The following is a 56677-nucleotide window of genomic DNA, read 5'->3' as shown; positions in this document are numbered from 1 at the left end:
TCCTGCGGCACCCGCCGGCCGAGGAGGACTGAAGGTGCCGGAGTCCCTGCCGAGGGCGTACCCCTCCGGGCAGAATCACCGTATGAACCTCACGGTCTGGCTCGACGACTGGCAAATGCAGTGCTGCGGCGACCCGTTCAGCATCGGCTCCGAGGTGTCGTGGACGCTGATCGACCCCGACAAGGAGTGGCTGGCGGACGTCCTCGGCGCCGAGACCGCCGCCACGGTGGACGCCGCCGAGGATCACCATGTCGACGCTCCGGAGGGGGCCGCCCCCACAGTCGCCACCGTCACCGCCATCAGCGCGGTGCACTGCCGGTACGCGCCCCGCCCCGGCGACCCGGAGGGGACGCGGTACGTGGTGCCGGATTCGGGCACGCTCACCGCCCTGACGTCCGCGAGGCGCTGGGTGGCCGCCCGTGACGGCCGGGAGTTCGCCGGCTACCTCGTCGGACTCGACGTGGCCGGGCAGTGAGGCCGCCGGCCGGACAGGGCCGCGCTCCCGTCGGGCACGGAAGAGGTGACGGCGGCACGGCGGGTGTGACGCCTCGTCACCTCAAGCCCGCACGGCTCCCTCGTCCACCGGCCTCAGCCGCACCCGCAGCCGCTCCGGTCCCCGTGTGAAGACCCCGGCGTCGGCGGGCGCCGCGCCCGCCGCGAAGTCCATCGCGGGAAACGCGTCGAGCAACTGCCGGGCCGCCACCTCCACCTCGGTCTTCGCCAGCAGCGCGCCTACACAGAAGTGCCGCCCGAGCGCGAAGGCGACGTGGTCGGCGGCGGCGCTGAAGGCGGTGGCGGGTGTCAGGTCGGCGCGGTGGATGTCGAAGGTGTCAGGCCGGGTGTACTGGCGCTCATCGCGGTTCGCGGCGCCGATCAGACAGGTGACGGTGGCTCCCGCGGGGACGGTGCCGCCGCTGAGGGTCACGTCGGCGGCCGGCTGCCGCATGATCATCTGGACCGGCGGGGTGTAGCGCAGGGTTTCCGCGAAGGCCGCGGGGATCAGCGACCGGTCGTCGCGTACCGCGGCGAACTGGTCCGGGTGGGCCAGCAGATTGCGGAACAGGGCCGCGAGGGCCTTGTCCGTGGTCTCGCCGCCGGCGGCGAGCAGCAGGCTGACGAACGACGTGATGTCCTGGTCGTTCATCCGGGTGCCGTCGACCTCGGCGGTGCAGAGCGTGGAGAGCAGATCGTCGCCGGGGGCGGCCCGCCGTTCGTGGATCACGGGGCGCAGATAGGCGGCGAGCTCCTGGCCGGCGCGCCGGCCGGCGTCCGCGACCGCGGGGTCCTTGGCCAGGTTGGCCAGGAAGCCGACGACGGAGCCGTACCAGTCGTGGAAGCGGTCGTGGTCGGCCCGGTCCAGCCCGAGCATGTCGACGATCACGTTGACCGGGAAGCGGGTCGCGAACCGCGCCACGAGACAGGATGTCGGGCGGCTGCGGGCGGGTGGTCACCACACGTCCTCGGCTTCCCCGGGCGGACATCGGGCCCGGACGACGGTGGCACGGGCGGCTGTTGACGCTAGGGCACGGCCCCGTACCCGTCCAGAGCGCACCGGTCGCCCGGGGCCACCCGCCCGGTCCGGATGCGCGGCAGCGGCGGGCGCCACCCGGATGGTGGGCCGCCGTCACTCCCCTGCCTCTCCGGGCACGCCCCCGCGGCGCGGGCCGGAAACGCTGGGAGCCGCACGCCGCCTCCTCCCGCCCCTCCCCGGCGCCGTCCCCTCGGCCCGCCTCCGTACTCCGGCTGAACGAGAGAAGAGGACCGACCACCCCATGGGCACCCTCACCACGACCGACGGCACGGAGATCTTCTACAAGGACTGGGGAACCGGCCGTCCCGTCGTGTTCAGCCACGGCTGGCCGCTCAACGCCGACGTCTGGGACGACCAGATGCACCTGGTCGCCGCGCACGGATACCGGGCGGTCGCCCACGACCGCCGGGGCCACGGCCGCTCCGGCCAGCCGTGGCAGGGCAACGACATGGACACCTACGCCGACGATCTGGCGCAGCTGATGGAGGCGCTGGACCTGCGGGACGCGGTGCTGGTCGGGCACTCCACCGGCGGCGGTGAGGTGGCCCGCTACATCGGCCGGCACGGCACCGGCCGGGTGTCCGGGGCGGTGCTGCTGAGCGCGGTCCCGCCGCTGATGCTCAGGACCGAGGCGAACCCGGAGGGGCTGGCGCGCGAGGTCTTCGACGGCATCCGGGCCGGTGTCGCCGGCGACCGCTCGCAGTTCTACCGGGACCTCAGCGAGCCCTTCTACGGTGCCGACCGGAACGGGTCCGCCGTCTCCCGGGGCGTGCGCGACGCCTTCTGGATGTGGAGCATGCAGGTGGGCCTGAAGGGGGCGTACGACTGCGTCAAGCAGTTCTCGGAGACCGACTTCACCGAGGACCTCAAGCGGTTCGACGTCCCGACCCTGATCATCCATGGTGACGACGACCAGATCGTGCCCTTCGTGGCCGCCGGCCAGAAGTCGGCGAAGCTGGTGCCGGGCGCCACGCTCAAGATCTACCCGGGCGCACCGCACGGCCTCACGGCGGTCGGCTCGTACAAGGACGACTTCCACACCGATCTGCTGGCCTTCCTCCAGCGCTGATCCCCCGGGCGGCCGGGACCGTCCGCCGCGCTCAGCCGGGGGTGCCGTGCTCCGGGCGGCGCCAGTGCGGCGAGCGGCCGAGCGCCGTCAGAATCTGCGCCAGGGTGTCCGCGTCCTCGCCGGCCGGCAGGCCGGGCCGGAAGGCGCTGTCCGGGGCGAGCCGGAAGTCGCCGTCCGGGACGGCGCGGGCTATCGGCAGGGCGGCCCGCAGGAGTTCGGCACCCGGGGCGTACGCGAGGTCGAGGGTGCGGGCGACGTCCCAGCTGTGCACCACGTAGTCGATGAGGTGGAAGCCGATCGCACGGACGGCGGGGAAGGTGCGGTCGGCACTGAACTCGGGGAGGGCGCAGGCCTGATCCGGACGCTCCACTGCCGCGAAGGCGGCGAGGACGCTCTCGGCCGCGGCGGTGTACTCCCGGACGGGGTCCGGGCCGGGCTGCCGGACCGTCCAGTGCGCCCGGTCCTGTCCCTTGCCCAGCGCCGCCGCCGCGAAGCCGTGGTGCTGGGCCGTCATATGGGCGAGCAGATCGGCCAGGGTCCAGGCCGAGCAGGGTGTCGGCCGGGAGAGGTCGCCGGGGGTCACCCGGCGGATCAGGGTCACGCTGTCCCGGACCGCCTCGGCGTGGAGCCGCCGGAGGCGGGCGAAGTCGGTGTGCGCGGCGGACGCGTCCGCGATATTCGTAGGCATGTGCTTACGATCAGCTCCAGCACATGAATTGTCAACGGGTATTTTCTTGCCCATGGCCGAGAACGCAGCCGACAGGGGCACCACATCCGGAGGGCGGCCGGCCCGTCCCGACCTGGCGGCGATGGTCGTACCCCTGGGCCGTGCGCTGATGGCGGCCGAGCAGCCGGTGCTCGACGCACACGGCCTGACGATGTGGGCCTACTCGGTCCTGCTGTACCTCGACGAGACCCCGATCCGTACGCAGGCCGCGCTGGCCGAGGCCATCCGGGCGGACAAGACCCGCATCATCGCCGTGCTGGACGATCTGGAGACCCGGGGGCTGATCCGCCGTCAGCCGGACCCCGGGGACCGCCGGGTGCGACTGTTGTCCCTCACCACCGAGGGGCGGCGGCTGCGGGACGCGACCCAGGCCTCGATCCAGGAAGGGGAGGAACGGCTGCTCGCCCGACTTCCCGCCGCCGATCGCGCCGTGCTCGTGAGGGCGCTGCAGACCCTGTCCGGGCTGCCGGAGCTGGCCCCGCGGAAGCCCGGCCGGGGCGCGGGGCGGACCTGAGACGCGAACGGGCCGCGGAGCGCGGCCCGGACATGCCGCCGGTGCCGGCCGAACGGACCTGAGGTCGCGTCGGCCGGCACCGGCAGGAAGAGCTTTTCGGTCAGCGACGACGGCCGTTGTCGTCGCCCCAGCCCCAGCCGCCCCTCTCGCAGCCCTCGCTGAAGACCGGGCCGACGTGGTCGAGCACACCCGCGGAGAGCCAGCAGGACGCGTGGTGGCCGTGGCCGTGGTGGTGCTTGTGGTGGTGGTGATGACGGTCCTTGCTGACCTTGCCCATGTTGCAGGCCAGGGCGGCGCTCGCACCGCCCATGACGATGGTGGTGGCCAGGGCGCTGGCTGCGATCGCGGCGCGGATGCGCATGTCTGCTCCTCGAGAGGATCAAAGGGGTAATTCGACCTTTCCAGGATTCACTTTCACGGAACCTCCCAAAACCCGACACGTCGTGAATTGGGCAAGTTGGAGTAAATGATCACCCCGCCAGGCTCTCCCCCCGGCGCCGGGATATCGCCGCACCCCAGGGAAAGCGGCAGAACGGCAGCGCTCCCGCCGACGAGCTCGGCGGGAGCGTCACTCCGCACATCCTGCGCAGGGGGAACTGACGGCCTCTCGGGCGAGGGCCCTCAGGAGCCTTCCGCCGGTTGCCCGGACAGCTGACGTTCACGTACGGACCGGGGGCCGGTGCGCAGCCCCAGTGTCACCAGTGCCACGGCCATGGCGAGGAAGCCGGAGAGGACGGCGAAGCCGGTGAGGCTGGAGCCGGTGGCGTCGGTCAGCCAGCCGACCAGATAGGGACCGGCGAACCCGCCGAGGTTTCCCAGGGCGTTGATCAGGCCCATGGCCACGGCCACCACCTCGAAGCGCAGCAGCTGACCGGGGATCGCCCAGAACGGACCGTAGGGCGCGTAGACCGCGGCGGCCGTCACACAGAGCAGCAGCATCCGGGGCAGGGCGCCGTCCACGGTCTGTCCCAGCAACAGCGCCACGATGCCCACGACGAGCGGGACGGCCACCGCCTGGCGCCGTCTGCCGGTGCGGTCGGACCAGACGGCGTTGGCGATCATCACGGCCAGGGCGACCGTGAACGGGATCGCGGTGAGCAGCCCGACCTCGGTGGACGACCCGCCGTGGGTCAGCTCCTTGATGACCGAGGGCAGCCACAGGTTGAAGCCGTAGAAGCCGGTGATCCAGAAGAAGTAGACACCGATGAGGACGAGGACCGGCTTCTGCCGGACGGCGTCGAGGTACGAGCCGCTGCCCGCCGGCGGCTTCGCGGCCTCGTCGGCGGCGAGCGCCCGCGCCACGTGGTCGGCCTCGGCACGGGAGATCCACCGGGCCTGCTCGGGGCGGTCGGCGACCGCGAACCACCAGACCACCGCCCACACCAGGGGCGGCACCCCTTGCAGCACCAGCACCCAGCGCCAGCTCGCGTGGTCGAGCATCCACCCCGACAGCGGCGCCATGAACACCGAGGAGAGCGGCAGGCAGGCCATCCACAGGGCGTTGGCACGGGCCCGCTCGCGCAGCGGGAACCACGAGGCGAGCAGGATGAGGACGGCCGGCCAGACACCGCCCTCGAAGAAGCCCAGCACGAACCGGGCCGCGTAGAACTGCGACTTGGTCTGGACGAGACCGGACAGCGACGCGGCCAGCCCCCACGCCACCATGAGGAGGAGGACGGTCTTCCGGGCGCTCCAGCGCTGGGCGAGGATCGCGGCCGGGATCTGCAGGAAGACATAGCCGACGAAGAAGATGCCGCCGACCATGCCCTTGTCGGCGTTGGACAGCTCCAGCTCGCCGTGCATGTAGGGGAGGATGACGGAGACGTTGTTCCGGTCGAGATACGCCAGCATGTACATGATCGCGGCGACCGGGATGACATACGCCCAGCGCTTGGCGGGGACCGCTGCCGAGGCCGGCTGCGGGATCGGTCCGGTCTCCGTCACCGGCCGGCCCCCGTTCCGTACGCGGCCCGGATGCGGTCGGTGAAGCGGCTGAAGTCCGCGGCGGCGCGGAAGGCCGCGGCCATCGTGCCGTGCGAGGCGCGGCCGCTGCCCGCGATGTCGAAGGCGGTGCCGTGGTCGACGGAGGTCCGCAGGACCGGCAGGCCCACGGTGACGGACACGGTGCCGTCGAAGTCGACGGTCTTGGCGGGGATATGGCCCTGGTCGTGGAAGTGCGACAGCACTCCGTCGAAGCGCCCTTCGAGGCCCTGGTGGAAGACCGAGTCGGCGGGGACCGGCCCCACGACGCCGAGGCCCTCGGCGGCCGCCTTCTCGACCGCCGGGCGCAGCACGGTGATCTCCTCGTCGCCGAAGTGGCCGCCCTCGCCGCCGTGCGGATTGATCGCGGCGACGGCGAGCCGGGGCTCGTCATGGCCGAAGACGCGCAGCGCGGTGGTGGCGTGCCGGACGGCGGCCGTGACCCGCTCCTCGGTGATCTGGTCGAGCGCCTTGCGCAGCGACACATGGCGGGTGGTGAAGAAGATCTTGAGGCCGCGGACCACGAACATGGTGTCGAAGTGCGCGGCGCCGGTGAGTTCGCCGAGCATCTCGGTGTGGCCGAGGTGCTGCGAACCGGCCGCCCAGATGGCCTCCTTGTTGATCGGCGCGGTGACGATGCCGTCCACCTCACTGGCCAGCGCGGCACGGGTCGCGGCCTCGATCGCGGCCACGGCGGAGCGGCCCGCCACCGGGTCGACGGTGCCCCAGGGCAGGTCGGCGGGGGCGATACCGAGGTCGAGCACATCGATGGTGCCGGGCTCGAACCGTGCCTCGCCGGGCGCGCCGACGGCGTTGACCTCGACGTCCAGGCCGCAGACGGCGACGGCGCGGCGCATTACGGCGGCGTCACCGACGGCGAGCCCCCGGCCGAGTGCGCCGATGGCCGGGTCGGCGAGGGTGCGGGCGGTGATCTCGGGACCGATGCCGACGGGATCACCGAGGGTGACGGCCAGGAGCGGCGGCGGGCCGCCGCCGTCCGGCCGGTGCCGGCCGGTCCGGGGGCCGGACGCGTGCTGAGGGTCGGTCATGGGAGCGCCTTTCGGGGTGCGGTGTTCAGGTCGTGCGCACGGAGGGGCCGGGGGCGTGCCGGGTGCAGACCGCGCGCAGGTGCTCCAGGCAGGCGCGCGCGGCGTCGGGGCCGCCGATCAGGCCGCCCTTCGTCGCGAAGGGCAGTCCGTCGTGGGCGCCGCCGACCAGGTGTCCGGCGATGGCGAGCGGGAGCACCTCGGTCTCGATGGCGAAGCCGTCGGCGCCCAGGGCGGAGGTGACCGCCGCGGCGACGTCGCCGCCGGAGGCGTACAGCCCTCCGGGGCACAGTTCGGTGACCGCCCGGCGGGCGATGTCGGCGAGCGCGCGCAGGATGCGGGCCGCGGCGTCCGGGTCGGGCACGGAAGCGGCCGCGCCCGGCGGCCCGGGGGCGACCCGGACGCCGAGCACCGCGGCCCCCTCCCCCACCGCCGTGCGCAGTGCCGCCAGCACCCGGCCGGGGTCCGGTGCGGCGGGGTCGAGATCGGCCCAGCGGGCGCCGAGCGCGGTTTCGGTGCGGGCGAGCTGGGTGTGGGTGCGGTCCGTGCGGCTGCCGACGACCGCCAGGACGGGGGCGGGTGCGCCGCCCTGGGGCCGCAGGCCGAGTTCGGCGGCGAGGGCGGCACCGAACGGTCCGGAGTCCAGCGCGACCCAGCGGACGCCGTCCTCGGCGGCGAGGCGGGCCGCGGCCGCGGCGACCGTGCGCAGATGCGCGTTCTCGGTGGCGTCGCAGACCACGATGTCGGCCGGGCTCTCCCGCAGCGCCGCGGCCACCGCGCCGGGGCCCCGTTCCACCACGTCCAGGGCCAGTTCGCCGGTGCTGCGCCTGCTCTGTGCGCCCAGCACGGCCGCGACCCGCGCATCCCGGACGGGGTCGAAGGGGTCGTTGGCCACGGCCGTCCGGGTCAGCGGTACGCCGTCGACAAGATGCAGACCGCCCACCGTGCTCCGGCCGGCGTCGGGGAAGGCGGGGACGGCCAGGGTCCGTATCCGGGCCGCGGGCTCGCGGGCGGCGAGGACGTCGGCCACCGCGTCGAGTTCGCTGCCGGGGTTGCCGCGCAGGGTGGTGTCGACGCGCTTGACGACGAGGGGCACCGTGCCCGTGGCCTCGGCGGCGGCCCGTACGGCCGCGTAGGCGCGGGCGGGGCTCCAGTGCCGCGAGGCGGTGTTGACGACGAGGACGTCCACCCGGTCCGCGTAGCGCGCGGCCCGGGCGAGGTCGCCGACGGTGACGGCGCGCAGCCCGAGTCGCGCGTAGAGCGCGCCGGTCGCGTTGCTGCCGGTGAGGTCGTCTCCGATGACGAGCACCTGGGCCACCCGGTCTCCTCCCGTCGGCTTCGGTGCCGGCTTCGGCTCCGAAGTGACCGAACCACGCAATTTTTGTTGCGCGGTTCACGCAATTCAGAGTGGCCACTCGCCGAACGGGCTGTCAAGAGGTGTGCGTCGGGGCTCCGTCGACGGCGTCGCCGGAGCTCGCCACGGCCGGGTGCACCGACCATCCGGCGTCCGCGAACGCGGCCAGCTCCCGTTCCCCGCCCCCGGAGATCAGCCCCGTACCCGCCGGCATCGCGGCCCAGTAGGGGAAGCCCCCTCCCCCGCCGAGCTTGGAGTGGTCGGCGAGCACCCAGGAGCCCCGGGCGCACTCGGCCATCGTCTCCTTCAGCGCGGCCTGTTCCGGGTCCGGGCAGTTGATGCCGCGCCGGGGATCGAGGCCGTCGACGCCGAGGAAGGCGATGTCCGGGGTGAGCCGGCGCAGCGCCTGTTCGGTCCGGGTGCCCAGCAGCGACTCGTTGGGACGCCGCAGCCGGCCGCCGAGCACCACCACCTCCACCTCCGCGTCCGCCAACTCGACCAGGGTGGACAGGCCGTTGGTGACGACGGTGAGGTCGCGGCGGGCGCGCAGCCGGTGTGCCAGCCGGGCGGCCGTGGTCCCGGCGTCCAGGAGGACGACGTCGCCGCTGCGGACCAGTGCGGCGGCGGTGCGGGCGATGGCGTCCTTCTCGTCCCGCTGTTCGCGTTCCTTGTCGTGCCAGGAGCGCTCCACCGCCCGGTGGTCGACCGCGCCGCCGTAGGTACGGGTGATCCGGCCCAGCGCGGCCAGTGTCGCCAGGTCGCGGCGGACGGTGGACAGCGAGACGTCGAACTCCGCCGCGAGGTCGTGCACGCTGATGTCGCCGGCGCCGAGCAGCTCCACCATCCGCTCGCGCCGGCGCCGGGTGGCCGAGCGTTCCCCACTGGTCACTTCACTGCCCGCCTCTGCCTGCTGTCGTCTGCCAGGAGCCCTTGAAGGACGGTTCAGCCCTCGGGGGGCGCTTCTCAAGTTGCGTGTTTCGCGCAATTCGAGGTTAGCAGTCGGGCAGGCAGCGGCGGGCGCCTCCGCGGGCCGCGGTGCGGTGCGGTGCGGCGCGGTGAGGCGAGGGTGCGGTCAGGCGAGCACCTTCGCCTTGGCCTTCTGGTACTCCTCCTCCGTGATGTCGCCGTGGTTCTTCAGCTCGGCGAGCTTCGCCAGGGAATCCGCGTGCCGGCCGGTCTCGTCACCGGTCGCCATGGTGTCCCGCAGATAGCTCTGCAGCTGCTTCTGCTGCCGTTCGGCCTGGGCGATCTCCCGCTCGCTCATGCCGTGGCCACGCGCGATGACGTAGATGAAGACGCCCAGGAAGGGCAGCAGGATCACCAGGACCAGCCATCCGGTCTTGCCCCACCCCTTGAGGTCATGGCTGCGGAAGATGTCGCCGATGATGCGGAACAGCAGGATCAGCCACATGACCCAGAGAAAGATCAGGCACATGGTCCAGAACGCGTTGAGCAGCGGGTAGTCCATCTCGGCCTCCTATGGCGCTGGGAGCCCCCGAACTCATCCATCAGCTCAAGGATCGTCGCCCTCGGCCTCCACCGCGACCACATCCAGGTCGCTGAGGGCCTGTTCCGTCCAGATCACCTTGCCGCTGGTCGTGTAGCGGGTTCCCCACCGTTCGGCCAATTGGGCGACCAGGAAGAGGCCGCGGCCGCCCTCGTCCGTGGTGGCGGCCTGCCGCAGATGCGGTGAGGTACTGCTGCGGTCGGAGACCTCACAGATCAGCGAGGAGTCCCGGATCAGCCGTACCCGGATGGGACCGGCGGCGTACCGGATGGAGTTGGTGACCAGCTCGCTGAGGATCAGCTCGGCGGTGAACGCCTCCTCCGCCAGTCCCCACTCGATCAGCTTGCGGACCGCCGCGGCCCTTATCTGGCCCACCGCCGAGGGGTCGGGCGGCACGTCCCAGTCGGCGACGTGCGCGGTGTCCAGGACCCGGGTGCGGGCGACGAGCAGCGCGATGTCATCGCTGGGCCGGTCCGGGAGCAGCGCGCTCAGCGCCGCCTCACAGGTCTCGTCCGGTGTCCGGCCGGGGTGGTCGGCCAGGGTGCGGCTGAGCAGCGCCATGCCGTCGTCGAGGTCCCGGTTCCGGTCCTCGACGAGGCCGTCGGTGAAGAGCACCAGACGGCTCTCCTCGGGCAGTTGCCGCTGCCAGGTCTCGAAGGGCATACCGCCGAGCCCGAGGGGCGGGCCGCCGGGCACGTCGGCGACCTCGGCGGTGCCGTCCGGCTGCAGCAGCACGGGCTGGACGTGTCCGGCGCGCGCCATGGTGCAGTGCCCGGTGGCCGGGTCGTAGATGGCGTAGAGACAGGTGGCTCCGGTGACCGAGCCCTCCTCCTCGGCGCCCTCGTCCTGGTCGATACGGGTGACCAGCTCGTCGAGGTGCCAGAGGATCTCGTCGGGCGGCAGGTCCAGGTTGGCGAAGTTGTGGACGGCGGTGCGCAGCCGGCCCATGGTGGCGGCGGCGTGCAGTCCGTGCCCCACGACGTCGCCGACCACGAGCGCCACCCGGGCGCCGGGCAGCGGGATGATGTCGAACCAGTCGCCGCCGACGCCGCCGAGCCCGCCGAGTCCGGCCTGGGCGGGCAGATAGCGGTAGGCGGCCTCGACGGCGTTCTGCTCCGGGAGGGCGCGCGGCAGCAGGCTGCGCTGGAGGGTGACCGCCATGGTGTGTTCGCGGGTGTAGCGGCGGGCGTTGTCGATGCTCACCGCGGCGCGGGCGACCAGCTCCTCGGCGACCGAGAGGTCCTCCTCCTCGAAGGGCTCGGGCTCGTTCGAGCGCCAGAAGATGGCCACGCCCAGGATGACGCCGCGGGCGCGCAGCGGCACCGCGATCCGTGAGTGGATGCCGTGCTGGACGATCCTCCTGGCCCGTTCGGGACTCTGCAGATGCCAGCCGGCGAACGCCGTCAGATCCGCGTCCAGCGCCGCCTTGCCGCTGGCGAGGCCCGCGCCGAGGGCGGTGGCCGGCTCGAAGCGGATCAGCTTGCCGACGGGGTAGAGGCCGCTGTCCTGCGGGGCACCGCGGGCGGCTATCCGCCGCATCTCCAGGGCCGCGCCGCCGGGGGGCGCCGGCTCCTCGCCGATCAGCACGTCCTCGGCCAGGTCCACCGTGACGATGTCGGCGAAGCGGGTGGCGCCGAAGCCCGCGAGTTCCTCGCAGGTGTGCACCACGTCGAGCGTGGTGCCGATCTCGGTGCCGGCGTCGTAGAGGAGCTTCAGACGGCCGCGGGCCACGTCGGCCCGGCCGGTCAGGGCGCGGAGCTCGGTGGTGTCCCGCAGGGTGGTGACGCTGCCGGGTGGTCCGCCGGCCTGCTCCGTCGAGCGCTGGTTGACGGCCAGCAGCCGGTCCCCGACCGGGTGGACCTCGTCGGTGACGACCCGGCCGGAGGCCAGCAGGTGGGCGGTGGCGGGGTCGAGCCCGAGGTCGGCGATCTGGCGTCCCTCGACGTCCGGCGGCAGGCCCAGCAGCCGGCGCGCCTCGTCGTTGGCGAGCAGCAGACAGCCGTCGCCGCCCACGATGATCACGCCTTCGCGTACCGCGTGCAGAACCGCGTCGTGGTGCTCGTACATCCGGGTCATCTCGGCCGGGCCGAGCCCGTGGGTCTGACGCCGCAGTCGCCTGCTGACCAGTGCGGTTCCGCCGGTGGTCAGCAGCAGGACGCCGGCCGCGGCGCCGAACAGCAGCGGGAACTGGTCGTCGACGACCCCGCTCACGCGGTTGACGGTGATCCCGGCCGAGACCAGCCCGATGACCTTTCCCTTGTCCGGGCCGCTGTGGCTGACGACCGGCACCACGGCCTGGACGAGCGGACCGATGGTGCCGGTGATCTTCTCGGTGACCACCCGGCCGGCCAGCGCCGGCTGCAGGGTGCCGACGAACTTCTTGCCGATGCGGTTGGTGATGGGGTGGGTGTAGCGGATGCCCTGGGTGTTCATCACGACGATGAAGTCGACCTCGGAGCGCTTGCGGGCGGCCTCCGCCCGTGGCTGGAGCACGAGGGTCGGGTGGGCGCTCTTCAGCGCCTCCTCGATGCCCGGCGCGTTCGCGAAGGCCTCAGCGACGGCCACGGACCTGTTGCGGGCTTCGCGGTCCGCATCGGACCGGGATTGCAGCACGAGTGCCGCAATGGCGGCGGCGACGAGCAACACCACGATCGCCACCTGCAGGAGAAAGACCTGACCTGCGACAGTTCGCATCCTGAGAACCGAACGCGGGCGGCCGTAGCGTCCGGCCATGTCCTCTTTCTACACCTCCCGCATACGGTGGGCGAGCCGCGCGATGCGGAGCGCAGCAGCCACCAGGGCATGTCCCCGAGGTCCCGTCCGGCCGGGCGGGCCCACGGCTTGTCCGAGGATGATCCCGTGATCCGCGACCGGGCGCCAGAGGGCGGGAAGACCCCCCGGTAGGTTCTCCTGCTACGCACATACGAACCTCTCCGACTAAGGGGACATACCCGGCGACGACCGGGCGCCACACCATCCGGAACAAATCGCCCAGGGCGCCGGAGGTTCATGTAACTCTTCCCACAGGCCCGGCCGCTTGTCCGAGCGGGCTCTGCCGGTCGGGTGAGCCGAGCACCGGCGCAACGTGCCTGGTCAGCCCGGCTCACCGGGACTCCGGAGCCGCCTGGGGGGTCGCGCCGGGGGTTCCCCTGTCGCCACGGGGGCGGCCGGAACGGTATGAGACGTTCGTGGGCATGCATGTTCCCGAGGAGATCCGAGCCGAGGCGGCCGCGCTCATCGACCACCACGCGCTCGGACAGTGGAAGCCGAACGATGCCGACCGGCGTGCCGCCGTGGCGTTGTTCCACTTCCTGGAGACCGGTCTGCCCCTCACGGGCGAGCAGATCCGGTCCGCCCTCGCGCACCCGGCACCGGCCGCCGAGATGAACGAGCGGCTGCGGGAGCTGCTGCGGGGCACCGCCGGCCTGCTCGACGACCCGGCGCAGGCCGAGGGTCCCGCCGGGCGGGACGCCGTCGACCACGTGTGCCTCCTCCTGGACGCGCTGGCGCTCTCCCGGCTCACCGGCCGGTAAACGCGAGGCCCGCCCGGGCGCGGGGCGCCGGGCGGGCGGTTCTCGGGCCGCGGCGGCCCTACGCGGGAAGCGAGGCGGGGGCGGTCTCCTCGGCGGGGGCCTGCTCGTCCTCGGGGACCGAGATCACCCAGTGGGTGTCCTGGCGGGGGCGGAGATAGCCCACCCAGTACAGCGCGGCGGCGGCCACGATGACGCCGGTGATCACCAGGCTCTTGGTGCTCTGCTGGTAGAGCACCCACGCCAGCACCACGATCAGCAGCGCCGGGACCGTCGGCCACAGCGGCATCCGCCAGGCCGGGCGGTGCTTGTGCGCGCCGCGGCGGGACACCAGGGCGCCCAGGGCGACGAAGACGTACATCGCGGCGACGGCCACGCCGGTGACCTCGCTCAGGGTGTCGAGGTTGACGAAGCACAGCGCCGCGCCGGGGACGCCCACCGCGAGGGTGGCGGCCCAGGGGGAGCCGAAGCGCCGTCCGACGTGCGAGAAGACGCGGTTGACGGCGGTCGGCCAGGCCGCGTCGCGGGCCGAGGAGAAGACCACCCGGGAGTTCTGGATCACCATCACGATCGCCGCGTTGATGATCGCCAGGGCGATGCAGAGGCTGACGAACGTGCCGACGCCCGAGTTGCTCCAGTCCTGCACCATGCCGGCGACGTCACCGGCGCCGAGCGTCTTCAGGTCGGGGGCGCCCAGGGTGATCGCGACCACCGGGATCAGGACGACGGCCGCGCCGATGCCGAGGGTCCACAGCACGGTGCGGGAGACGTTGCGGCGCGGGTTGTCCATCTCCTCGGCGAGGTACACGGCGGTGGAGAAGCCCTGGAGGATGAAGAGCGCGGTGGCCAGTCCGGTCACGATGAGCCCGGCGGTGACGGCGGTGCTGTGTCCGTTCCCGGCGTCGATCACGGGGTGCACGAGCACGGAGGCGGAGCGCTGGGTGTGGGTGAAGCCGAGGAAGGCGACGACCGCGCAGGCCACGACTTCCAGGACCAGGAAGATGCCGGTGATCCAGGCGTTGGCGCGCAGGTCGAGCAGGCCCATCGCGGTGGCCAGCAGCATCACGGCGGCGGCGGTGAGCTGCGGATCGAGTCGCACGATCGGCGCCAGATAGTCGGCGGTCCCCAGGGCGATGATGGGCGGCACGATCATGACGACGATCAGCGAGAGTATGAAAACCAGCCACCCGGCGAGGCGGCCCATGAGCGTGCCGACCATGGCGTACTCGCCGCCGGAGCTCGGGATCAGCGTGCCCAGCTCGGAGTAGGTGAAGGCCACGCCGATACAGAGCAGGGCCGCGACGGCGATGGTGAGTGCGGTGCCCGTGCCCAGGCCGGCGAAGGAGTCCGGCACGATCACGAAGAGCGAGGACGCCGGGGTCAGACAGGACAGCGTGAGCAGGGTGCCGCCGACCACACCGATCGACCGGGTGAGTTTGGGGGTACTGGGGGCGTCCCCCTCCGTCGCGCTACGGGTGTCCCGCTCAGGTGCTGCGGAGGCAACAGGCGTGTAGGGCATATCGGTATCCGTATCCCATCGGTGCTGGCGGCAGGAGGGGTGGCACTACGGGGGAAGAGCGCCGCAAGGCGGTGCGGACCCGGATCTCCACGGGCCCCGCTCCGGTGACCGAATACAACCCCTGCCGACGACTCACGTCAAGGTCTCGTTAAGGCTCGTCGGCAACGAAATCCGTAGCGTTGACGGGCTTTGGGGGACGCTTACTCATGATCCATCGCGGAAATCGAGCGGATTCCGCGGCCCGGTCGGGCGGTCCGGATTCTCCGTGGGCACCGCCCGATCCGCAGCCGGCCCGCCGGTCCCGCCGCGAACCGACGTGCCCCGCCGTGCCGATCCGGCCGCGCCTCCGGCGCCCCGCCGTCAGTCCTCGGCCGCCCCGCCGTCAGCCCTCGTGCGCATGCACCCGGGCGATGAGCAGCGCGACATCGTCGTGGTCGTGCTCCTCGCGCAGGGCGCCCAGGAGGCGGTCGCAGAGAACCTCCAGGTCCTGCTGGGGCTCGGCCAGCAGTTCCAGCAGGGTGTCCAGGCGGGCGTCGATGGGCTGGTCCCGGGTCTCGATCAACCCGTCGGTGTAGAGCACCAGTTGGTCGTCCTCGCGAAGCGCCACCGTGGTCTGCTCGAAGGGGACGCCGCCGACCCCGAGCGGGGCGCCGGTGGGCAGGTCGAGGAGTTCGGGCGCCCGGTCCGGCCGTACGACGACCGGGGGCAGATGCCCGGCGACGGCGATCCGGCACTCCATGCGGTGCGGGTCGTACACGGCGTACAGGCAGGTGGCGAAGGCCGGGTCGAGGCCGACCGCGATGTGGTCGAGGTGGCGGAGCACTTCGGCGGGGTCGAGGTCGAGGTCGGCCAGGGCGCGGGCGGTGGTGCGCAGCTGGCCCATGGTGGCGGCGGCGTTGATGCCGCTGCCCATCACGTCGCCGACCACCAGCGCGGTCTTGCCGCCGGCCACCGGGATGGCGTCGAACCAGTCGCCGCCGACCTCGCTGGCCGCCTGGGCCGGCTGGTAGCGGTAGGCGATCTCCATGGCCGTGGGCTGCGGCGGCCGGTGGTTCATCAGATGGCGCTGGAGGGTGAGCGCCGTGCGGCGTTCGCTCTGGTACGAGCGGGCGTTGTCGATGCACACCGCCGCCCGCGCGGACAGCTCGACGGCGAGCACCGCGTCGTCCTCGTCGAACGGCTCCGGGTTGCGGACGCGGTAGAGCGACAGCGCGCCGAGGACCTCGCCGCGGGCGATCAGCGGCACGGCGAGGTAGGAGTGCAGCCCGGCCTTGCCGAGGAGCGCGGCGCCCTGCGGGTCGGCGGCGATGTGCGGCAGGTCGTCCGCGCTCACCCGGGGGACGAGCACCGGACGGGCCTCGGTCACACACCGGGTGATCAGCCGGTCGGCCTCGTAGGAGGCGATCTGGCCGGTGGGGTCGGCGGCCCGCTCGGCCTCGGTGGAGTAGGCCGCGGACACGGCGAGCGCACGGAAGCGGGCCGGGCCGCCGCGGGACAGCGAGGTCGGGCGGCGGCCGTCCAGTACGGCGTCGAGGACGTCGACCGCGGCCATGTCCGCCAGTTCGGGCACGATGACATCGGCCAGTTCGTGGGCGGTCTGGTCGACGTCGAGGGTGGTACCGACGGTGGCGGAGGCGTCGGCGATGACGGCCAGCCGCCGGCGGGCGCGGGCGGCCTCGGTGGCGGACCGGTGCTGCTCGGTGACGTCCACGACGGAGGTGGCGAGTCCCAGCACCCGGCCGTGGGCGTCCTCCAGCCGGTAGTACGACACCGACCAGGCGCGGTCGGCGTGGGGGTCGGCGGCGGTGCGGCCGACGGTGAACTGGTCGAGCAGGGGCGTACCGGTGTCGAGCACCTCGCGCATGCTGCCGGCTATGGAGTCGGCGTCCAGGAAGGACAACGCCTCCCGGACGTCGCGGCCGATGTGCTGGTCGGCGGGCAGATCGTTGATGCGCTCCAGCGCGGGGTTGACCATCACGAAGCGCAGTGACGTGTCCAGGACCGCCAGGCCGATCGGGGACTGGGCCACCAGGCGGACGGACAGCGCCAGATCCCGTTCGACGCGGCGCAGCACGGTCTGGTCGGTGGCGATGCCGAGGGCGTAGGACTCACCGCGCTCGTCGAGCAGCCGCATGTTGCGGAACTCGACGAGCCGGGTGCTGCCGTCCTTGTGCTGTACCGGGAAGACTCCGGCCCAGCTCTCGCCGCCCGCCATGACCTGGGTGAACAGTCCCAGCACCAGATCGAAGTGCTCCGGTCCGACCAGCAGCTGGGCGGCGGGCAGGCCGAGCGCCTCCTGCGCGGTCCAGCCGAACAGCGCCTCGGCCTGGGGGCTCCACAGGGTGATCCGGCCGTCCGCGTCCAGCATCACCGCGGCCACGCCCAGGATGTCCAGCAGGCCGCCGGGCTGCCCCGGTGTGGCCCCTACTTGGGCAGCACCTTCGGGGAACGCGTCGGTCGCACCCATCCAGGCACTCCTTCCGCCGGTCATCGCAGACCGACAGCCGTGGCGCTCTCCGTACATCGGCCGGTTCTCGCTGTGCTTCCGTTGCTCCCCATCATCTCTCGACACGGGACGGACCCGCAGGGAGAGCGAGTTCCGCAGGGCATCCGCGGCCCGTGCGCGAGGGAGCATTATCCGCCGTGAGCCCCAGGTGGGCGACCGTGTTGACGATATTCGGGGCGAGGAATCCGGACGGGCCCGGAGGCGGGCGGCCGGGGCGGGGGGCCGTGCGCGGGACGGCCGGCGGGCGGGGGCGTCCGCGGTGCGATCCCGGGCCCGGCCGCCCGACTTGGAGTTGTTGATCTCTGGCACTACCCTGACTTTGGTTGCCTCTAGCAACTAAATGGCCACCCCGGTGCACGCGCCCGCACCCGCCGGCGTCAGGAGGAAGCCCGACATCATGACCACCCCCGCCCGGACATTCCGTACCTACGTGGAGGAGAACCTCGATGTACTCAGCGCCGACCCGGCGCGCGAAGCCCTGGTCCACCAGGGCCGCCGCGTCACCGCGGGCGAGTTCCGCGCGCTGGTCCACCGCCTGGCCCGCGCCCTGCGCGCCCGGGGCGTCGAGCGCGGCAGCACCGTCACCCTGCTCAGCGGCAACCTCCCGGAGACCCTCGCCGCCCGCTACGCCGCGAATCTGATCGGCGCCCGGGTCAACCACCTCTACAACCAGCTGTCCGCCGAGTCCCAGGCCGCCATCGTCCAGGACGTCGAGACCCGGGCCCTGATCGTCGACCCGCGGTACGCCGAACGGGCCGCGCGGGTGACGGAGTTGGCGCCGGTGCCGGACGTCCTCGTCCTCGGTCCCGCGAAGCTGGGCGCGGATCTGCTGGACCTGGCGGCCGGGCAGTCCGACGAGCCGTTCGCGGCCCGGGCCCGGCCCGACGACGTGTGCACCATCCGCCACACCGGCGGCACCACCGGCCACCCGAAGGGCATCTGCACCACCTTCGAGCAGGTGGGCCGGTCCCAGGGAGTGACGCGGCAGGAGCCGGGGACCGCGCGCCGGCAGCTGGTCTGCACCACCCTGGCGCACGCCGCGGGCGCGATCGCCGACCGCATCCTGCACGCGGGCGGCACCGTCGTCCTGCTCGACGACTTCGACCCCGGCACGGTGCTCGCCACCATCGCGCGCGAGCGCATCACCGAGATGTTCCTGCTGCCGCCGCTGCTCTACCAGCTGATGGACCACCCGGACGCCCCGCACACCGACACCTCCAGCCTGCGGACGCTCACCTACGGCGGCTGCCAGGCGTCCCCGGCCCGGATCGCCGACGCGATACGGATGTTCGGCCCGGTGCTGCTGCAGGGCTACGGGCAGAACGAGGCCGGCGCCATCAGCGTGCTCTCCCCGGAGGACCACGATCCGCTGCGGCCCGACCGGCTGCGCTCGGCGGGGAAGGTGCTGCCCGACGTCGAGGTGGAGATCCGTGACGAGGCGGGCCGCGCGCTGCCGGCCGGCGGGCACGGCGAGGTCTGTGTGCGCTCCACCATGATCATGAAGGGGTACTGGAAGCAGCCCGAGCTGACCAACGAGGTGCTGCGGGGCGGCTGGCTGCACACCGGGGACATCGGATTCCTCGACGACGAGGGCTACTTGACCATCGTCGACCGGCTCAAGGACATGATCGTCGTGGTCGGCGGCCATGTGTACACCACCGAACTGGAGGACCTGCTGAACTCGCACCCGCAGGTACGGCAGAGCGCGGTGTTCGGTGTCCGGGACGCCGACCGGATGGAGCGGGTGCACGCCGCCGTGGTGCGGGCGCCGGGCAGCGAGCTCGACGCGCGGCAGCTGCGCGCGATGGTGTCGGCGGAGCGCGGGGCGATGTACGAGCCGCACCGGGTCACCTTCGTCGAGGCGCTGCCGCTGACCGACGCGGGCAAGCCCGACAAGAAGGAGCTGCGCCGGCGGGCCGGGCAGGAGGCCGGCACCCTGGCATGACAGCGACGAGCCGCCGCAGCCAAGGGCTGCGGCGGCCTGTCAGTGCTACTGCCGGTCAGAGGATGCCCAGCAGGCCGAAGGGGAAGCCCCCGAAGCCGTAGCCGTAGTTGCCGTAGCCGCAGCCGCCGAAGCCGTTGTAGCCGTTGTAGCCGCCGAAACCACCGAAGCCACCGAAGCCGCCGAAGCCGTTGTAGCCGCCGTTGTGGTGGCAGTGGTGGTGGTGGTGACGACCATGGTGGTGACGACCGTGGTGGTCGCCGTTTGACGATGCGGACGGCGCCTGCGGGGTGGCCGAAGCCACGCCGGCGAGCGGGAGGACGGTAGCGGCGGCAAGGGCCGCGGTGGCCACGGAGCGGCCTATGTACTTGCGCATTGCGTTTCTCCTGTGTGGCAGGAAATCTGACATTCGATGAGTACCGCGCCCCGCCCGAAACCCTGCAGACACGACGGAGAGCCACTCCAACGGCCCCAAGAATTGCTCCAGTCGCGGTAATGAATCGGCAAAGCGAGTCAGTGAACGACCTGGTCAGAGCCGGACGATCACAAGCGCCGCATCATCGGTGGCACCGCCGGGCGGCAGCACCTCCGCCAGCAGCGCATCGGCCAGTGACTCGGCATCGGCGCCCCGGTGCCGGATGAGCGCACCGGTCAGCCGCCCCAGACCGACGTCGATGTCCTCGTGGCGGCGCTCGATCAGCCCGTCCGTGTAGAGAACCAGGACCGCGCCCTCGGCGAACATCACGGACGCCTCGGGGCGGTCGACGTGCTCGGGCCGCGCGCCCAGCGGCGGGTCGGTCGCCCGGTCCAGCAGCTCGACCGTGCCGTCCGGGTGCAGCACGGCCGGCGGGGGATGGCCGGCGCTGCTGTAGGAGAGGGTGTGCGTGGACCAGTCGATGACGGTCTGCACCGCGGTGGTGGACTCCGCGCCGTCCACCGAGCGCGCGTAGATCCCCAGCACCTCCAGCGCCTGTGCCGGGCCGCCGACGACCCGGGTGGCGGCGCTCAGCGCACTGCGGAGCTGGCCCATGACGCAGGCGGCGGCCAGCCCGTGGCCCACGACGTCGCCGACGGCCACCGCCATCCGGTCGCCGGGCAGTTCGGCCAGGTCGTACCAGTCACCGCAGACATGGAGCGCACCGGTCGCAGGGCGGTAGCGGACCGCGGCGCGGTGGTGCCCCACGAGCCGTGGCGCGGGCAGCATCGCCTCCTGGAGGGCGAGCGCCACCTCCTGTTCCCTGGCGTGGGCCCACCGCAGCCGCTCGTTGGCCCCCTGCAGTTCCTGGGCGCGGGCGTAGAGCTCGGCCGCCATCCGCTGCCGGTCGCCGCCCTGGTCACCGGCGGTGGCGCGGACGGTGTCGGTGACCTCCTCGACCCGGTGCACGATCAGCGTGACCCGCCCGTCGTCGTCGAGCACCGGCGCGTTGACCGGGCTCCAGTACCGCTCCTCGAACCGGCCCGGCCGGCCGGGCGCCTCGATGTCATAGCGCTGCAGCGCCATGGTGTCGGGCGCCGCGGTGGCCACCACCCGCTCCAGGGACGCCCGGAGGTTGCGCGTCCCGGTGGCGTCCGGGTCGTCGGGGTTGTCGGGGAAGACGTCGAAGAGGTAGCGGCCGATCAGCTGGTGGCGTTCCCGCCCGGCCCGCCGGAGCAGGGCCGCGTTGGCATCGGCGATCACGAACTCCGGGGTGAGCAGCAGCACCGCGCCCGGCAGCGCCTGGAAGACCGCCGCGTAGTCGATCCCGGACGCGCTCACGGGCGGCTCGCCTCCGGTGCTCCTGTCGTGCCCCACGTGCGGAATGTTCCCGCCCCGGCGCGAACGTCGCATGCCGGGGACGGGCGGTGCGGCGCCCCGCCGGCGGACGAACGGCGAGGCCGGTCCGGCCCGGTGGCGGCAGCGGCGGGTACCACCGTTCGGGTCAGCGCAGCGGCCGCTTCGTGCTCCACCGGCCGGACCTCGCGGCGGTCGGGCGCCCCGGACAGGACGTCGTCACGGGGCTCCGGCACCGGCGTGCGCGCATCGTCCCGCCCGCGCTCAGCGCTTACGGGCCCGGCTGGGCTGTACCCGGGACGGCTCGCCGGGCATCTTCGGGTGGTCGGGCGGATAGGGCAGGTCGCCGAGTCCCTCGTCCGCCGCCTGCCGGTCCGCGAGTTCCAGGACGGACTCCAGGCCGAAGGCGTGGTCCGCCATGTCCGCGTGCACATCGCCCAGTTCCGCGAACCGCGGAGGGACCGTCCGCAGATCGAAGTCCTCGGGAGCGGCGTCGGACAGCTCGTCCCAGCGCAGCGGGGTGGAGACGGTCGCGCGGGGCCGGGCGCGCAGCGAGTAGGCGGAGGCGATGGTCCGGTCCCTGGCCATCTGGTTGTAGTCGACGAAGACCTTCTCGCCGCGCTCCTCCTTCCACCACGCCGAGGTCACCAGGTCCGGCATCCGGCGTTCCAGCGCCCGCGCCAGGGTGATCGCGGCCCGTCTGACCTCGGTGAACGTCCAGTGGGGCCGGATCGGCACATAGACGTGCACGCCGCGGCCGCCGGACGTCTTGGGCCAGCCGCGCAGCCCGTGCTCCGCCAGCAGTTCGCGCAGGCCGAAGGCGACCTTGACGGCGTCGGCGAAGCCGGTGCCGGGCTGGGGGTCGAGGTCGATCCGCAGTTCGTCGGGGTGCTCGGTGTCCCCGCGGCGGACCGGCCAGGGGTGGAACGTCAGACACCCCAGGTTGGCCGCCCAGAGCACGGCCGCCGGTTCGGTGGGGCACATCTCGTCGGCGAACCGTCCGCTCGGGAAGGCGATCCGGGCCGTGGGAAGCCAGTCCGGCATCCCCTTGGGGGCCCGCTTCTGGTAGAAGAACTCGCCCTCGACGCCGTCGGGGAAGCGCTGCATGGTGGTGGGCCGGTCACGCAGGCCCCGCAGCACCCCGTCAGCGACGGCGAGGTAGTACTGCGCGACGTCCATCTTCGTGAAGCCGCGCTCCGGGTAATACGTCTTGTCGGGGTGCGAGAGGCGCACCGTGCGCCCCGCGACGTCCAGTTCGACAGCTCCGGCTCCGGCCATGGCTCCACGGTAAGGACCGTGCGGCGCCGCCGCGCGCCGGGAGGACCGCGGGCCCGGCCGCCCGGCGCGCGGGAACCGTGCCCAGCCCGCAGGATCGGGACATGGACCTGCCCGTCATGCCTCCGGTCTCCCCCATGCTCGCCAAGCTGGTGGCCGACATTCCCGCCGGCATGCAGTACGAGGCCAAGTGGGACGGCTTCCGCGTCATCGTCTTCCGGGACGGCGAGGACATCGAGATCACCAGCCGTACGACGAAGCCGCTCACCCGCTACTTCCCGGAGGTGGTCCGGGCGGCGCGGTCCGAGCTGCCCCGGCGCTGCGTCATCGACGGCGAGATCGTGATCGCCCACGACGGCCGGCTGCACTTCGAGGAACTGCTGGAGCGCATCCACCCGGCGGACTCCCGGGTCCGTACCCTCGCCGAGCGGACGCCCGCCTCGCTCGTCGCCTTCGACCTGCTGGCCCTCGACGCCGCCGCGCTGCTGGACGAGCCGCAGTCGGCGCGCCGGGAGGCCCTGGTCGAGGCGCTGCGGCCGGCCCGTGCGCCGGTGTACACGGCGCCCGCGACACGGGATCAGGAGCTGGCCCTGCGCTGGTTCACCCAGTTCGAGGGGGCGGGGCTGGACGGGGTGGTCGCCAAGCCGCTCGATCTGCCCTACCGGCCGGGTGACCGGGCCATGTTCAAGATCAAGCATGCCCGTACCGCCGACTGCGTCGTCGCGGGGTACCGGCTGCACAAGAGCGGTCCGGTGGTCGGCTCTCTGCTGCTGGGGCTGCACGACAGCGCCGGGCAGCTCCAGCACGTCGGGGTGTGCGCCTCGTTCCCGATGGCCCGGCGGCGCGCGCTGGTCGAGGAGCTGGCGCCGCTGCGGATGGACGAGGTCGCGGGCCATCCGTGGGGCGCGTGGACCGACGAGGCGGCGCACGCGTCGCGGCGGATGCCGGGCGGGCCCAGCCGGTGGAGCGGCGGCAAGGACCTGTCGTGGGTGCCGCTGCGCCCGGAGCGGGTGTGCGAGGTCGCCTACGACCACATGGAGGGCAGCCGCTTCCGGCACACCGCCCAGTTCCGCCACTGGCGTCCCGACCGTACGCCGGAGAGCTGCACCTACGCCCAGCTGGAGGAGCCGGTGCGCTACGACCTGACGGAACTGCTGCGGAGCTGACCGTACGGAATGGGCGCCGGGTCAGCCCTCGCCGGCCTCCGGCGGCCATCGGCGCCGGCTCTCCCCGGGGGCCAGCCGGTCCACCACTTCGGCCAGTTCGCGGCAGGCCTGCTCGACCTTGCGGCGGATGCTGTTCTGCTCGGTGACGACGGCCGACAGCAGCAGCGCGGTGAGCGCGGCGGACGCGTTGAGGGCCTGGAGGTTGACCATCGCCTCCAGCAGGCTCTGGCCCTGGAAGGGCCCGGTGCGGCGGGTGGCCGCCGTGATGGCCAGTACGGACACCAGCAGCACACAGGGCGCCGCCCCCTGGAGCTGGAAGCGCAGCGCCGCCCACACGATCAGCGGAAAGACCAGGAACAGCAGGGACAGCTCGCTGGTGACCGCCACCAGCGAGACCGCGAACGACGCGATCAGCAGGGTCGCGGCCTCCGCCCACCGGTAGGCGGGGACGCCGCGCGGCCACCGGGCCTTACGGCCGGCGAGGAGCAGCGGGGTGACGACGAGGATGCCCATGGCGTCGCCCACCCACCACGCCGCCCAGGTCCGCCAGAAGCCGCCGGGCGGCAGCGCACCCTTGAGGAGGAGCGTCCCGCTGCCCAGCGTCGCGCTGATCAGCATCCCGGCGAAGGCGCCGAGGGCGACCAGTGCCACACCGTCCCGCAGCCGGTCGAGCCCGGGGTGGAAGCCCACCCGGCGCAGCATCAGGCAGGCGCAGACCGGGGCCAGGGTGTTGCCCGTCATGATGCCGAGGACCGAGACGTCCAGCGTGCTGAGGGAGGCGACGACCAGCAGGGTGCCGAGGGCGATGCCCGGCCAGGTCCACAGGCCGAGGAGCAGCAGACAGCTCAGCGAGATGCCCGTGGGCGGCCACAACGGGGTGACCACGGCACCCGCGATCACCACCTGCTCCAACAGGCCGATCTGTGCGGTCCCGTAGTAGACGCCGACGAGCACGAGGATCGTCAGGGCGGCCGGTGCCGGACGGCGGAGTCCCTCGGTGCGCACCACTCGGCCATCAGACAACGCCGACGGCCGCGCGCCGCTCTCGACACGCGTGCCCGCGCCGCGCTTCACCCGGCCCTGGGCGCCGCCGCGTCGAAGCGCAGCACGAGCACCGCGGAGTCGTCCGTGTGCCCGGTGAACTCGGCCACGGTCATCGCCACATCAGCCACGGTGGCCGGGTCGCCGTCGGCGTTGGCGCTGACCAGCCGGGTCACCTGGGTCAGCCCCGCCTCGATCGGGAACGACGGCCCTTCCACGACCCCGTCGGTGAGCAGCACGTACGCCCCCGCCGTGGCGAACCGGCGCCGGGTGACCGGGTATCTCTCGCCCGGCGCGATGCCGAGCGGCAGGCCTCCCGCGTCGTCGGCGAGGCCGGACCGGCCGTCGGTGGTGGCCCAGATTCCGGGGACATGACCGGCGCGGGCGCTGGTCAGCTCCCAGGCGACCGGGTCGAAGCGGACGAAGGTGCAGGTCGCGAAGAGCCCGCAGTCGACCGAGAGCAGCAGGTCGTTGGCCCGGCTCAGCACCTCCCCCGGATCGGCGGCGTGGCCGGCGACGGCGCGCAGCCCGAAGCGGATCTGCCCCATGAAGGCGGCCGCCTCGACGTCATGGCCCTGCACATCGCCGACGCAGAAGGCGAGCGAGCCGTCCGGCAGCGGGAAGCCGTCGTACCAGTCGCCGCCGATGTCCAGGCCGTGCCGGGCGGGTGCGTAGGTGGCGGCGGCGCGCAGCCCCGGTATCGCCGGCAGTACGGCCGGCAGCATCTCCCGCTGGAGCGCCTCGGCGAGTTCGACCCGGGCCCGCTGTTTCTCGGCGCCTTCCCGCGCCTGGGCGGTCAGTCGCCCGAGCGTGGTCAGCAGATCGTCCGCGCTCGCCGACCGCGGGGGACGACGCCGAAGCATGGACCGCTCCCAGGTGCGTCGGTGCATGGGCCACTGCGGGGCGTGCTCCGTGCGTCTCCGCGGTGGCCGCCTGACCTGGCCTCATGGGGGCTCTTCGGGAGCCCGCCTCTCCCGGTTCATCATATTTCCGCGGTCGGACTTCCGCTTGACGGCCCCCGTGGCCTGTTCAGGCGGCGGCGGGGCGGGCCACCTCCAGGTGCCGGACGCCGGACCGCACCGCCCAGAAGAAGATGGCGAGCGCGAGGACGGCCACGGTGACCGAGTCGTACGGGGCCGGCAGCTTGCCGGAGCCCTCGAAGGTGCCCAGCCAGGAGACCAGCGTGAGGCTCACCAGATAGGCCACCAGCCAGGCGCCGGTGCGGAGTTCGGCGCCGAGCGGGCGGCTCGGGCCGGCGCCGTCGCTCTCGACGGCGGCCCTGTCGCGTGCCCCGGGGCGGCGCATGGCCAGGAAGATCAGCAGGCCGCCGAGCACGAGGGGCAGCGCGAGCCGCAGGTCGTGCCAGCCCGACCAGTAGACGAACTCGCTGGCCACGACGAAGCTGAGCGGCGCGATCCAGCTCAGCCCCGGGACCCAGCCGGCGGTGCGGCCGCCCGGTTCGGCGCGGAACACGGCGACCGCGACCGCGGAGGCGGCGTAGATCAGCAGATACATGTCGCCCATGACGCTCACGATGTCCTGCCAGCCGCCGAACGGCAGCAGAAAGACCATGATCACGACGAGGTTGATCGCCAGCGCCCGGCGCGGGATGCCGAACCGCTCGTTGACCTTCATGAAGTACCGGGGGATGGTGCCGTTCTTGGCGAGCGCGTAGGTGTGCCGCCCGTTGAGCGCCACGCCCACGTACGCCGAACCGCCGGGCGAGATCACCGCGTCCGCGTACAGCAGGCTGGCCAGCCAGTGCAGATTGAGGATCAGGGCGAGCTGGCCGAACGGGGAGTCGAAGGAGACCCCCTTCCAGCCATTGCCGAGCAGATGCTCGGGGACGGTGAAGAGGAAGGCCACCTGGAGGGCCAGGTACATGATCACCGCGAGGCCGATGCCGGTGAGCACCGCGGCGGGAAGGGTACGGCGGGGGTTGCGGGTCTCGCCCGAGAAGTCCAGCGGGGCCTGGAACCCGTTGACGGAGTAGACGATGCCGCCGCCGGCCAGCGCGGTCAGGCAGGCGACATAGCCGTACGGGGCGAAGCCGCCGTGGTCCGTCAGACGGCCGGAGTGCCAGCCGGAGGCGATCAGGGCCGCCACGGTGACGACCGGGACCACGATCTTGAAGATCGAGACCAGGTTGTTGAGCCGGGCGAACATCCGCACCGCGAACCAGTTGAGCGCCGTCAGCAGGACGCTGAGCCCGGCGGCCAGGGCCACTCCGGAGAGCGTGAGGGTGTGGCCGTTGTAGATGCCCGGGAGGTAGTGCGCGGCGTACTGCATGATCGCGCTGATCTCGGCGGCGGTACCGCCCACCGACAGCAGGGTCGACCAGCCGATGAGGGTGCCGACGAGCCGGCCGCTGGCGAACAGCGGCCAGCGGACCGTACCGCCGCCCTCCGGCCGGGTCGCGCCGAGCTCGATCATGACCAGGGCGACCAGCCCGCACAGCACGCCGGCCCCGATCCAGGAGAGCAGCGCCGCGGGACCGGCGGTCTGCGCCGCGTACAGGGCGGCGAACAGCCAGCCGGAGCCGACGATATTGGAGAAGCCGATGCCCGTCAGTCCCCAGAAGCCCAGGTCACGGCGCAATCGGCGCTCCTGCGCCTGCACTTCCGGGACATCCGCCCCGTCGCCCTCACCCGATACCTGACCCTCGGCCACGACAAACGCTCCTTGATTCACTGTTCCGGCTCGCCGGACCCTACTCGACGATCACCGAAGAGGAATCACGCGTTCCACCAGCGGACACTTCCAGCACGCAGCGCAGCGCCGAGGTACTGGAGAGTGACGATGCGTACCCGGTCACTCACTCCTGGTCAGAGGAGCAGGGGGGCTGACGACGGCTCCGGACGCACGCGGTCGGCCGAGCGCCGCCGGACGCTCGGCCGACCGGCCGTCAGCGCGGTGCCGGAGCTCAGCCGCAGGTCCAGCAGCCGGACCAGCAGGCGGAGCGGCCCGGCGGGTGCCGGCGGTCCCGGGGCGGCTCCTCGGGCCGGCCGTCGGCGGCGAGGGCACTCAGGCCGGCGAGCTGGGCGCACAGGACGACGCTGATCGCCGCGATCTCCTCCGGCTCGGCATGGCCCTTCTCGATGCGCAGCCAGGAGACGGGCGGTGCGGCGACATCGGCGCCGCCGTCGAGGGGCATGGCGTGGCCGACGGCCGGTTCCGCCGCGGCCGGGTCGCCCTGGGAGGCCGTGCACTCGTCTGCGGCCGCACTCGCGTCCGGGACGGCCTCCGCGTCGGCGGCGCGGTCCGCCTCGACGGGTGGTGCCCCGTCGACGGTGGTGCCCTCGCTGCCTGGTGCGGTGCCGTCGGCCGTGTGTTCCTCGAGCGGGGTGCCCGGGGCGAGGCGGGTGGCCTCGGCCAGGGCGGTGCTCGCGTCGGTGGAAGTGCTCATGTGGGGGGTCCATGGGCTCGGTGGTGGTGCACGGTGGGTGACCTGCCGCCCGGCCTGCGTGGTGGGTGTTCGGGCAGGTCACAGGGCCGACGCTAGAAGCGCTCCGGGGCGCTGTCGCGCGGTGGGCCCGCCGGCTGCGCCATTCGGACGACCCGCCGGGGTCCCAGGCGTGATATCCGGGGCCGGGGCCGTGTTGCTCCCGACCCGTACGTCGTGGGCGGCGAGCATCGCGCACAGGGATGTGCAGGCACACGGCTGCCGGACGACGCAGTCAGGAGGGCGGGACCATGAGACGTGAGCAGGCCGACGACGGGTGCGCCGTTCCGCGGCACGACGGACGCCGGGGATTTCTGAAGTGCGCGGCGGGGATCGCGGGGGTGGCCGCGGCGGGACTCGGCGGGCAGGCGGCTGCCGCACCGGCGGGCCGGCGGCGCGACGGGGTGCCGCTGCCCGACCAGGTGCCGTTCCACGGACGCCACCAGGCCGGCATCGTGACCCCGCAGCAGCTCTTCGCCGGCTTCGTCGGCTTCGATGTCCTGGCCCAGGACCGCGAAGGTCTCACCACCCTGCTCCAGAAGCTCACCACCCGGTCGCGGGTGCTGGCGGCCGGGGTGAAGCCGCAGGACGAGCAGGTCGCCGCGGAGAAGCCCACCCCGGACTCGCTCACCGTCACCCTCGGTGTCGGTGCCTCCCTGTTCGACGACCGCTTCGGTCTCTCCGGGCACAAGCCACGGCATCTCAAGGCGATGCCGGCCTTCCCCGACGACCGGCTGGAGCCGGCCCGCTGCCACGGTGACCTGTCGTTGCAGGTCTGCGCGCAGCACCCGGACGCCGTCGTCCACGTGCTGCGCGACCTGGCGCGGGAGACGCACGGTCTGCTGCGGCCCCGCTGGCGGGCGGACGCCTTCCTCAACCCGTCGCGGCCCTCGGGGTCGCCGCGCACCTTCGTCGGCTTCAAGGACGGGATCGTCAATCCGGACACCGGCTCGGCCCGGGAGATGGACCGGCTGCTGTGGGTGACGCCGCCCTGCGGGGAGCCGGACTGGGCGCTGGGCGGCAGCTATCAGGTGCTGCGCCTGATCCGCTTCCACGTCGAGAAGTGGGACAAGGTGCCGGTGTCACGCCAGGAGAAGATCTTCGGCCGGCGCAAGGCGAGCGGTGCGCCGCTGGACGGCACGCACGAGACGGACTCACCGAGGTACCGCGAGGACCCGTACGGCAAGAAGATCCCGCTCGACTCCCATATCCGGCTGGCCAACCCGCGCACCGACAAGACTGACAAGTCCCGCTTCCTGCGCCGGAGTTACAACTACGACGCCGGTTACGACAGCAAGGGGCAGATGGACCTCGGGCTGGTCTTCTGCGGCTACCAGCAGAACCCGGAGCGGCAGTTCGCCGCCGTGCAGCGGCGCCTGCGGCACGAACCGCTGTCGGAGTTCATCACTCCGATCGGCGGCGGCTACTTCTTCGTTCTGCCCGGGGTACGGGACGCCGACGACTGGTTCGGGTCCCGGCTGCTGCAGAAGACCTGAGCGGGTCCGGTCACACGCGAGAGGGCGGCGCCCCTTCCGGCGCCGCCCTCTCGCGTGGGCTCAGCAGATCCGTGGCAGCTGCTCGCCCAGCGGCAGGTCGACGACCCGGGTGCCGCCCAGCGGGGTGCGGGCCACGACCATGCCGGGGTGGGTCTCCACGGTCTCCCCGATGACCGCGGCGCCGGCGCCCAGGGGGTGGGCCCGCATCGCGTCCAGCACGGCGTCGGCGTGCTCGCGGGGGACGAACGCCACCAGCTTCCCCTCGTTGGCGACGTACATCGGGTCCAGGCCGAGGATGGCGCAGGCGTTGGCGACGGCCGACGGCACGGGGATGGCGCGCTCCTGGATGACGATGCCGGTGCAGGAGGCGGTGGCGATCTCACACAGCGCCGCGGCCAGCCCGCCGCGGGTGGGGTCGCGCAGGACGTGCAGATCGGGGGTGACGGCGAGCATGCTCTCCACGAGGCCGCCGAGGGCCGCGCAGTCGCTCTCGATCTCGACGCCGAACTCCAGGCCCTCACGCACGCTCATGATGGCCACGCCGTGCAGGCCGATGTCACCGCTGACGATCACCACATCGCCGGGGACGACGCGCTGCGGGCGCAGGTCGACGCCCGCCGGGATCAGGCCGATACCGGCGGTGTTGAGGTAGACGCCGTCGCCGTGGCCCGCCTCGACGACCTTGGTGTCGCCGGTCGCCACCTCGACCCCGGCGGCCCGTGCCGCCGCGCCCATGGCGTCGGCGACCCCGGCGACCACCGGCATCTCGACGCCTTCCTCCAGGATGAAGCCGCAGGAGAGGTAGGCGGCTCTGGCGCCGCTCATGGCGAGGTCGTTGACGGTGCCGTTGACGGCGAGGTCGCCGATGCAGCCGCCGGGGAAGAAGAGCGGCCGGACGACATAGGAGTCGGTGGAGAACGCCAGGCGGACGCCGCCGAGGGACACCGCGGCGGAGTCACCGAGCTGGGCGAGGATCTCGCCGCCGAAGGCGGGGGCGAAGATCTGCTGGACGAGTTCGGCGGACAGCGCGCCCCCTCCGCCGTGCCCCATGACGACACGCGGCTGGTCGCGGAGCGGGGTGGGGCAGGTCCAGCCGGAGATGTCGACGGTGGGCAGACCGCGGTCGGCCGGGGTGGGGCCGCCGGGCTGGGGGTGCTTGGTGTCAGGCAACGGGGCTCGCCTCCTGCGGGATGGACGGGGTGCCGAGTCGGCGGTAGAGGTAGTAGGCGGCGCAGGCGCCCTCGCTGGAGACCATGGTGGCGCCGAGCGGGGAGCGCGGGGTGCAGGTGGTGCCGAAGGCCTCGCACTCGTGCGGCTTGATGAGTCCCTGGAGGACCTCCCCGCTGCGGCAGGCGGCCGGTTCGCGGGTGGTGAGGCCGTCGACGGAGAAGCGGTACTCGGCGTCGTAGTCGCGGTAGCGCTCCGACAGCCGCCAGCCGCTGGCGGGGATGGTGCCGATGCCGCGCCAGGCGCGGTCGGTGACCTCGAAGACATCGGCGAGCATGGCCTGGGCGGCCGGGTTGCCCTCGCTGCGGACGGCGCGCGGGTAGGCGTTGTCCACGGTGTGTTCGCCGCGCTCCAGCTGGCGGACGGTGCGGCGGACGCCCTCCAGGATGTCGAGGGGTTCGAAGCCGGTGACCACGATCGGCACCCGGTGGCGCTCGGCCAGTTCGGGGTACTCCCCCGTGCCCATCACGCTGCAGACGTGGCCCGCGGCCAGGAAGGCCTGGACCCGGCAGCTCGGCGAGGACATGATCGCCTCGATCGCGGGCGGCACCCGGACGTGCGAGACCAGCAGGCTGAAGTTGCGGATGCCGAGCTTGCGGGCCTGATACACCGTCATGGCGTTCGGCGGTGCGGTGGTTTCGAAGCCGATGCCGAAGAACACCACCTGGCGGTCCGGGTTCTGCTGGGCGACCTTCAGGGCGTCGAGCGGGGAGTAGACCACCCGGACGTCACCGCCCCGGCCGCGCACCTGGAACAGATCGCGGTCACTGCCGGGGACGCGGAGCATGTCACCGAAGGAACAGAAGATCACGTCGGGGCGGGAGGCGATCTCCAGGGCCTTGTCGATGACGTCCAGCGGCGTCACACAGACCGGACAGCCCGGACCGTGGATCAACTCGACCTCATCGGGTAGCAGTTGGTCGATGCCGTGCCGGATGATGGTGTGGGTCTGCCCGCCGCAGACCTCCATCAGGGCCCAGGGCCGGGTCACCGTGGCCCGGATCTCGTCGAGCAGCCGGCGGGCCAGCTCGGGGTTCTGGAACTCTTCGAGGTACTTCACCGGCTCGTCTCCCGCGCTCCGTCGATGGGGGCGGCCGGGGGTGTGCCGCCCGCCCCGTCCCGTCCCTGGGCGGCGGCCGCCTCCCAGGGGTCGCCGAACTCCTCCTGCAGCAGGCCCAGTTCCTCGAACAGGGCGAGGGTGTGCCGGGCGGACTCCTCGTCCAGGCGCTGCAGCGCGAAGCCGACATGGACGATGGCGTACTCACCGACCTTCAGGTCGGGGACGTACTCCAGGCACACCTCCTTGACCACACCGCCGAAGTCGACGGTCGCCATACGGGTGCCGTCCCGTTCCTCGATGTCCAATACCTTGCCGGGTACCGCCAGACACATGGGGGCTCTCCTCGTCGTGGGTACGTTGCGTCCGCCGCGCCGCGGTACCGCTCAGCGCACGGCGGCTCCTGCCGTGCGGGCCGCGACGACGATCTGACCGAGTGCCAGTCCCCCGTCGTTGGGCGGGACGCGGCGGTGGCGCAGGACGGTGAAGCCGTCCTGCCGCAGCAGGCGGGCGGCGGCCTCGGCCAGCAGGGTGTTGGCGAAGACCCCGCCGGTCAGGGCCACGGTCGTCAGTCCGGTGCGCTCGCGGGCCGACACACAGCCGCGCCGGACGAGGTCGGCGACCGCGGTGTGGAAGCGGGCCGCGATCAGCGGTACGGGGGTGCCGGCGCGGAGGTCCCCGACGACGGCGGTGAGCACCGGCGCCGGGTCGGCGACGAGGTCGGCGGCGGCCGCGCCGGACGGACCGGGGCGCAGCGCGAACGCGTACCCGGGACCGTGCTCCTCGCCCGCTGTCAGGGCGGCGGCTTCGAGGGCCATGGCGGCCTGGGCCTCGTATCCGGCGTGGTGGCAGACCCCTGCCAGCGAGGACACGGCGTCGAAGAGCCGGCCCATGCTGGAGGTCGGCACACAGTTGAAGTGACGTTCGAGCTGCCGGGCCAGCAGCCGCCGCTCGTCCGGCGGGCAGGCCGTCACCGGGGGCAGGTCAGCGGCCCAGTCGATGCCCGCGGCGCGCAGATGGGCGAGGGCCATGCGGTAGGGGCGCCGTACGGTGGCGTCGCCGCCGGGCAGCGGGACGTAGGCGAGCTGGCCGAAGCGGCGGTAGCCGTCGTAGTCGGCGAGCAGGATCTCGCCGCCCCAGACGGCGTGGTCGTCGCCGTAGCCGGTGCCGTCGAAGGCGACCCCGATGACGGGGTGGCCGTCGCGGAGCCCGTGTTCGGCCATGGCCGCGGCGATATGGGCGTGATGGTGCTGGACGCGGACCAGCGGCCGGCCGTCGGTGTGGCACTGCGCCCAGCGGCCGGAGCGGTAGCCGGGATGCCGGTCGGCGGCGAGGAGTTGGGGGCGCACCCCGGTGACCGTCTCCAGGTGCTCCTCGGCCCGCTCGAAGGCGCACTGTGTCGCCAGGTCGTCCATGTCGCCGATGTGCGCGGACAGCCAGGCGCGGTGCCCTTCGGCGAGGCAGAACACGTTCTTGAGGTCCCCGCCGGCCGCGAGCGCGGGCCGTACCGGCACCGGCAGGGGGACGGGGAACGGCGCGTACCCGCGGGAGCGGCGCACGAACAGCGGCTCCCCGTCGCTGATGCGGACCACCGAGTCGTCGCACGGAATCCGGATCGGCCGGTCGTGGGTGAGCCAGGCGTCCGCCAGCTGCGCGAGGCGCCGCAGGGCCTCGTCGTCGTCCGTGACGATCGGTTCGCCCGCGACGTTGCCGCTGGTCATGACGAGCAGCCGGGGCCCCGGAGGGTCACCGGGCAGTCCGAGGAGGAGGTGGTGCAGCGGGGTGTACGGCAGCATGACGCCCAGGTCGGGGCTGCCGGGGGCGACCGCGTCGGACGGCATGGCGGCGCCCGGGGCCGCCGCCGGACGCGGGGTGCGGCGCAGCAGCACGATCGGCCGTACGGGCCCGGTGAGCAGCGCGCGTTCCTCCGCCCCGACGCGCACCAGGTGTTCCACGTCGCTGACTTGACGGGCCATCAGCGCGAAGGGCTTGTCGCCGCGGGCCTTGCGGGCGCGCAGCAGGCCGACGGCGGAGTCATCGGCGGCGTCGCAGACGAGGTGGTAGCCGCCGAGGCCCTTGACGGCCACGATCGCGCCGTCGGCGAGCAGCCGCCGGGTGGCGGCGACCGGGTCGGCACCGGGTGCCGGGTGCGGTGGGCTGGTGCGGTCGGCGGGGTCGGCGGTGAGCAGCCGCAGCCGGGGGCCGCAGTCGTGGCAGGCGATGGGCTGGGCGTGGAACCGCCGGTCGCCCGGGTCCGCGTACTCCCGTGCGCAGGCGGGGCACATCGGGAAGCGGTCCATGGTCGTCAGCGCACGGTCATAGGGGACGCCGGTGACGAGGGTGAAGCGGGGCCCGCAGTGGGTGCAGCTGAGGAAGGGGTGCCGGTGGCGGCGGTCGGCCGGGTCGGTCAGCTCGGCGAGGCAGGCCTCGCAGGTGGCGGCGTCCGGGGCGACCAGGGTGCGGGAGGGACCGTGGGCGCGGGAGGGGAGGATACGGAAGCCGGCGTCACCGGCCAGGGCGATCTCCTGGCCGTCGACGGTCTCCACGACGGCCAGCGGCGGCGCCTCGCCGCTGAGGCGCTCGCCGAAGCGGGCGAGCGCCGCGGGGGCGCCCTCGACCTCGGCGACGACGCCCTCGCCGGTGTTGGTCACATGGCCCGTCAGGCCCATTTCCGTGGCGAGGGTGTGGACGAACGGGCGGAAGCCGACGCCCTGGACGACGCCCCGCACGGTGATCCGGCGGCGTGCGGCGGCTGCGGGAGGGGCCGTCGCGGTGGTCCCCTCGGCCTGCCCGGTGGTCATGAGCGGCTCGACGCCACGGTGTCGGAGTCGGTGGGGTGCGCCCGGCCGCCCGGCGCCTCATGCGAGTGGGAGTGGGAGTGGCCCGCATCGTGGGGATGGGAGTGGCCCGCATCGTGGGTGTGGTGGCCCGCTTCGTGGGTGTGCCCCTCGTCGCACGGCTGGCCGTCGTCCGCGTCATGGACGTGGTGGGACTTCCGGGTCATGACCGGGATGTGCACCGGGGCACCGTCGCGCGCCGCCAGCGCCCGGTCCAGCAGCAGACCGTCGCCCGCACCGCCGCGCACCGAGGTGAGGACGACCTCCACCCCCGGGTTGATGCGTTCGACGTTGGCGCGGAACTCCTTCTCGTCGAACGAGACCGCCTCGGCGATATCGGTCTTGGTGACCACGACCAGATGCGCCAGTCCGAAGGCGGTGGGGTACTTCAGCGGCTTGTCCTCGCCCTCGGTCACCGACGCCAGCACGACGCGCAGGGTCTCCCCGAGGTCGTAGGAGGCGGGGCAGACCAGGTTGCCGACGTTCTCGATGAACAGCAGCCGGGTGTCCGCGGGCAGCCAGCCGTGGAGGTGCCCGCCCAGCATCTCGGCCTCCAGGTGGCACAGCCCGTCGGTGAGCACCTGTTTGACGGGCACTCCGGAGCGGGCCAGCCGCACGGCGTCGTTCTCGGTGGCGAGGTCGGCGGTGAGCGCCGCGACCGGAACACCGCGGTCGCGGGCGAGGGTCAGCTCACGTTCCAGGAGCGCGGTCTTGCCGCTGCCAGGGCTGGAGAGCAGATTGACGAGGGAGGTGCCGCGGGCGGCGAGATCCTCGCGCAGGGTGTGGGCACAGGCGTCGTTCTTGGCGAGGACCGCCTGTTGCAGGTCGACGACACGGCACATGGTTCAGCGCTCCTCGTGGGTCGGTACGTGTACCGGGGCGTCGTTCCAGCACACACTGACGATCTGCAGTTCCCGGCCGGACAGCAGCTCGGCCGTGGCGCCGCCGCAGCCCGGACAGCTGAGCTGCGGGGGCATGCCCACCGGCCAGGTGTCCGCACAGGGGCCGCAGCGGGCGCGGGCCGCGACGGGTTCCGTCACCAGCTCCGCGCCCTCCAGCACCGTGCCGGCACAGGCGAGTTCGAAGGAGAAGGCGAGTGCGTCGGGGACCACCCCGGCCAGTTCGCCGACCTGCAGCCGGACGCTGTGGACGGTGCCGCCGCCGGGGGGCCGGGCCGCGCTCTCGACCTGGTCCACGACCGCCAGCGCGATGGACATCTCGTGCATCGGTCCCTCTCTGGTGCGGCGACGACCGGGGGCCGCTCGGCTTCATTAGACGGCGCCGCCGGAGGGCGTCCGGGGTGCCTCGCCGGGCGGCGCGGCGGCGTACACCGTTCGGTGCAGCGCCGTTCCGGTCACATGGACCGGATACGCATATAGCGCTTGATATCCGGCAGAACGGAGCGGGCGATGAGGGCGAGCGCGGCGGCGAGCGCGCCGCCCAGGGCGAGCTTCAGCATGGTGTCGTGTTCCTCTCACTGGGGTGCGCCCCGGCGGCGGACGGGGACGGTTCCTCCGCGCCGACCAGCCGCAGGACGATCTGGACGGCCTCGTCGACCGCGGCGTCGACGGGTGCGCTGAGCCCGATGCCTTCGGTGATGTCGGCGGGTTCGCAGCCGACGACCAGGACGCGCTCCGGGCGCCGGCCGCCGGTGCCCGCGCTGAGCGTGTCGAGCAGCGCGAGCACGGCGTCGGGGGTCATGTGGTGGCCGTCCAGCGCGGTGTCCGGCGGCCGTTCGGCGGGAGTGGTGGCGTCGAGCAGGTAGACGGTGCCGGGCTCTCCGCCGCGCGCGGAGGCGTCGACGAGGAGCACCGTGTGGTAGCCGTCGAGCATCTGGTAGGCGAGGTGGACGCCCCGTACTCCGGCGTCGACGACCTCGACCCCCTCGGGGAGCTGATGCTGCTCCAGCCTGCGGACGGCCTCGACGCCGAAGCCGTCGTCGCCGAGGAAGATGTTGCCGACACCGGCGATCAGCGTCTTCGCGGGCCGCTTGCCCGCGGATGCCTCGGGGCTCACGCGTCCTCCAGGGGGGCGACTTCGTCGGGTTGGAAGTACAGGAACCGGCCCTGCTCGCGCCGGATGTCGACGCCGGGGTCGCCCTCCACGGTCACCGCGAGGTGCACACCGCCGTCGACGTCGTGCAGCACCGCCTCGACATGCGCGGTGCGGCCCTGGAGGAAGAGGTCCTGGGCGTCGGTGCGCCGCAGGCCGGGGCGGAGCCGCACCCGGCTGCCGGCGCCGACCTGCCGCCCGTCGATGGTGACCCGGTCGCGTACCGGATCGACGCTGCGGTCGCTCTCCGGGTCCCACCAGGGGGTGTCCGGGCGGAGGCCCGGCACGTCGGGGGTGAACGCGTCGGGGGCGGCCGGGCCGGGTCCGGTGACCTCGCGCAGCGCCCGTACGGCGCCGTGCAGCCGCTCCAGCACCTCGGGCGGCATGGTGTCGGCGAGTTCGATGACCTCGGCGGCGCGGGGGTCGGTGCCGCGGGCCTCGCGCTTCTCCTCGTCGGTGAGGGCCGCGGTGCGCAGGGTCAGGATCTCGTCGATCTCCAGGGCGTCGTAGAGCGCGCCGGGGCTCTCCGGGGCGATGGCCGGGTGGTCCTCCAGGATGATCGGCGCGGAGAGCACCACATCGGCGCGGCCGGACCCGCCGGCCAGCACCGGCCAGGCGTGCTCGTTGCGGCAGGCCGCGACGGCGCCCCTGGCCCACTCCGGCGGGTCGGTCATGGAGAGGAAGGCGCCCGCGCTCAGGCCGAGGAAGAGATGGGCCCCGACCAGCGAGCGGGGCAGTGCCGCGGTGCGGTCGGCGCCGGTCTCGTCCGGCTGCCAGCCGCTGGTGTTCTCGACGGTCGCGGTCAGCCGGAACGCCGCGTACGGCCCGTCGAGTTCGCTCGCGGTCAGCCGGACCAGGCCGTCGATTCCGGCGCAGTGCCGCACCAGCCGGCCGACGAGCCGTCCCTCGGCGTCGTGGACCTGTTCGGTCTCCTCGCGCGCGGGCCGGCTGAACGGGACGGTGACGCCCTCGCCGGTCAGCTTGGAGACATCGGCCACCAGCGTGACGCGTTCCTCGACGCCCTCGTCCCAGGGCACCAGCAGCCGGTCGGGCAGGGAGAGTTCGGCCGCGTCCTCGAACCCGCCGTCCGGGCACAGCCGTTGGACCGTACGCCGCTGGGCGCGCAGAAACCGCAGCTCGGCCGAGAGCCGGGCGCCGGAGCGGGGTTCCATGAGGCATTCGGTGCGCTGGAAGGAGTGCTCCGCGCTGTCGGCGCCCCAATGGGGCGGCACGAGGACCCCGAACTGCCAGCGGAGCTGGTTCTTGGCGGCGGACGCGCGGTACGGGTAGAGCACATAGCCCTCGAACAGCACGGCGTCGGCCACCTGGCGGGCGGCGGCGAAGCGGTCCGTCGTGTCCTCGGGCAGCATGCTGGTCGTCACGGCGCGGTCCTCTCGCTGAGGGGGCGGACGGCGGCGCCCGGGAAGAACCGGGCGCGGGGCGCGGGCGGTTCGGTGCCGTCCGCGGCGGCCAGCAGCGACTCGACGGTCGCCTGCCAGGAGGGCAGGGCCTGCCGGGAGCGGTAGGCGAGCAGCGCGTCGAGGGTTTCGCGGGGCAGCCGCAGCCAGCCGCAGCCGGGGAAGTGCGCCTCGGTCATCTCCTGCCAGACGGCCACCGGCATCCGTACGGACGCTTCCTTGTGCCAGGGCACCGGATGGACCCGGAAGCCGCCGGCGCCGGCGAAGACCGTGCCGGAGAACAGCAGCAGCAGCGGCACCTCGCCCTCGCGCAGCGCGTGGAAGTAGCGGCCGGCCGCGACGTCCAGGTCGTAGGTGCAGGGGACGGGGAGGTCCACCTCGGTCTCGCCGGTGAAGCCGGGGATGACGAGGGAGACCTGGGCGAACTGCAGCGGGTGCAGGGTGGTGCCCCAGCGGGACCGCGCGCCGAAGAGGTCGGACAGCGCCGCGGCCTCGTCGTCCCGGTAGTCGCGCCGGGCCGGTTCGATGCGGAGCTGGCAGCGCAGCGCGAGGGCGTGTACCCGGGCCGCCTCGGCGGCGGTGATGCGCAGCCGGAAGAGGAGGGTGGGGGCGGCGGCGTAGGGGTCGGCGCGGACGCCGGTGCAGTCGAAGGACAGCTCGGTCACGGCCGGTCGTCCCCCTTCGGCTCGCGGGCCCGGCGGGCGACCTTGGTGAAGAAGTCGGCGAGTGCGGCGCGCGCCTCGGCGCCGCCGTCGAAGCCCTGCCACAACAGCCGCATCCGGCCCACGAGTTCGTAGCAGATGTCGACCGGCACCAGATAGCAGTCGATGCGGCCCTCGGTGCGGCGCAGCAGCAGCGCCTCGACGTCGGGCCGCAGGAGGGGGGCCAGCCGGCTGGCGGAGAGCACGGTCTGCCAGGTCGACGGGGCGAGTTCGCTCTCGGTGGCGCCGGCCGGGCTGGGGTAGAGGGCGGCCGGCCGGTCCTGGTCGGCGTTGCGCAGGAAGAAGGCGACGCCGACCGGGATCTGGAGCCGTTCCCAGGCCGCGTCGTCGAGGGTGTGGCCGGGGTCGGTGAGGTAGCGGTCGGGGACCGTACGGAAGGGTCCGGTGCCCGCGCCGGGCCGGTCGAAGAGCAGTGCGCACGGGGTGCAGGCACAGGCCAGCGCCCGGCGCCGGGTGTCGACCAGGTGGCGGTGGTTGTGCTCGGCGAGTACGACGGCGCACAGTTCGCAGCGTTCGGGGGCGGCCGGCACCGGGGCCCGGAAGCGGCGCAGGCCGCGGTGGGCGGGCGGTGGCCCCAGGCGCGGGGGCGCCGTCTGCCGGCCGCTCACGAGGCGGTGGCGGCGGTCGGCGGCCGACGGGAGATCTGCAGCAGCGGGGGCTCGGGCCGGTCGCCCGCCGCCTCCCACCGCATCGAGGTCACCTCGGGCGCGAAGCAGGACACCGCGGCCTCGACGGTCTGCCGGGCCTGCTGGTCGGTGCTCGGGCAGCCGCAGCCGCCGGAGGCGCCGGGGCGCAGCCGCAGCGTTCCGGTGTCCGCGTCGAACTCCGCGACGTCCGCCGGGTGTTGGCGGCGGACGCTGTCCAGGGCGCGGCCGATGCGGGCGGCGGTGTCCTCGGGGTGCAGATCGTGCAGCACCAGCAGGCTGGTCACCAGCTCGTCGCGCAGCAGCGCCGCGCGCGGGCCGTCCTCGCCCGTGCCGCTGCCCACGAGGTGCATGATCCGGGCGAGTCCCGCGCCGTAGAAGTCCATCAGGACGCGGACGAGTTCCTCGGCGGCGGCGCTCGCCTCGCGGTCGTCGCGCTGCGCGAGGCGGTCCAGCACCTCTTCCACGCGCCGGCCGGCGGCCTCGGCGCTCGGCACGGCGGCGGACGGTGCGGGAGCGGACGGCGCACCGGCCCCGGGCGCGTTCGCCCGCGGTGCGGCGGCCTCTGCCGTGGTGGCCCGGGCGCTCATCCGGAGAGCCCGCTCAGACCGGTGGGCACATGCATCTTCTGTACGGACCTGCCGTCGCCGACGTACATGTGGACGCCGCAGGGCAGACACGGGTCGAAGCTGCGCACCGCGCGCATGATGTCGATGCCCTTGAAGTTCTCCGGGGAGTTCTCCTCGAAGATCGGGGTGTTCTGGACGGCGTCCTCGTACGGGCCGGGGGTGCCGTAGGTGTCCCGGGTGCTGGCGTTCCACGGGGTGGGCGGGTACGGGTGGTAGTTGGCGATCTTCCCGTCCCGGATGACCATGTGGTGCGAGAGGACGCCGCGCACGGCCTCGGTGAAGCCGCAGCCGATGGACTCGTCGGGGACCTCGAACTTCTCCCACGTCTGGGTGCGTCCGGCGCGGACCTCGTTCAGGCCCTGCTCGGCGAAGTGCAGCGCCATGGCGGCCGAGTAGGCCTGGAAGTAGGTGCGGGCCCGGTTGCGCTCCAGGGCGTTGCTCCACTTCGGGATCTTCCACTCGAAGCGCGCCTCGGGCTTGGTCATGGAGCGGGGCAGGTCGATGACGACGCTCTGGCCGGTGGCCTTGACGTACGGGGTGTCGACGAGCCCGGACAGCGCGGTGGACCACAGCCGGGCGATCGGGCCGCCGCCGGTGTCCAGGGCCAGGTGCTCCTTGCCGTCGAACCAGCGCGGGGACATCACCCAGCTGTACTTGTCGTTGAAGTCGCGCTTCTGCGGGGCGGGGATGGTGTGCTGGTTCCAGGGGTGGCGCGGGTCGACCGGGTTGCCGAGCGGGTCGTGGGTGACGAACTGCTCCTGGCCCTGCCAGTCCTGGTAGTAGGAGCTGCCCAGCAGAATCCGGATGCCGAGGTTGATCTCGGTGAGGTCGTTGGTGACCAGCTTGCCGTCGACGATGACGCCCGGGGTGACGAACATCTTCCGTCCCCAGTCCGTCATGTTGCGGTAGGTGAAGTCGCAGTGCTCCGGGTCGTTGAGCGCACCCCAGCAGCCCAGCAGGACGCGGCGGCGGCCGACCTCCTCGTACCCGGGCAGCGCTTCGTAGAAGAAGTCGAACAGGTCGTCGTGGAGCGGCACCACCCGCTTCATGAACTCGACGTAGCGCATCAGCCGGCTGAGGTAGTCGGTGAAGAGCTGGACGCTGGCGACGGTGCCGACACCGCCCGGGTAGAGCGTGGAGGGGTGCACATGGCGGCCCTCCATGAGGCAGAACATCTCCCGGGTGTAGCGGCTGACCTGGAGGGCCTCGCGGTAGAACTCGCCCTCGATGGGGTTGAGGGAGGTCATGATGTCGGCGATGGTGCGGTAGCCGTGCTCGCCCGCGTGGGGGGCCTCGGTGCGCTGGGCGAGCTCCCAGACGCCGGGGTTGGTCTCGCGGACCATCTTCTCGCAGTAGTCGACCCCGACCAGGTTCTCCTGGAAGATGTTGTGGTCGAACATGTACTCGGCGGACTCGCCGAGGTTGATGATCCACTCCCCCAGGTGCGGGGGCTTCACCCCGTAGGCCATGTTCTGTGCGTAGACGGAACAGGTGGCGTGGTTGTCACCGCAGATGCCGCAGATCCGGCTGGTGATGAAGTGCGCGTCGCGGGGGTCCTTGCCGCGCATGAAGACGCTGTAGCCGCGGAAGACGGACGAGGTGCTGTAGCACTCCGCCACCCGCTTCTGCTTGAAGTCGATCTTGGTGTGGATGCCGAGGCTGCCCACGATCCGGGTGATCGGGTCCCAGGACATCTCCGTCAGACCGCTGCCGTCGGCCGCCTTCGTTCTCGGTGCCATCGTGAGTGCCGTGCCCTTCTGTTGCGCGCGGAGGTGGGGTCGGACGGAGGGTCCGGGTGCCGGACGGCTACGGGCGGGGTGCGCTCACCACGGTTTCCGGTAGCCGGTGGTCAGTTGGTCGCCGCGGTGGCGCCACTTGGGCTCGTGGTCGACGGTCCTGGCCGTGATGCCGCGCAGACGGCGGACGACGCTGCCGTACGCGGCGCTGGCGCTGCTGGAGATCTTGCCGCCGGGCGGCTCGTCCATGAACGGCATGAACTTGTCGGGGAAGCCGGGCATGGTGCAGGCGATACAGATACCGCCGACGTTCGGGCAGCCGCCGATGCCGTCCATCCAGCCCCGCTTGGGCACGTTGCATTTGACCACGGGACCCCAGCATCCGAGCTTCACCAGACACTTGGGCGAGTCGTACGTGGTGGCGAACTGGCCCTGCTCGTAGTAGCCGGCCCGGTCACAGCCCTCGTGCACGGTCTCCCCGAAGAGCCAGGTGGGCCGCAGCTGGTCGTCCAGCGGGATCATCGGAGCCGCGCCCGTCGCCTGGTAGAGCAGATAGGTCAGGGTCTCGGCGAAGTTGTCCGGCTGGATCGGGCAGCCCGGCACACAGACGATCGGAATCCCGGCTTTGGAGGTCCAGTCCCAGCCCAGGTAGTCGGGCACGCCCATGGCTCCGGTCGGGTTGCCCGACATCGCGTGGATGCCGCCGTACGTGGCACAGGTGCCGATCGCCACGACAGCGAGCGCCTTGGGGGCGAGCCGGTCGATCCACTCGCTGGTGGTGATCGGCTGGCCGGTCTCCGGGTCGTCGCCGAAGCCGCACCAGTAGCCCTCCGGCTTGATGGACTCGTTGGGAATGGACCCCTCGACGACCAGCACGAACGGGTCGATCTCGCCGCGCTCGCCCTTGAAGAACCACTCGATGAAGGTGTCCGCGCCACCGACCGGGCCGCACTCGAAATCGATCAGCGGCCAGTGGACGGCGATCTTGGGCAACCCCGGCAGCACACTGAGCGCGATCTCCTCAATGCTCGGCTGCGTCGCGGCGGTGAGCGACACGGAGTCGCCATCGCAGCTCAGGCCGGCGTTGATCCAGAGAATGTGGATCGGGGACTCGTCCTCGGCGGACGGCTTTCCGTTCGCAGCGGCCTTGTCGGCCACGCTCGAAGCTGCAGACATGGGATGTCTCCCTAGGCAGATATGCAACGAAAGCGCTCATTCAAGGCTTCCATCCACCTTGGTAACACCGATCCGGAGACACGGGGCGGTCACCAGGGGCCGTTGCGGTGACATACCACCCGAGCGTCCGAGCGGGCCGGTGGCAGTTCCCCGGGCCGCCACCGTCCACCCGCCCCGGCATGCCGCACGCCCCCGGCGCACGATGCGCCGGGGGCGTGCGGGCGTGGCGGGGCCGTCCTCGTCGTGGCTCCGCGGGCCGGGCCGTCAGCCCAGGGCACCGGCCTCCACCGCGGTCACGTCGAACCGTCCGCCGCACACCCGCAGTCCGCGGCTGCCGGTGGTCATCGGCTCCTTGGAGCCGGGCGGGTAGACGAAGACGATCTGCGACTTGGCCCAGCACGGTGTGTCCGAGACGCCCTCGTTGAGGGTGTGCAGCAGGGTGTGCGCACTCTGCCCCGGCTGGAGCCGGACGACTCCGCCGGCGCCGCCCGAGCGGGTGGCGGGCTTGCCCACGGTCGAGCCGTCCCGGTTGATCAGCGAGACGCCCGGGAAGCCACGCAGCGAACAGGGCTTCTTGCCCTTGTTCGTGAAGACGAGGGGGTAGCGGATGTTGCCCGCACCGGCGTCGGGGGCGCCCAGGCGCAGCGAGAGATTGGCGGCGGTGCAGCGGTCCGAGGCCGTCGTCTGAGACGTGTTGGCCTCCGCGGCGCTCGGCGCCTTGCCGGTCGGCTTGCCACCGGGAGTGGCGGCCTGCGCCGACGGCTGCTTCTTCCCGCCCGTGGACTGCTCCTTCGCGCCGGACGGCTGCACGCTGCCGTGGGACGAAGCGGAGCCGCCGCTCTCCGTGTCGTGGGAGGTGCCGCGTTCGGCGGCCGACGAGGGGCGGGATGCGGCGTCGGGGCCGCCCTCGCAGGCGGTGAGTGCGAGCGCCGCGACAGCGATCAGCGAACCGGCGGCGACACGACGACCGCGGCTGAGCGTCTTGATGATGAGCGACATAAGTGTCCCCCTCGTCTAGTAGGTGCGAGCTCTCGTAGCGGGGTGCGGTCCGTCCGTCGTTCCAGCGTGGCCCTGGGCACTGCCGGTCCGCTAACGAGGCACTAACACACCACTAACGAGCTTGCGGGCCCGGCACGCCGATAACCCCGGAAACCGGTGTGACCAGCCGGATTTTGGGGCGCGTCGTTCAGACTCGCAGAAAATTCCCGATTTGCGGATTCGGCACCGCCATGTTCGGCCGTTCCGCCGACCGAGATCACCGGCCGCAGGGGGCCCCGCGGGTCTCACTGGCCCCGGTGGCGCCGGCCGCAACCGGCCTGCCGGGCCCCTGAAGCGCCGCCACGTGGTGAGCCAGGGGCGTAGCCCTGTTCCCCTGCCGGTCACGGTGGGAGCAGCGTCAGGGCTGACGGGAGCCGTCCTCCGGGCCATGCGGCTCCCGGAAGCAGGTCCGTCGCCGCTTCACCCCGTCGTCAGGGGCGGGTGCCGAGTTCACGTGCCCGCTCGCGCCCGGCGGAAGCGGGCGCTGGGCCGTCTTCCTGGTCCTTCTCGGTGGCCACGGCGGCGGCCGAGAGGAGCGTCGCGGCGGCGAGGCTGCCCCAGAGGGCGGTCGGGCCGTGGGGGGCGAGTGCGGTGATGGCCGCCGGGGAGACGGCGAGGCCGAAGCCGGTGGAGGTTTCGAAGCGGGCAAGGGCGCGCCCCAGGACAGCGGCCGGGGCGAGGGCGGTGACAAGCGCGGTGGCACTGCCGGCATAGAGGATCTCGCCGAGGGTGCAGACCACGGACACCGCGGCGACGGCCGGGGCGCCCCAGCCGTGTCCCGGTGAAGTGGCCGTGAGGAAGCCCAGGTAGGACGCGGCGAGTACCACGCCGGCGAGGGCCAGCACGGCCCGCCGGGAGAAGCGGGACATCAGGACGGTGACCGGAACCTGCAGGGTGACCACCAGCACCGTGTTGGCCACGAAGATGGCCGCCGACCACACCGGGGAGGCGTGCAGCTGTGTCACCAGGACCAGAGGGAGCGCGATTTCGGGGACGTTGAGGCAGAAGACATAGACCACGTTGGCGGCCAGCAGCGCACGCATCCGCGGTGCGGGCCCGTCGGCCCTGTCCGCGGCCGGGGTGGCGGCCGTATCCGCGCGGAGGTGGACCGACCAGGCCAGGGCCGCCGCGGCGAGGTAGGCGAGCCCGGTGACGGCCGCCAGTGCCTGCAAGGCGGTGGTGCCGCCCGCCAGGCACCCGGTGGCGAGGAGCGCGCCCACGCCCAGGCCGGCGTTGCGCAGGGCGCGGCCTCCCGCGAGCGCGGCGTCGCGTTCCCTGCCGTGGGCGACCGTGGCCACGAGAGCCGCATGGGCGGCCGGCCACGCCTGGTTGCCGACGCCGAGGAAGAGCGCCGCCGTCGCGAACGGCCAGACCTGCCCCTCCGGGGTGGCCGGCAGCAGCGCCACGCCCAGCGCCCGTACCAGCATCGACGCCGCCACGACCGTGCTGCGGGCGCCCCGGTCCAGCCAGCGGCCCACCGCGGGCATGCACACCAGACCCACGACGATGCCGACCGTCATCGCGATGCCGGTGGCCGGCGCGGACAGCTTCAGCACCGTCACTCCGTAGAGCAGCAGAAAGGGCCGCAGCAGGCCGGTGCCGAGCGCGTCCACGGCGAGGGCGACGGCGTAGCGGGGGCCTCCGGAGGCCCGGACGAGGGCGCGGGGCCGGATCTTGGGGGTGGTTGCCATGGCGTCAACGGTGCGTTCGGCCGCCGGACCGGCCTCGCCGGTTGACGGACACCGTCAACCGGTGACGCCGCCGGTCCACCGGTCGGTGATGCTGAGGGGATGACGTTGAGGATCGACATCAGCGGCCTGCCGGCCGAGCGACTGCGGTTCGCCGCCTCCCCGCTGGCCGAGCTGACCGCGATGCTGCATGTGCTGGCCGAACCCGGGCATCATCCGCAGTTCGCCGGCTGGGCCGGGGAGGTCTGGGCCGGGCTGCGGCCGGAGCCGGCCGAGCGGTTGCGGGAGGCGGAGTTCCTCTGGCGTTCCTCACAGGCCGACTTCCTGCTCCCCGCCCGGCCCCGGCCGACCCTCGCCGAGGAGTTGGACGACGTGGACCGGATCGACGACGAGACGTATGTGACCGCCGCACTCGTCACCACATGCGGCGGCAACCGGGCCCACCTCGGCACGCCGTCGCCGCTCACCGACCCGGACGCGCGCGAGCGGGCCCTGGACCTGGCCCAGGCCCGTGGCGCGCGGCAGGAGGCCTTCGCGGAACGACTGCTCGCGGACCCGGCCGCGGTGCGGACGCGGGTGCGCCACACCCTGGAACTGTGCGCCGAGGCCTTCTTCGACGCCGCCTGGGCGGACGTCGCCGTGCAGCTCGCCACCGACCTGCGCCTGAAGAACGACCTGCTGAGGCGCCAGGGCATCGGGGCGGCGCTCACCTCGGTCTCCGGCGCGGTCGCCCTGGCGCCGGACGGCGACTGCATCATCGTGGACAAGCTGCAGGACAAGGCGACCGCCGCCCACGACACCGGGGTCACCTTCATCCCCAGCGTCTTCGGCAGCCCGCACCTGGTGGTGGTCCACGCACCCGGCTGGCAGCCGGTGGTCCAGTACCCGGTGACCGAACCGAGCCCCTCGGAACCGGTGTCGCTGGAAACGGTCACCCTGCGGCTGGAGGCACTGGCACATCCGGTACGGCTGCGCCTGCTGCGCACCCTGGCCCGCGGCCCGCACACCACCGGCGAACTGGCCCACGCCTGGGAACTCTCCTCCCCGGAGGTCTCCCGCCACCTCGCGGCACTGCGCCGCGCGGGCCTCCTCACGGCCCGGCGGCACGGTCGTTACGTCCGGCACACCCTCAACCTGCCCGGCCTGACGACACTGGGAACGGACCTGCTGGCGGCCGTCCTGCGCTGAGGGGCCTGGGCGCGCCTGCTCATCCGTCAGCATGGCAAGCGGCGCCCCGGACCTCCACACACTCAGTGAGTAGCTCGGCGGGTAGCTCAGTCAGACAGACAGTCAGCGATCGCCACGACTGCCGGAGGTCCGGCGCGTAGAAGCGCAGGCCTACGCGCACTCAGGTGCGCGAGGCACTCAAGTGCCGTTCTGTGTCCGGCTGTTCCTCTGCCACCAACTCCAGATCGAGGGTTTCGCTGGCGCCGGCGGTGACGGATATGGGGACGGCGTGGGGCGGGTAGCCGGTCGCCGTGAGGGTGTAGTGAGGGCCGCTGCTCAGGTCGGTGATGGTCAGGCCGGTGAAGGTGAAGGCGCCGTCCGGGCCGGTGACGGTGTGAGCGGCGACCGTGCCGTCCTCGACGAGGGTCACGGCGGCGTCGGCGAGCGGGCGGCCGTCCGGGCCCCGTACCGTGCCGCGGACGCTGGCCGTCGGCCGCAGGCGGGCGTCCTGGCGTTCCGGTGCGCCGCCGGAGAGTTCCAGGGCACGGGCCTGCGGCTGGTGACCGGCGGCGCCGAGGATCAGGGTGTAGTGGCCGGGCGGCAGTTGGGGAACGTCCCAGCTTCCGTCGGCGCCGGAGGCCGTACGGGCCACGACCGCTCCCTCGGCATCGGTGAGGACGATGCTTCCGTCGGCCAGCGGGGTGCCTTCGGTGCCGCCGAGCAGGGTGCCGCCCAGGCGGCCGGTGCCGGTGAGCGTCAGGTCGACCCGGGTCGACGCGCCCGCGCCGCGGCAGGTGGCGGAGGCCGCGTGCGGGGTGCGGCCGGGCGCGGCACCCGTGAGGACGTAGGTGCCGGGGGCAGGGGCGTCGAGGGCGTAATGGCCGTCGGTGTCGGTCGTGGTGATGCCGGCCTGGCGGCCCTGCCGGTCGATCAGGGTGATGCTCGCGCCGGGGACCGGGCTGCCGGAGGTGTCCGCCACCCGGCCCCGGAAACCGGCGGCCGCGAGCGGCGCGGCCGGGGCAGCGGGTGTGGCCGGTGTGGCGGTGGCCGGAGCGGCGGGCAGTGCCGAGGGGTGCGCCTCGCCCCGCCCGCCACTGGCGTCGGCGGTGTCCGCCGCTTCGTCGGTGCTCTGGGCGACCAGGGTCGGGCGGGGCTCCTTCCGCTGGGGCGGCAGGAAGGAGGCCAGGGCGACGCCGATGAGGACCGCGGCCGTGGCGATGAGGAAGGAGACCCGGAAGCCGGCCATCGTGGGCACCGTGACCGGTCCCACGTTCTTCGACATATGGGCCAGCACCATGCCGATCACCGCGCTGGACACCGAGGTGCCGATGGAGCGCATCAGGGTGTTCAGGCCGTTGGCCGCGCCGGTCTCCGAGGCGTCGACGGCACCGATGATCAGTGCGGGCAGCGAGGAGTACGCCAGGCCGATGCCGGCGCCGACGACCACCGCGATGATGACGGTCTGCCAGGCGGCGTTCATCAGGCCGATGCCCGCGCCGTAGCCGACCGCGATGACCAGCATGCCGAGCAGCAGGGAGACCTTGGGGCCGCGCCGGGCGGCGATCCGCGCGTACAGCGGGGCGACGCACATCATCGTCAGGCCCAGCGGCGCCATGCACAGCCCGGCCACCACCATCGGCTGGCCCAGGCCGTAGCCGGTCGACGTGGGCAGCTGGAGCAGCTGCGGCATCACCAGCGAGATCGCGTAGAACGCCACACCGACGGTGATCGACACGAGGTTGGTCAGCAGCACCTCACGGCGCGCGGTGGTCCGCAGGTCGACCAGCGGATCGGCGAGACGCAGCTCCAGCACGCCCCACAGCACCAGGATCAGGGCCGCGACACCGAAGAGCACGAGGGTGGTCGGCGAACCCCAGCCCCAGTCGCTGCCCTTGGTGATCGGCAGCAGCAGGGCCACCAGCCCGGCCGACAGCCCGAGGGCGCCCACGACGTCGAAGCGGCCCTCGGCCCGTACCGCGGTCTCCGGTACGACGAGGAGGGTGAGCAGCATCGACAGCACACCGAGCCCGGCGGCGCCGAAGAACAGGGTGTGCCAGTCGGCGTGTTGGGCCACGAGGGCGGCGGCCGGCAGTGCGAGCCCGCCGCCGACGCCGATCGACGAGCTCATCAGGCCCATCGCCGAACCGAGCCGCTCACGCGGCAACTCGTCGCGCATGATGCCGATGCCGAGGGGTATCGCGCCCATGGCGAAGCCCTGCAGCGCCCGGCCCACGATCATGACGACCAGGTCACTGGTGAAGCCGCAGACCAGCGAGCCGGCCACCATGACCGCCAGGCTGCTCAGCAGCATCCGCCGCTTGCCGTAGAGATCGCCGAGGCGCCCCATGATGGGGGTCGAGACGGCTCCGGCGAGGAGGGTGGCCGTCATGACCCACGTGGCGTTGCTGGGCGCCGTGTCGAGCAGCACCGGCAGGTCCTTGATGACCGGGACGAGCAGGGTCTGCATCACCGCGACGACGATGCCGGCGAAGGCGAGGACCGGAACGAGGCCGCCGGAGGTTCTGCGCCGCCCGCCCCTGTCCGGGTCGGGCACCGGCGGCACGGCTGCGGCGCCCGCCGTCCTTCCGGGGTGCTGGTCCGTCGTCGTCCGGTTCATACGCGGGGCCTCCAGGGCGGCAGAGGTGGGTGGTTGCCGTCAGCGGCTGACGGAGCGGGGTGAGGAGAGGGGCGGGGCGGGCGAACGCAGCCCGGTGCGTGAGCGTCGTCGGCACACGCGGGACGGCACAGCACGAGGGCGGCGGAGGGATCGTCGGAAGAGCGGTCGAAGTGTGGTGTCGTCTGCGGGCATCGGCACGATCAGGCCCCTGACGAGTGGGGCGTTCTCCGTGCACGACTGATACGTGCATGACGAACGCTTCTACCCCGGCGTTCTATTCCGTCGTACGGCCCGGCGTCTGGCCGCAGCGTCCGTGATCTGCCTCACTCCGCCCCGGCGTTCACTCTCCCCCAGCCCGTACACCGGACCTCCCCCGTTCGTCCCGGACGCGGACTCTCCGAGCCCGCCGAGTCCAGTGAACAGCACACCACTGACATCCACCCGAGCCCGATGTGCCGTGCGCCCCCCGGTCACCCTTCGCGCCTCTCGCGCGCACCGCCGCCGGCTCCACACCGAGAGGCGCCGCGGCTCGTCCGCGACGCCTCTGACCTGCACGACTCGCACACAAGGTGCACACACTTCGACATTCAACACCGCACGCGCGGTATGTTTTCAGCGATCGGAATATGCCGAAATGTCCCCTGCCATTCGCGACCGGCATCTGCCCGTCGGACGGGACACGTTCAGCCCGCGGCCACTCCGGCGTCGGCGCCGGCCGCGGCCTGCGCCACCGCCTTCGCCTGGAGGGCGGCGTTGAGTTGCGCACCCCGCTCGGAGCCCAGGTCGAGCTTGGCGAGGATCGCCGGCACGGCGACGCTCGGGAGGGTGTGCTCGAAGAAGACGGTGAGCCGGCGGCTGAGGTCGGCCCGGTTGGTCAGGGCCTGCGACATCATCTGCAGCCCCGCGAAGGCACCGACGAACAACTCGGCGGTCTCCTGCACGACGACGCTCTCCAGGATTTCGCCGCGGCTCCGGGCGTCGTTCAGCAGGCTCTCGACGAACCGGGTCCACGACAGCATCGACTGCTTGCGGTCGAGGTGGTTGGAGCCCTGCTCGACCGCCAGTCGTGCCGCGCCCCGCTGGATCGGGTCACTGCGCAGCCGGAAGGCCAGGACCTGGCCCGAGTCGACGAATTCCTGCAGCTTGATCGTCTGCGGCTCCACGGCGATATCGACCACCTGCTCCTCGATCACCGCGAGCGCCAACTGCTCCTTGGAGGCGAAGTGGAAGTACAAGGCGCCCTTCGTCACGCCGGCACGCTCGAGGACTTCGGCGATCGTCGCGCGGTCGTAGCCCTGCTCGTCGAAAACCGACGCGGCCGCCTCCAAGATCACTCGCCGGGTCCGAATCGCGCGGTCCTGTTGTGCCACAGGACGCCTCCTGTCTCTCATGTCTCTTCGTCCGCAACAGTTAGCTACAGCTCAAGTCGTCGCTCGATCAGCTACTTTCCCCTTTTCGACGGCCCGGCATTGAAAATAAAACCGGATGGTACGTATCTTATCAGCGATGTACCTCAACCCGTAGCGACGCCTGGGGGCAGTCATGAGCGAGACGATGCAGGTCAGCACTGTTCAGCCCAGGTCTCCACACCCGCTGCCGGCCCCCGCCGGGGAACGGGCGACCGGACCGCGGGGCCCCCACGGCGTCCGGGTCACCCGGGAGTTCGTACACCGTCCTCTCGCCGACGACATGCTGGTCACCTCTTGGCGCCGGCTCGATGACACGCGCTTCTCGCTGACCGCCCGGTGGCCGCACGATCACGGGTACTTCACCCCCAATCGCGGGCGACACCATCTCATCCTCACGGGTGAGACCATCCGCCAGGCCGGTTTGTTGCTCTGCCACGCCGAACTCGGTGTCCCGCTCGGCCACCACTTCATCCTCGGCGACCTCGTGTACACCACCCACCCCGAGCATCTCGCGGTGGGAAGCGGGCCCACGCCCCTGACCATCGACGTCATCTGCAGCCGGACGCGTATGCGGGCGGGCACGCTGACCAGTGGCCGCTTCGACATGACCATCCGTAAGGCGGGCCGGATCGTCGCGACCGGCCACTCCGACGTCACGGTCACCTCACCCGCCGTCTACCGCCGGCTCCGCGGCGACCGACTGAGTGCGCGGCACACTCCCGGTCCCCTTCCCGCCCCCGTTCCGCCCCGGCTGACCGGCAGCGTCAGGGACCGCGACGTCCTGCTCTCCCCCACCGGCCGGCCCGACCGCTGGCTGTTGCGCGTCGCGCCCGGCCACCCCGCGGTGGTGAACCCGGCGAACGATCACATCCCCGGCATGGTGCTGCTCGACGCCGCCCAGCAGGCCGCCCGCACCCTCACCTCGCCCGGCGCCTTCGTCCCGTACGCCTTCGGCACCGTATTCCACCGGTACGCCGAGCACGGCGCCCCCTGTGTGCTCGAAGCCCGCCGTGTCCCGTCGGCGCTGCCCTGCACCACCACGGTGCAGGTGACCGGCTTACAGGACGGCGACCCGGTCTTCGTCTCCACCCTGACGGCCCTGGACCCACGGGACTGACGACCCCGCTTCTCCCCACACCGTTCGCCGTCTGCCGACGCACTCCGCGGAGCCACCGCGCCCCTTCCCGAGCGACCACCCGCCCGTGTGCGGGCGGCTGTTGCGACACGGGCAGCCGGCCCGGTGCGGCCGCGTCACCACCACACCATTCGACAGTCCTCGGGGCGGTATGCCCGCACAGGCACGTGAAAGGCCAGGCCATCATGGGTGAACTCAAGGGAAAGACCGCGCTGGTGACAGGCTCCAGCCGGGGTATCGGCCGGAGCATCGCGCAGCGCCTCGCCGCCGACGGCGCACTGGTCGCCGTCCACTACGGCAGTAATGACATCGCGGCCAAGGAAACGGCCGAGAGCATCCTCGAAGCGGGTGGCCGGGCCTTCATAATCGGTGCGGAACTGGGGGTTCCCGGTGATACCGAGGCGCTCTACGCGGCGTTCGACGAGGGACTGTCGGCGTACGGCGCCGAGCCCGGTCTCGACATCCTTGTCAACAACGCGGCGATCAGCATCCCGGGGCACATCGACGACGTGACGCCCGAGGACTTCGACCGCACCCTCGCGGTCAACACCAAGGCCGTGTTCTTCGTCGCCCAGCACGGTCTGCGCCGGATGCGGGACGGCGGACGCATCATCAACGTCTCGTCGGCGGTGACGAGTACGGCGTACCCCTCCACCATCGCCTACGGCGTCTCCAAGGGCGCGGTGGAGGCCTTCACCCTCACCCTGGCGAAGGATCTCGGTGCGCGGGGCATCACGGTGAACAGCATCGCCCCCGGCTTCATCGAGACCGATATGAACGCGGCGATGCGGGCGACGCCGGAGGCGCACGCCGCGCTGGCCGCCCTCTCCGTCTTCCACCGCATCGGCAAGCCCCAGGATGTCGCCGACGTCGCCGCCTTCCTCGCCTCGGACGCGTCCCGATGGATCACCGGCCAACGGTTCGACGTCACCGGTGGTTCCATGCTCTGACGCCGCCGGGCACTCCTGGGGCCGCCCCGGGCCACGGGCGGCTTCAGGCGTCGTGGAAGACCAGGCCCAGGGAGTGCCGCCGGCCGGAGCGGGCAGCGGGTCGGCGAAGTAGCGGTACCAGCCCGAGCCGAAGCGGTGCCGGGCCATGTCGACGGTCGAGCGGAAGCGGGCCCGGCCGTCGGCAGCGGTGGGTTCGTCGTAGAGCGCGCTGAGGGCCCGGCAGTCGGCCGGGCCGAGCAGACGGGGGGTCAGGGCCGGCTCAGGGTGTCGAGTTCCACGGCCGGCGCCGGCCAGTCGGCGGCCGCGACGCGCCGGGCGAGCGTGCCGGGGCGGGAGCGGCGCCCGGTGGGCGTGGTGGTGGTGATGGAACGCTCCAGTGGCGTGGGTCGGGGCGGCGCGCGGGGGTCGCGGGCCACGCGGGGCAGCTCAGCGGGCCTCCGGCAGGGCGCCCTCGATACCGAGCAGCTGCCGCTTGCGCTCCGGCCCGCCCGCGTACCCCGACAGGGAGCCGTCCGCGGCGATCACACGGTGACAGGGCCGCACGATGAGCAGCGGGTTCGCGCCGATCGCCGTGCCGATGGCGCGCACCGCGCCCCGTGCCGCACCGATCTCGGCGGCGATCTTCCCGTACGTGGTGGTCGTGCCGTACGGGATGGCCTCCAGCGCCTGCCACACACGCCGCTGGAAATCCGTGCCCCGGGCCGGGGCGCAGGCGAGGGCGAAGCGGGTCAGCCGCCCGTCGAAGTAGGCGCGGAGCTGGTCGGCGACGGCGGTGAAGGCGGCGGGGGCGTACGTCCAGTCGTCCCGGACGGTGGCGCCGCCCTTCTGCCCGGGTACGGAGAGCGAGGCGAGCGCGGTGCCGCCCGGCGCGGTGGCCGATTCCTCGCCCACCAGCAGGAGTTCGCCCAGCGGGCTGTCGAGGGTGGTGTAGAGCGTCATGGTCCGGTGCTTTCCGTGGTGGTGGGGCGGGGGCTCGCCGGCTCCGCGGCCGGCACGTTCCAGAGGTGGTGCATGGCGTACGAGCGCCAGGGGCGCCAGGCGTCCGCGCGCTCCTTCAGGCCGGCCGTCGGAACTCCGGCACGGCGTAGGCCGGCCAGTACGGCCACGTCGCCGGTCAGCAGGACGTCGGGGTCGCCGAGGGCGCGCATCCGGATGTACCCGGCGGTCCACGGGCCGATGCCGCGCAGTCCGAGCAGTGCGTGTGCGGCCTCGTCCCGGTCGGCTCCGGCGTCCAGGACGACCGTGCCGTCGGCGAGTGCGGCGCTCAGGGTGCGCAGGGTCGCCCGCCGGGACGCGGGCATCCCGAGTTCCGTGAGGTCGGCCAGCGCCAGGCCGTCGGCGCGGGGGAAGAGGTGGGTGAGAGCACCGGACGGCTCCGGGAGCGGTTCTCCGTGGGCGGCGACCAGGGCGCCGCCGAGGGTGCGGCCGGCCGCGACCGAGACCTGCTGGCCGAGCACGGCACGGATGGCGAGTTCGTCCGGGTCCGGGGCCCCCGGGGAGCGCAGTCCGGGGTGCCGGTCCACCAGGCGCGCCAGGTCGGCGTCCGCGCCGAGCCGTTCGGCGACCGCGTACGGATCGGCGTCCAGGTCGAAGAGGCGGCGCACCCGCTGGCTCGCGGTGGTGAGGTCCCGCAGTTCGGTCAGGCGCAGCCGGCAGTCCAGCCAGCCGTCGCCGGCCGCCTCGTCGACCTCGGCGATCCCGGTGCCGTGCGGCAGTCGCAGGGTGCGCCGGTAGGTGCGCGCGCCGGGCGTGCCGGTGACCTCCTCGACGCCGGTGACCGCGCGCCGCTGGAGGTGGTCGAAGAGCTGCCGCGCCGCGTACGGCCCGCGGAAGGCCAGCCGCAGCGGCAGCACCCCGGGGGTCCCGGGCGGCGCCACCGCGCCGAAGCGGCTCCCCCTGCCGGGGCGGGCGGCGCGCAGCCCACTCGGGGTGAGGGCGTAGATCTCCCTGATGGTGTCGTTGAACTGCCGCACGCTGGCGAAGCCGGCCGCGAAGGCGATCTCGGACGCGGGCAGCCCGGTGGTCTGCAGCAGGACCCGGGCGGTGTGGGCACGCTGGGCCCGCGCCAGGGCCACCGGCCCGGCGCCCAGCTCGGCGGTCAGCTGGCGCTGGACCTGCCGGGTGCTGTAGCCGAGCCGGGCCGCCAGCCCGGAGACGCCCTCCCGGTCGACGACCCCCTCACTGATCAGCCGCATCGCCCGCCCGACGACGTCCGCTCGGGCGTCCCACTCCGCCGAGCCGGGCACCGCGTCGGGGCGGCAGCGCCGGCAGGCACGGAACCCGGAGCCCTGGGCGGCCGCGGAGGTCGGGAAGAAGGCGACGTTCCGGCGGCGGGGTGTGGTGGCGGGGCAGCTCGGCCGGCAGTAGATCCCGGTCGTGGACACCGCGAAGAAGAACGCGCCGTCGAACCTGGCGTCCCGGCTGCGCACCGCCTCGTACCTGCTGTCCTCGGTCATCACAGGTCCACTGTGCAGCAGGCCGGGCGCCGGCGCTGGCGGAAATCGGACGCGGCGCTCGGGGGTCAGGGAAGAGGTGCGCGGGTCTCACGGGGCGGCCCGGCTCGGTCCTACGGGCCGCCGGGAACGCCTTCCCTGCCCCGCCAGGGGCTCAACTCCCGTGCCCACACGCCGTGTTGAGGCATTCCGGCCGCCCCGGAATCCCTACGCCGCACATCCCTGCGGGCATGTCCCCTACGACGCCACAATCGTCAGGATCACCATGATCGCGAGCAGCGCGAACGTCTCCCAGCGCATCGCCCGCCGCAGGACACCCCGCCCCCCAGAGGACGCCGGCCTGTGCCCCGACAGCGAGGGCCCGCTGTCGTCACTGTGCAGCCCGCTGTGCCCGGTGTGTCCACTGTGCCCGTGGTCCCCGCCGTCGCTCACGCCGTACTCCCGCTCCCCTGCCCTCACTTCACCGGCGACGGCCTTCCGCGCGCCGAGCCTGAGCATATCCCCTGCTCACGGGCGCCGAGAGACGGCCAGGGCCTGTCGGGCGGCTCACGGCGGGCGCGTCAGGCGGGGGGCATCGGCCAGTCGTCCAGCGAGCCGCCGCGCCATTCGACGAGGCGGGGGTCGTCCAGCACGATGTTCCCGGCCGGGCCGGTGACGCCCGCGCGGCGCAGGAACTCGGCGACGTCGCCGCGGCCGTGGGCCAGCCCGACGATCTGCCCACGCACGGTCACCCGGCGGCCACCGGAGGGCGTCGGCGGGTGCACGATGACAGGGGGGTGCTCGGACATGCCTCCAGCGTGCGCCGGGCTCCGCGCTCGCGCATTTCGGCAGCCGCCGTGAGCGTCAACCCGTCCGCGACCGGCGAACGAGGGCCCGCACGGCCACGAGGAAGCCCCGGCCGGGCGGGGGGACGCCGGCCGGGGCGGCTCGGGAAGGGTGGCTCACCACCCACACCCATTTGAACGATGAACAACGGAGGGGCGTTCCCTCCGTGGGCGTGAGGGCGGTCACGCCTCCCACGTCACACTCCCCCGCCCGTCCGTTCAGCTGTGAGTGGTGTGTCCGGAGAGGCGTTCGACGCCGCGCAGGAGGGCGGAGTGGTCGAGGCCGCCGTCGCCTTGGTTGCGCAGGGCGGCGACGAGTTGGGCGACGACGTTGCCGACGGGGAGGGCGGCGCCGACGGTGCGGGCGGCGTCGGTGACGATGCCCATGTCCTTGTGGTGGAGGTCGATGCGGAAGCCGGGGGTGAAGTCGCGGGTGGTGAAGTTGGTCTTCTTGCGGGCCAGGACGGTGGAGCCGGCCAGTC

Annotated in this window: 52 protein-coding genes and 1 pseudogene (1 of these 53 cut by a window edge); 11 read left to right on the top strand and 42 right to left on the bottom strand. The window is 72.8% G+C overall.

Annotation, left to right across the window (positions count from 1 at the left end; all coding sequences use genetic code 11):
• Window positions 1-32 carry the end of an MFS transporter gene (locus ACWC9R_RS04650; protein WP_450728927.1) on the top strand. The gene continues 1168 nt to the left of window position 1, outside the view, so the window shows 32 of its 1200 coding nt (coding positions 1169-1200); its start codon lies off the left edge, out of view; the stop codon is at window positions 30-32.
• Window positions 33-82: 50 nt separating this feature from the next.
• The gene (locus tag ACWC9R_RS04645; RefSeq protein ID WP_450728926.1) at window positions 83-475 is read left to right on the top strand and encodes a DUF6578 domain-containing protein; all 393 of its coding nucleotides are present in this window, start codon (window positions 83-85) and stop codon (window positions 473-475) included.
• A gap of 81 nt (window positions 476-556) precedes the next feature.
• Here ACWC9R_RS04645 and ACWC9R_RS04640 read toward each other — a convergent pair.
• Window positions 557-1417 (bottom strand): annotated as a pseudogene (locus tag ACWC9R_RS04640) (cytochrome P450); the annotation flags it as partial.
• Between the two features lie 355 nt (window positions 1418-1772).
• Between ACWC9R_RS04640 and ACWC9R_RS04635 the strand changes: the two are divergent.
• The gene (locus ACWC9R_RS04635; RefSeq protein WP_450728925.1) at window positions 1773-2600 is read left to right on the top strand and encodes an alpha/beta fold hydrolase; all 828 of its coding nucleotides are present in this window, start codon (window positions 1773-1775) and stop codon (window positions 2598-2600) included.
• Between the two features lie 31 nt (window positions 2601-2631).
• Here ACWC9R_RS04635 and ACWC9R_RS04630 read toward each other — a convergent pair whose 3' ends face one another.
• Complete coding sequence (locus ACWC9R_RS04630; protein WP_450728924.1) at window positions 2632-3288, bottom strand: TIGR03086 family metal-binding protein; 657 nt, start codon at window positions 3286-3288, stop codon at window positions 2632-2634.
• A 52-nt stretch (window positions 3289-3340) separates the two neighbouring features.
• Between ACWC9R_RS04630 and ACWC9R_RS04625 the strand changes: the two genes are divergently transcribed.
• Window positions 3341-3841 carry a MarR family winged helix-turn-helix transcriptional regulator gene (locus ACWC9R_RS04625; protein ID WP_450728923.1) on the top strand — a complete coding sequence of 167 codons (501 nt, stop codon included), beginning with the start codon at window positions 3341-3343 and terminating at the stop codon, window positions 3839-3841.
• A gap of 100 nt (window positions 3842-3941) precedes the next feature.
• On the opposite strand, the gene ACWC9R_RS04620 is transcribed toward ACWC9R_RS04625, so the two are convergent.
• The 7 genes from ACWC9R_RS04620 to ACWC9R_RS04590 all read right to left on the bottom strand — a co-directional run bounded on the left by ACWC9R_RS04620 (window position 3942) and on the right by ACWC9R_RS04590 (window position 12461).
• A complete protein-coding gene (locus ACWC9R_RS04620; protein ID WP_362609165.1) occupies window positions 3942-4202 on the bottom strand; it encodes a hypothetical protein in 261 nt (86 codons plus the stop codon).
• Window positions 4203-4462: 260 nt separating this feature from the next.
• Window positions 4463-5785: an MFS transporter gene (locus tag ACWC9R_RS04615; protein ID WP_450728922.1), complete on the bottom strand. Its 1323-nt coding sequence runs from the start codon at window positions 5783-5785 to the stop codon at window positions 4463-4465.
• Window positions 5782-6870, bottom strand: a complete 1089-nt coding sequence (pdxA, locus tag ACWC9R_RS04610; protein WP_450728921.1) for a 4-hydroxythreonine-4-phosphate dehydrogenase PdxA — start codon at window positions 6868-6870, stop codon at window positions 5782-5784. The genes ACWC9R_RS04615 and pdxA overlap by 4 nt, the downstream gene beginning before the upstream one ends.
• A gap of 25 nt (window positions 6871-6895) precedes the next feature.
• The gene (locus ACWC9R_RS04605) at window positions 6896-8185 is read right to left on the bottom strand and encodes a four-carbon acid sugar kinase family protein (RefSeq protein ID WP_450728920.1); all 1290 of its coding nucleotides are present in this window, start codon (window positions 8183-8185) and stop codon (window positions 6896-6898) included.
• Between the two features lie 112 nt (window positions 8186-8297).
• A complete protein-coding gene (locus ACWC9R_RS04600) occupies window positions 8298-9110 on the bottom strand; it encodes a DeoR/GlpR family DNA-binding transcription regulator (protein ID WP_450728919.1) in 813 nt (270 codons plus the stop codon).
• 183 nt (window positions 9111-9293) lie between these two features.
• Complete coding sequence (locus ACWC9R_RS04595; RefSeq protein ID WP_450728918.1) at window positions 9294-9689, bottom strand: SHOCT domain-containing protein; 396 nt, start codon at window positions 9687-9689, stop codon at window positions 9294-9296.
• A 45-nt stretch (window positions 9690-9734) separates the two neighbouring features.
• Entirely contained in the window at window positions 9735-12461 is a 2727-nt protein-coding gene (locus ACWC9R_RS04590; RefSeq protein ID WP_450728917.1) for a SpoIIE family protein phosphatase, read from the bottom strand.
• Window positions 12462-12922: 461 nt separating this feature from the next.
• Between ACWC9R_RS04590 and ACWC9R_RS04585 the strand changes: the two genes are divergently transcribed.
• Entirely contained in the window at window positions 12923-13261 is a 339-nt protein-coding gene (locus tag ACWC9R_RS04585) for a hypothetical protein (protein WP_450728916.1), read from the top strand.
• 58 nt (window positions 13262-13319) lie between these two features.
• Here the strand turns inward: ACWC9R_RS04585 and ACWC9R_RS04580 are convergent, their stop codons facing one another.
• Both ACWC9R_RS04580 and ACWC9R_RS04575 read right to left on the bottom strand, forming a co-directional pair.
• On the bottom strand, window positions 13320-14777 hold the full coding sequence (locus ACWC9R_RS04580) for an APC family permease (protein ID WP_450728915.1): 1458 nt from the start codon (window positions 14775-14777) through the stop codon (window positions 13320-13322).
• Window positions 14778-15159: 382 nt separating this feature from the next.
• The gene (locus ACWC9R_RS04575) at window positions 15160-17244 is read right to left on the bottom strand and encodes a SpoIIE family protein phosphatase (protein ID WP_450728914.1); all 2085 of its coding nucleotides are present in this window, start codon (window positions 17242-17244) and stop codon (window positions 15160-15162) included.
• Between the two features lie 436 nt (window positions 17245-17680).
• Here ACWC9R_RS04575 and ACWC9R_RS04570 point away from each other — a divergent pair, with 436 nt between their 5' ends.
• Window positions 17681-19228 carry an AMP-binding protein gene (locus ACWC9R_RS04570; protein WP_450728913.1) on the top strand — a complete coding sequence of 516 codons (1548 nt, stop codon included), beginning with the start codon at window positions 17681-17683 and terminating at the stop codon, window positions 19226-19228.
• A 55-nt stretch (window positions 19229-19283) separates the two neighbouring features.
• Here ACWC9R_RS04570 and ACWC9R_RS04565 read toward each other — a convergent pair whose 3' ends face one another.
• The 3 genes from ACWC9R_RS04565 to ligD all read right to left on the bottom strand — a co-directional run bounded on the left by ACWC9R_RS04565 (window position 19284) and on the right by ligD (window position 22274).
• Window positions 19284-19601 (bottom strand): hypothetical protein, encoded by a 318-nt coding sequence (locus ACWC9R_RS04565; protein WP_450728912.1) that lies wholly within the window; start codon window positions 19599-19601, stop codon window positions 19284-19286.
• A gap of 153 nt (window positions 19602-19754) precedes the next feature.
• Entirely contained in the window at window positions 19755-20981 is a 1227-nt protein-coding gene (locus ACWC9R_RS04560) for a PP2C family protein-serine/threonine phosphatase (RefSeq protein WP_450728911.1), read from the bottom strand.
• 279 nt (window positions 20982-21260) lie between these two features.
• On the bottom strand, window positions 21261-22274 hold the full coding sequence (ligD, locus tag ACWC9R_RS04555) for a non-homologous end-joining DNA ligase (protein WP_450728910.1): 1014 nt from the start codon (window positions 22272-22274) through the stop codon (window positions 21261-21263).
• A gap of 101 nt (window positions 22275-22375) precedes the next feature.
• Here ligD and ACWC9R_RS04550 point away from each other — a divergent pair, with 101 nt between their 5' ends.
• A complete protein-coding gene (locus ACWC9R_RS04550) occupies window positions 22376-23437 on the top strand; it encodes an ATP-dependent DNA ligase (protein ID WP_450728909.1) in 1062 nt (353 codons plus the stop codon).
• Between the two features lie 21 nt (window positions 23438-23458).
• Here the strand turns inward: ACWC9R_RS04550 and ACWC9R_RS04545 are convergent, their stop codons facing one another.
• From ACWC9R_RS04545 to ACWC9R_RS04530, 4 genes are all read right to left on the bottom strand, one after another.
• A complete protein-coding gene (locus ACWC9R_RS04545; protein ID WP_450728908.1) occupies window positions 23459-24445 on the bottom strand; it encodes an MASE1 domain-containing protein in 987 nt (328 codons plus the stop codon).
• A 62-nt stretch (window positions 24446-24507) separates the two neighbouring features.
• Entirely contained in the window at window positions 24508-25341 is an 834-nt protein-coding gene (locus ACWC9R_RS04540; RefSeq protein ID WP_450728907.1) for a PP2C family protein-serine/threonine phosphatase, read from the bottom strand.
• 166 nt (window positions 25342-25507) lie between these two features.
• Window positions 25508-27148 (bottom strand): APC family permease, encoded by a 1641-nt coding sequence (locus ACWC9R_RS04535; protein WP_450728906.1) that lies wholly within the window; start codon window positions 27146-27148, stop codon window positions 25508-25510.
• A gap of 253 nt (window positions 27149-27401) precedes the next feature.
• On the bottom strand, window positions 27402-27884 hold the full coding sequence (locus ACWC9R_RS04530; RefSeq protein WP_450728905.1) for an acyl-CoA carboxylase epsilon subunit: 483 nt from the start codon (window positions 27882-27884) through the stop codon (window positions 27402-27404).
• A 287-nt stretch (window positions 27885-28171) separates the two neighbouring features.
• Between ACWC9R_RS04530 and efeB the strand changes: the two genes are divergently transcribed.
• Window positions 28172-29416, top strand: a complete 1245-nt coding sequence (efeB, locus tag ACWC9R_RS04525; protein WP_450728904.1) for an iron uptake transporter deferrochelatase/peroxidase subunit — start codon at window positions 28172-28174, stop codon at window positions 29414-29416.
• A gap of 60 nt (window positions 29417-29476) precedes the next feature.
• Here efeB and hypE read toward each other — a convergent pair whose 3' ends face one another.
• The 16 genes from hypE to ACWC9R_RS04445 form a co-directional block, all read right to left on the bottom strand.
• Window positions 29477-30532 (bottom strand): hydrogenase expression/formation protein HypE, encoded by a 1056-nt coding sequence (gene hypE, locus ACWC9R_RS04520; protein WP_450729036.1) that lies wholly within the window; start codon window positions 30530-30532, stop codon window positions 29477-29479.
• A gap of 46 nt (window positions 30533-30578) precedes the next feature.
• On the bottom strand, window positions 30579-31703 hold the full coding sequence (gene hypD / locus ACWC9R_RS04515) for a hydrogenase formation protein HypD (RefSeq protein ID WP_450728903.1): 1125 nt from the start codon (window positions 31701-31703) through the stop codon (window positions 30579-30581).
• A complete protein-coding gene (locus ACWC9R_RS04510) occupies window positions 31700-32035 on the bottom strand; it encodes a HypC/HybG/HupF family hydrogenase formation chaperone (RefSeq protein WP_450728902.1) in 336 nt (111 codons plus the stop codon). Before ACWC9R_RS04510 ends, hypD begins: the two co-directional genes overlap by 4 nt.
• Window positions 32036-32086: 51 nt before the next feature.
• A complete protein-coding gene (gene hypF, locus ACWC9R_RS04505; RefSeq protein ID WP_450728901.1) occupies window positions 32087-34501 on the bottom strand; it encodes a carbamoyltransferase HypF in 2415 nt (804 codons plus the stop codon).
• Window positions 34498-35379, bottom strand: a complete 882-nt coding sequence (gene hypB / locus ACWC9R_RS04500) for a hydrogenase nickel incorporation protein HypB (protein ID WP_450728900.1) — start codon at window positions 35377-35379, stop codon at window positions 34498-34500. Before hypB ends, hypF begins: the two co-directional genes overlap by 4 nt.
• A gap of 3 nt (window positions 35380-35382) precedes the next feature.
• On the bottom strand, window positions 35383-35763 hold the full coding sequence (locus ACWC9R_RS04495) for a hydrogenase maturation nickel metallochaperone HypA/HybF (RefSeq protein WP_450728899.1): 381 nt from the start codon (window positions 35761-35763) through the stop codon (window positions 35383-35385).
• 128 nt (window positions 35764-35891) lie between these two features.
• A complete protein-coding gene (locus ACWC9R_RS04490) occupies window positions 35892-35996 on the bottom strand; it encodes a DUF6893 family small protein (RefSeq protein WP_450728898.1) in 105 nt (34 codons plus the stop codon).
• Window positions 35990-36553, bottom strand: a complete 564-nt coding sequence (locus ACWC9R_RS04485) for a hydrogenase maturation protease (protein ID WP_450728897.1) — start codon at window positions 36551-36553, stop codon at window positions 35990-35992. Before ACWC9R_RS04485 ends, ACWC9R_RS04490 begins: the two co-directional genes overlap by 7 nt.
• Window positions 36550-37959: a hypothetical protein gene (locus tag ACWC9R_RS04480; RefSeq protein ID WP_450729035.1), complete on the bottom strand. Its 1410-nt coding sequence runs from the start codon at window positions 37957-37959 to the stop codon at window positions 36550-36552. The genes ACWC9R_RS04485 and ACWC9R_RS04480 overlap by 4 nt, the downstream gene beginning before the upstream one ends.
• Window positions 37960-37967: 8 nt before the next feature.
• Entirely contained in the window at window positions 37968-38672 is a 705-nt protein-coding gene (locus tag ACWC9R_RS04475; RefSeq protein ID WP_450728896.1) for a DUF6084 family protein, read from the bottom strand.
• Complete coding sequence (locus ACWC9R_RS04470) at window positions 38669-39337, bottom strand: DUF5947 family protein (RefSeq protein WP_450728895.1); 669 nt, start codon at window positions 39335-39337, stop codon at window positions 38669-38671. Before ACWC9R_RS04470 ends, ACWC9R_RS04475 begins: the two co-directional genes overlap by 4 nt.
• Window positions 39334-39963 (bottom strand): hypothetical protein, encoded by a 630-nt coding sequence (locus ACWC9R_RS04465; protein WP_450728894.1) that lies wholly within the window; start codon window positions 39961-39963, stop codon window positions 39334-39336. Before ACWC9R_RS04465 ends, ACWC9R_RS04470 begins: the two co-directional genes overlap by 4 nt.
• Entirely contained in the window at window positions 39960-41741 is a 1782-nt protein-coding gene (locus tag ACWC9R_RS04460; RefSeq protein ID WP_450728893.1) for a nickel-dependent hydrogenase large subunit, read from the bottom strand. Before ACWC9R_RS04460 ends, ACWC9R_RS04465 begins: the two co-directional genes overlap by 4 nt.
• 84 nt (window positions 41742-41825) lie before the next feature.
• Complete coding sequence (locus ACWC9R_RS04455) at window positions 41826-42914, bottom strand: NADH-quinone oxidoreductase subunit B family protein (protein ID WP_450728892.1); 1089 nt, start codon at window positions 42912-42914, stop codon at window positions 41826-41828.
• Between the two features lie 264 nt (window positions 42915-43178).
• The gene (locus tag ACWC9R_RS04450) at window positions 43179-43913 is read right to left on the bottom strand and encodes a DUF4232 domain-containing protein (protein ID WP_450728891.1); all 735 of its coding nucleotides are present in this window, start codon (window positions 43911-43913) and stop codon (window positions 43179-43181) included.
• Window positions 43914-44383: 470 nt separating this feature from the next.
• Entirely contained in the window at window positions 44384-45643 is a 1260-nt protein-coding gene (locus ACWC9R_RS04445) for an MFS transporter (RefSeq protein WP_450728890.1), read from the bottom strand.
• A 99-nt stretch (window positions 45644-45742) separates the two neighbouring features.
• On the opposite strand from ACWC9R_RS04445, the gene ACWC9R_RS04440 reads away from it, so the two are divergent.
• Window positions 45743-46828, top strand: coding sequence for a DUF5937 family protein (locus ACWC9R_RS04440; RefSeq protein WP_450728889.1), 1086 nt, complete (start codon window positions 45743-45745; stop codon window positions 46826-46828).
• Between the two features lie 160 nt (window positions 46829-46988).
• On the opposite strand, the gene ACWC9R_RS04435 is transcribed toward ACWC9R_RS04440, so the two are convergent.
• Window positions 46989-49424, bottom strand: a complete 2436-nt coding sequence (locus tag ACWC9R_RS04435; RefSeq protein WP_450728888.1) for an MFS transporter — start codon at window positions 49422-49424, stop codon at window positions 46989-46991.
• Between the two features lie 683 nt (window positions 49425-50107).
• Window positions 50108-50794 carry a ScbR family autoregulator-binding transcription factor gene (locus tag ACWC9R_RS04430; RefSeq protein ID WP_450728887.1) on the bottom strand — a complete coding sequence of 229 codons (687 nt, stop codon included), beginning with the start codon at window positions 50792-50794 and terminating at the stop codon, window positions 50108-50110.
• A 172-nt stretch (window positions 50795-50966) separates the two neighbouring features.
• Between ACWC9R_RS04430 and ACWC9R_RS04425 the strand changes: the two genes are divergently transcribed.
• The gene (locus tag ACWC9R_RS04425) at window positions 50967-51950 is read left to right on the top strand and encodes a ScbA/BarX family gamma-butyrolactone biosynthesis protein (protein ID WP_450728886.1); all 984 of its coding nucleotides are present in this window, start codon (window positions 50967-50969) and stop codon (window positions 51948-51950) included.
• A gap of 203 nt (window positions 51951-52153) precedes the next feature.
• Entirely contained in the window at window positions 52154-52918 is a 765-nt protein-coding gene (locus ACWC9R_RS04420; protein WP_450728885.1) for an SDR family oxidoreductase, read from the top strand.
• 248 nt (window positions 52919-53166) lie between these two features.
• On the opposite strand, the gene ACWC9R_RS04415 is transcribed toward ACWC9R_RS04420, so the two are convergent.
• The 6 genes from ACWC9R_RS04415 to ACWC9R_RS04390 all read right to left on the bottom strand — a co-directional run.
• Window positions 53167-53334, bottom strand: coding sequence for a hypothetical protein (locus ACWC9R_RS04415; protein WP_450728884.1), 168 nt, complete (start codon window positions 53332-53334; stop codon window positions 53167-53169).
• 10 nt (window positions 53335-53344) lie between these two features.
• Window positions 53345-53857 (bottom strand): methylated-DNA--[protein]-cysteine S-methyltransferase, encoded by a 513-nt coding sequence (locus ACWC9R_RS04410; protein ID WP_450728883.1) that lies wholly within the window; start codon window positions 53855-53857, stop codon window positions 53345-53347.
• Complete coding sequence (locus ACWC9R_RS04405; RefSeq protein ID WP_450728882.1) at window positions 53854-55374, bottom strand: AlkA N-terminal domain-containing protein; 1521 nt, start codon at window positions 55372-55374, stop codon at window positions 53854-53856. Before ACWC9R_RS04405 ends, ACWC9R_RS04410 begins: the two co-directional genes overlap by 4 nt.
• 234 nt (window positions 55375-55608) lie before the next feature.
• Window positions 55609-55803 (bottom strand): hypothetical protein, encoded by a 195-nt coding sequence (locus ACWC9R_RS04400; RefSeq protein WP_450728881.1) that lies wholly within the window; start codon window positions 55801-55803, stop codon window positions 55609-55611.
• 128 nt (window positions 55804-55931) lie between these two features.
• Window positions 55932-56159: a hypothetical protein gene (locus tag ACWC9R_RS04395; RefSeq protein WP_362609246.1), complete on the bottom strand. Its 228-nt coding sequence runs from the start codon at window positions 56157-56159 to the stop codon at window positions 55932-55934.
• 255 nt (window positions 56160-56414) lie between these two features.
• Window positions 56415-56677 (bottom strand): NAD-binding protein (locus ACWC9R_RS04390; RefSeq protein ID WP_450728880.1); only part of this gene is annotated, 263 nt, incomplete at its 5' end.

It is taken from the genome of Streptomyces sp. NPDC001219, from assembly GCF_053597915.1.
Note: the sequence above shows the minus strand (reverse complement) of the source record. Positions and strands in the feature narration are given on the sequence as shown.

Bases quoted from the DNA above. Each gene is read 5' to 3' on its own strand.
- ACWC9R_RS04540 (WP_450728907.1), bottom strand. From the start codon at position 25,341: ATGCTTCGGCGTCGTCCCCCGCGGTCGGCGAGCGCGGACGATCTGCTG.
- ACWC9R_RS04440 (WP_450728889.1), top strand. From the start codon at position 45,743: ATGACGTTGAGGATCGACATCAGCGGCCTGCCGGCCGAGCGACTGCGG.
- ACWC9R_RS04405 (WP_450728882.1), bottom strand. From the start codon at position 55,374: ATGACCGAGGACAGCAGGTACGAGGCGGTGCGCAGCCGGGACGCCAGG.
- ACWC9R_RS04450 (WP_450728891.1), bottom strand. From the start codon at position 43,913: ATGTCGCTCATCATCAAGACGCTCAGCCGCGGTCGTCGTGTCGCCGCC.
- ACWC9R_RS04630 (WP_450728924.1), bottom strand. From the start codon at position 3,288: ATGCCTACGAATATCGCGGACGCGTCCGCCGCGCACACCGACTTCGCC.
- ACWC9R_RS04410 (WP_450728883.1), bottom strand. From the start codon at position 53,857: ATGACGCTCTACACCACCCTCGACAGCCCGCTGGGCGAACTCCTGCTG.
- ACWC9R_RS04495 (WP_450728899.1), bottom strand. From the start codon at position 35,763: ATGCACGAGATGTCCATCGCGCTGGCGGTCGTGGACCAGGTCGAGAGC.
- ACWC9R_RS04565 (WP_450728912.1), bottom strand. From the start codon at position 19,601: ATGCGCAAGTACATAGGCCGCTCCGTGGCCACCGCGGCCCTTGCCGCC.
- ACWC9R_RS04585 (WP_450728916.1), top strand. From the start codon at position 12,923: ATGCATGTTCCCGAGGAGATCCGAGCCGAGGCGGCCGCGCTCATCGAC.
- ACWC9R_RS04645 (WP_450728926.1), top strand. From the start codon at position 83: ATGAACCTCACGGTCTGGCTCGACGACTGGCAAATGCAGTGCTGCGGC.
- ACWC9R_RS04425 (WP_450728886.1), top strand. From the start codon at position 50,967: ATGAGCGAGACGATGCAGGTCAGCACTGTTCAGCCCAGGTCTCCACAC.
- ACWC9R_RS04580 (WP_450728915.1), bottom strand. From the start codon at position 14,777: ATGCCCTACACGCCTGTTGCCTCCGCAGCACCTGAGCGGGACACCCGT.
- ACWC9R_RS04575 (WP_450728914.1), bottom strand. From the start codon at position 17,244: ATGGGTGCGACCGACGCGTTCCCCGAAGGTGCTGCCCAAGTAGGGGCC.
- ACWC9R_RS04510 (WP_450728902.1), bottom strand. From the start codon at position 32,035: ATGTGTCTGGCGGTACCCGGCAAGGTATTGGACATCGAGGAACGGGAC.
- ACWC9R_RS04550 (WP_450728909.1), top strand. From the start codon at position 22,376: ATGGACCTGCCCGTCATGCCTCCGGTCTCCCCCATGCTCGCCAAGCTG.
- ACWC9R_RS04420 (WP_450728885.1), top strand. From the start codon at position 52,154: ATGGGTGAACTCAAGGGAAAGACCGCGCTGGTGACAGGCTCCAGCCGG.
- efeB (WP_450728904.1), top strand. From the start codon at position 28,172: ATGAGACGTGAGCAGGCCGACGACGGGTGCGCCGTTCCGCGGCACGAC.
- ACWC9R_RS04465 (WP_450728894.1), bottom strand. From the start codon at position 39,963: ATGAGCGCCCGGGCCACCACGGCAGAGGCCGCCGCACCGCGGGCGAAC.
- ACWC9R_RS04530 (WP_450728905.1), bottom strand. From the start codon at position 27,884: ATGAGCACTTCCACCGACGCGAGCACCGCCCTGGCCGAGGCCACCCGC.
- ACWC9R_RS04595 (WP_450728918.1), bottom strand. From the start codon at position 9,689: ATGGACTACCCGCTGCTCAACGCGTTCTGGACCATGTGCCTGATCTTT.
- ACWC9R_RS04435 (WP_450728888.1), bottom strand. From the start codon at position 49,424: ATGAACCGGACGACGACGGACCAGCACCCCGGAAGGACGGCGGGCGCC.
- ACWC9R_RS04590 (WP_450728917.1), bottom strand. From the start codon at position 12,461: ATGGCCGGACGCTACGGCCGCCCGCGTTCGGTTCTCAGGATGCGAACT.
- ACWC9R_RS04635 (WP_450728925.1), top strand. From the start codon at position 1,773: ATGGGCACCCTCACCACGACCGACGGCACGGAGATCTTCTACAAGGAC.
- ACWC9R_RS04455 (WP_450728892.1), bottom strand. From the start codon at position 42,914: ATGTCTGCAGCTTCGAGCGTGGCCGACAAGGCCGCTGCGAACGGAAAG.
- ACWC9R_RS04490 (WP_450728898.1), bottom strand. From the start codon at position 35,996: ATGCTGAAGCTCGCCCTGGGCGGCGCGCTCGCCGCCGCGCTCGCCCTC.
- ligD (WP_450728910.1), bottom strand. From the start codon at position 22,274: ATGGCCGGAGCCGGAGCTGTCGAACTGGACGTCGCGGGGCGCACGGTG.
- ACWC9R_RS04395 (WP_362609246.1), bottom strand. From the start codon at position 56,159: ATGTCCGAGCACCCCCCTGTCATCGTGCACCCGCCGACGCCCTCCGGT.
- ACWC9R_RS04625 (WP_450728923.1), top strand. From the start codon at position 3,341: ATGGCCGAGAACGCAGCCGACAGGGGCACCACATCCGGAGGGCGGCCG.
- ACWC9R_RS04480 (WP_450729035.1), bottom strand. From the start codon at position 37,959: ATGCTGCCCGAGGACACGACGGACCGCTTCGCCGCCGCCCGCCAGGTG.
- ACWC9R_RS04460 (WP_450728893.1), bottom strand. From the start codon at position 41,741: ATGGCACCGAGAACGAAGGCGGCCGACGGCAGCGGTCTGACGGAGATG.
- hypB (WP_450728900.1), bottom strand. From the start codon at position 35,379: ATGTGCCGTGTCGTCGACCTGCAACAGGCGGTCCTCGCCAAGAACGAC.
- ACWC9R_RS04620 (WP_362609165.1), bottom strand. From the start codon at position 4,202: ATGCGCATCCGCGCCGCGATCGCAGCCAGCGCCCTGGCCACCACCATC.
- ACWC9R_RS04445 (WP_450728890.1), bottom strand. From the start codon at position 45,643: ATGGCAACCACCCCCAAGATCCGGCCCCGCGCCCTCGTCCGGGCCTCC.
- ACWC9R_RS04570 (WP_450728913.1), top strand. From the start codon at position 17,681: ATGACCACCCCCGCCCGGACATTCCGTACCTACGTGGAGGAGAACCTC.
- hypF (WP_450728901.1), bottom strand. From the start codon at position 34,501: ATGACCACCGGGCAGGCCGAGGGGACCACCGCGACGGCCCCTCCCGCA.
- pdxA (WP_450728921.1), bottom strand. From the start codon at position 6,870: ATGACCGACCCTCAGCACGCGTCCGGCCCCCGGACCGGCCGGCACCGG.